General features: G+C 44.5%; 46 protein-coding genes and 2 tRNA genes. 38 read left to right on the top strand and 10 right to left on the bottom strand.

Features of this window, described 5'->3' with window-relative positions; genetic code table 11:
• The first annotated feature begins 127 nt into the window (after positions 1–127).
• The 3 genes from AB4405_RS16665 (at position 128) to AB4405_RS16655 (ending at position 965) form a co-directional block, all read left to right on the top strand.
• Positions 128–204, top strand: a tRNA-Asp gene (locus AB4405_RS16665).
• Positions 205–240: 36 nt separating this feature from the next.
• A tRNA-Trp gene (locus tag AB4405_RS16660) sits at positions 241–317 on the top strand.
• 339 nt (positions 318–656) lie between these two features.
• Entirely contained in the window at positions 657–965 is a 309-nt protein-coding gene (locus tag AB4405_RS16655; RefSeq protein WP_102471074.1) for a hypothetical protein, read from the top strand.
• A gap of 37 nt (positions 966–1,002) precedes the next feature.
• Here AB4405_RS16655 and AB4405_RS16650 read toward each other — a convergent pair whose 3' ends face one another.
• From AB4405_RS16650 to rdgC, 3 genes are all read right to left on the bottom strand, one after another.
• On the bottom strand, positions 1,003–1,257 hold the full coding sequence (locus tag AB4405_RS16650) for a YfhL family 4Fe-4S dicluster ferredoxin (RefSeq protein WP_102471073.1): 255 nt from the start codon (positions 1,255–1,257) through the stop codon (positions 1,003–1,005).
• A gap of 1 nt (position 1,258) precedes the next feature.
• Complete coding sequence (gene yegQ / locus AB4405_RS16645; RefSeq protein WP_372061896.1) at positions 1,259–2,644, bottom strand: tRNA 5-hydroxyuridine modification protein YegQ; 1,386 nt, start codon at positions 2,642–2,644, stop codon at positions 1,259–1,261.
• 137 nt (positions 2,645–2,781) lie between these two features.
• Positions 2,782–3,690 (bottom strand): recombination-associated protein RdgC, encoded by a 909-nt coding sequence (rdgC, locus tag AB4405_RS16640; RefSeq protein ID WP_372061895.1) that lies wholly within the window; start codon positions 3,688–3,690, stop codon positions 2,782–2,784.
• Positions 3,691–3,884: 194 nt separating this feature from the next.
• On the opposite strand from rdgC, the gene phoB reads away from it, so the two are divergent.
• Genes phoB through AB4405_RS16625 form a run of 3 tightly spaced genes read left to right on the top strand, consistent with a single transcriptional unit; the run spans position 3,885 to position 6,857 of the window.
• On the top strand, positions 3,885–4,574 hold the full coding sequence (gene phoB, locus AB4405_RS16635) for a phosphate regulon transcriptional regulator PhoB (RefSeq protein ID WP_042500693.1): 690 nt from the start codon (positions 3,885–3,887) through the stop codon (positions 4,572–4,574).
• Between the two features lie 19 nt (positions 4,575–4,593).
• Positions 4,594–5,892, top strand: a complete 1,299-nt coding sequence (gene phoR, locus AB4405_RS16630) for a phosphate regulon sensor histidine kinase PhoR (protein ID WP_102471070.1) — start codon at positions 4,594–4,596, stop codon at positions 5,890–5,892.
• A complete protein-coding gene (locus AB4405_RS16625) occupies positions 5,892–6,857 on the top strand; it encodes a PstS family phosphate ABC transporter substrate-binding protein (protein WP_372061894.1) in 966 nt (321 codons plus the stop codon). Before phoR ends, AB4405_RS16625 begins: the two co-directional genes overlap by 1 nt.
• Positions 6,858–6,921: 64 nt before the next feature.
• Here AB4405_RS16625 and ppx read toward each other — a convergent pair whose 3' ends face one another.
• Together ppx and ppk1 are read right to left on the bottom strand one after the other, a co-directional pair.
• A complete protein-coding gene (gene ppx, locus AB4405_RS16620) occupies positions 6,922–8,430 on the bottom strand; it encodes an exopolyphosphatase (RefSeq protein ID WP_372061893.1) in 1,509 nt (502 codons plus the stop codon).
• A complete protein-coding gene (ppk1, locus tag AB4405_RS16615; protein WP_372061892.1) occupies positions 8,402–10,516 on the bottom strand; it encodes a polyphosphate kinase 1 in 2,115 nt (704 codons plus the stop codon). Before ppk1 ends, ppx begins: the two co-directional genes overlap by 29 nt.
• Positions 10,517–10,791: 275 nt before the next feature.
• On the opposite strand from ppk1, the gene AB4405_RS16610 reads away from it, so the two are divergent.
• Genes AB4405_RS16610 through phoU form a run of 4 tightly spaced genes read left to right on the top strand, consistent with a single transcriptional unit; the run spans position 10,792 to position 16,264 of the window.
• Positions 10,792–13,065: an ABC transporter permease subunit gene (locus AB4405_RS16610; protein ID WP_372061891.1), complete on the top strand. Its 2,274-nt coding sequence runs from the start codon at positions 10,792–10,794 to the stop codon at positions 13,063–13,065.
• Between the two features lie 20 nt (positions 13,066–13,085).
• Complete coding sequence (gene pstA, locus AB4405_RS16605) at positions 13,086–14,732, top strand: phosphate ABC transporter permease PstA (protein WP_372061890.1); 1,647 nt, start codon at positions 13,086–13,088, stop codon at positions 14,730–14,732.
• Between the two features lie 2 nt (positions 14,733–14,734).
• Positions 14,735–15,553, top strand: a complete 819-nt coding sequence (pstB, locus tag AB4405_RS16600; protein WP_102471065.1) for a phosphate ABC transporter ATP-binding protein PstB — start codon at positions 14,735–14,737, stop codon at positions 15,551–15,553.
• Positions 15,554–15,568: 15 nt separating this feature from the next.
• Positions 15,569–16,264 (top strand): phosphate signaling complex protein PhoU, encoded by a 696-nt coding sequence (gene phoU / locus AB4405_RS16595; protein WP_102471064.1) that lies wholly within the window; start codon positions 15,569–15,571, stop codon positions 16,262–16,264.
• An 86-nt stretch (positions 16,265–16,350) separates the two neighbouring features.
• On the opposite strand, the gene AB4405_RS16590 is transcribed toward phoU, so the two are convergent.
• Together AB4405_RS16590 and AB4405_RS16585 are read right to left on the bottom strand one after the other, a co-directional pair.
• A complete protein-coding gene (locus tag AB4405_RS16590) occupies positions 16,351–17,100 on the bottom strand; it encodes a copper homeostasis protein CutC (protein WP_372061889.1) in 750 nt (249 codons plus the stop codon).
• A gap of 214 nt (positions 17,101–17,314) precedes the next feature.
• On the bottom strand, positions 17,315–17,923 hold the full coding sequence (locus AB4405_RS16585) for a peroxiredoxin C (protein ID WP_102471062.1): 609 nt from the start codon (positions 17,921–17,923) through the stop codon (positions 17,315–17,317).
• Positions 17,924–18,109: 186 nt separating this feature from the next.
• Here AB4405_RS16585 and AB4405_RS16580 point away from each other — a divergent pair, with 186 nt between their 5' ends.
• Positions 18,110–19,015, top strand: coding sequence for a hydrogen peroxide-inducible genes activator (locus tag AB4405_RS16580; RefSeq protein WP_102471061.1), 906 nt, complete (start codon positions 18,110–18,112; stop codon positions 19,013–19,015).
• A 106-nt stretch (positions 19,016–19,121) separates the two neighbouring features.
• On the opposite strand, the gene AB4405_RS16575 is transcribed toward AB4405_RS16580, so the two are convergent.
• Positions 19,122–19,595, bottom strand: coding sequence for a CBS domain-containing protein (locus AB4405_RS16575; RefSeq protein WP_372061888.1), 474 nt, complete (start codon positions 19,593–19,595; stop codon positions 19,122–19,124).
• Positions 19,596–19,853: 258 nt separating this feature from the next.
• Between AB4405_RS16575 and queA the strand changes: the two genes are divergently transcribed.
• The 5 genes from queA to secF all read left to right on the top strand — a co-directional run bounded on the left by queA (position 19,854) and on the right by secF (position 25,544).
• The gene (gene queA, locus AB4405_RS16570; protein WP_372061887.1) at positions 19,854–20,906 is read left to right on the top strand and encodes a tRNA preQ1(34) S-adenosylmethionine ribosyltransferase-isomerase QueA; all 1,053 of its coding nucleotides are present in this window, start codon (positions 19,854–19,856) and stop codon (positions 20,904–20,906) included.
• A 168-nt stretch (positions 20,907–21,074) separates the two neighbouring features.
• Positions 21,075–22,208 (top strand): tRNA guanosine(34) transglycosylase Tgt, encoded by a 1,134-nt coding sequence (tgt, locus tag AB4405_RS16565; protein WP_372061885.1) that lies wholly within the window; start codon positions 21,075–21,077, stop codon positions 22,206–22,208.
• Between the two features lie 170 nt (positions 22,209–22,378).
• Entirely contained in the window at positions 22,379–22,708 is a 330-nt protein-coding gene (gene yajC / locus AB4405_RS16560; protein ID WP_102471057.1) for a preprotein translocase subunit YajC, read from the top strand.
• Positions 22,709–22,730: 22 nt separating this feature from the next.
• Positions 22,731–24,587, top strand: coding sequence for a protein translocase subunit SecD (secD, locus tag AB4405_RS16555; protein WP_372061884.1), 1,857 nt, complete (start codon positions 22,731–22,733; stop codon positions 24,585–24,587).
• Between the two features lie 9 nt (positions 24,588–24,596).
• Positions 24,597–25,544: a protein translocase subunit SecF gene (gene secF, locus AB4405_RS16550; RefSeq protein ID WP_372061883.1), complete on the top strand. Its 948-nt coding sequence runs from the start codon at positions 24,597–24,599 to the stop codon at positions 25,542–25,544.
• A gap of 171 nt (positions 25,545–25,715) precedes the next feature.
• On the opposite strand, the gene suhB is transcribed toward secF, so the two are convergent.
• On the bottom strand, positions 25,716–26,519 hold the full coding sequence (gene suhB / locus AB4405_RS16545; RefSeq protein ID WP_372061882.1) for an inositol-1-monophosphatase: 804 nt from the start codon (positions 26,517–26,519) through the stop codon (positions 25,716–25,718).
• A gap of 177 nt (positions 26,520–26,696) precedes the next feature.
• Here suhB and trmJ point away from each other — a divergent pair, with 177 nt between their 5' ends.
• The 20 genes from trmJ (at position 26,697) to AB4405_RS16445 (ending at position 45,204) form a co-directional block, all read left to right on the top strand.
• Positions 26,697–27,428, top strand: a complete 732-nt coding sequence (gene trmJ, locus AB4405_RS16540; protein WP_372061880.1) for a tRNA (cytosine(32)/uridine(32)-2'-O)-methyltransferase TrmJ — start codon at positions 26,697–26,699, stop codon at positions 27,426–27,428.
• Positions 27,429–27,540: 112 nt separating this feature from the next.
• Positions 27,541–28,047 (top strand): Fe-S cluster assembly transcriptional regulator IscR, encoded by a 507-nt coding sequence (iscR, locus tag AB4405_RS16535; protein ID WP_102471052.1) that lies wholly within the window; start codon positions 27,541–27,543, stop codon positions 28,045–28,047.
• Between the two features lie 29 nt (positions 28,048–28,076).
• A complete protein-coding gene (locus AB4405_RS16530; protein ID WP_102471051.1) occupies positions 28,077–29,291 on the top strand; it encodes an IscS subfamily cysteine desulfurase in 1,215 nt (404 codons plus the stop codon).
• Positions 29,292–29,324: 33 nt separating this feature from the next.
• Positions 29,325–29,705, top strand: a complete 381-nt coding sequence (gene iscU / locus AB4405_RS16525) for a Fe-S cluster assembly scaffold IscU (protein ID WP_102471050.1) — start codon at positions 29,325–29,327, stop codon at positions 29,703–29,705.
• Positions 29,706–29,761: 56 nt separating this feature from the next.
• Positions 29,762–30,085, top strand: coding sequence for an iron-sulfur cluster assembly protein IscA (gene iscA, locus AB4405_RS16520; protein ID WP_102471049.1), 324 nt, complete (start codon positions 29,762–29,764; stop codon positions 30,083–30,085).
• A 49-nt stretch (positions 30,086–30,134) separates the two neighbouring features.
• Positions 30,135–30,650, top strand: coding sequence for a co-chaperone HscB (hscB, locus tag AB4405_RS16515; protein ID WP_372061878.1), 516 nt, complete (start codon positions 30,135–30,137; stop codon positions 30,648–30,650).
• Between the two features lie 23 nt (positions 30,651–30,673).
• Positions 30,674–32,524, top strand: coding sequence for a Fe-S protein assembly chaperone HscA (hscA, locus tag AB4405_RS16510; protein ID WP_372061877.1), 1,851 nt, complete (start codon positions 30,674–30,676; stop codon positions 32,522–32,524).
• A 19-nt stretch (positions 32,525–32,543) separates the two neighbouring features.
• Positions 32,544–32,882 carry an ISC system 2Fe-2S type ferredoxin gene (gene fdx, locus AB4405_RS16505; protein WP_102471046.1) on the top strand — a complete coding sequence of 113 codons (339 nt, stop codon included), beginning with the start codon at positions 32,544–32,546 and terminating at the stop codon, positions 32,880–32,882.
• A gap of 27 nt (positions 32,883–32,909) precedes the next feature.
• Complete coding sequence (iscX, locus tag AB4405_RS16500; RefSeq protein ID WP_102471076.1) at positions 32,910–33,104, top strand: Fe-S cluster assembly protein IscX; 195 nt, start codon at positions 32,910–32,912, stop codon at positions 33,102–33,104.
• Positions 33,105–33,280: 176 nt separating this feature from the next.
• Positions 33,281–34,576 (top strand): aminopeptidase PepB, encoded by a 1,296-nt coding sequence (gene pepB / locus AB4405_RS16495; RefSeq protein ID WP_102471045.1) that lies wholly within the window; start codon positions 33,281–33,283, stop codon positions 34,574–34,576.
• A 34-nt stretch (positions 34,577–34,610) separates the two neighbouring features.
• Positions 34,611–35,036 carry a nucleoside-diphosphate kinase gene (ndk, locus tag AB4405_RS16490; protein ID WP_102471044.1) on the top strand — a complete coding sequence of 142 codons (426 nt, stop codon included), beginning with the start codon at positions 34,611–34,613 and terminating at the stop codon, positions 35,034–35,036.
• A 186-nt stretch (positions 35,037–35,222) separates the two neighbouring features.
• A complete protein-coding gene (locus tag AB4405_RS16485; protein WP_102471043.1) occupies positions 35,223–36,347 on the top strand; it encodes a bifunctional tRNA (adenosine(37)-C2)-methyltransferase TrmG/ribosomal RNA large subunit methyltransferase RlmN in 1,125 nt (374 codons plus the stop codon).
• 513 nt (positions 36,348–36,860) lie between these two features.
• Positions 36,861–37,787, top strand: coding sequence for a cytoskeleton protein RodZ (gene rodZ, locus AB4405_RS16480; RefSeq protein WP_372061898.1), 927 nt, complete (start codon positions 36,861–36,863; stop codon positions 37,785–37,787).
• Between the two features lie 9 nt (positions 37,788–37,796).
• Positions 37,797–38,918 carry a flavodoxin-dependent (E)-4-hydroxy-3-methylbut-2-enyl-diphosphate synthase gene (ispG, locus tag AB4405_RS16475; RefSeq protein ID WP_372061876.1) on the top strand — a complete coding sequence of 374 codons (1,122 nt, stop codon included), beginning with the start codon at positions 37,797–37,799 and terminating at the stop codon, positions 38,916–38,918.
• 24 nt (positions 38,919–38,942) lie between these two features.
• Positions 38,943–40,211 (top strand): histidine--tRNA ligase, encoded by a 1,269-nt coding sequence (gene hisS / locus AB4405_RS16470; protein ID WP_102471041.1) that lies wholly within the window; start codon positions 38,943–38,945, stop codon positions 40,209–40,211.
• A gap of 84 nt (positions 40,212–40,295) precedes the next feature.
• A complete protein-coding gene (locus tag AB4405_RS16465) occupies positions 40,296–40,910 on the top strand; it encodes a tetratricopeptide repeat protein (RefSeq protein ID WP_102471040.1) in 615 nt (204 codons plus the stop codon).
• Positions 40,911–40,921: 11 nt separating this feature from the next.
• On the top strand, positions 40,922–42,079 hold the full coding sequence (bamB, locus tag AB4405_RS16460) for an outer membrane protein assembly factor BamB (RefSeq protein WP_372061875.1): 1,158 nt from the start codon (positions 40,922–40,924) through the stop codon (positions 42,077–42,079).
• A gap of 170 nt (positions 42,080–42,249) precedes the next feature.
• On the top strand, positions 42,250–43,737 hold the full coding sequence (gene der, locus AB4405_RS16455) for a ribosome biogenesis GTPase Der (RefSeq protein WP_372061874.1): 1,488 nt from the start codon (positions 42,250–42,252) through the stop codon (positions 43,735–43,737).
• Positions 43,738–43,803: 66 nt separating this feature from the next.
• On the top strand, positions 43,804–44,667 hold the full coding sequence (locus AB4405_RS16450) for an alanyl-tRNA editing protein (RefSeq protein ID WP_372061873.1): 864 nt from the start codon (positions 43,804–43,806) through the stop codon (positions 44,665–44,667).
• A gap of 297 nt (positions 44,668–44,964) precedes the next feature.
• Positions 44,965–45,204, top strand: coding sequence for a zinc ribbon domain-containing protein (locus tag AB4405_RS16445; protein WP_372061897.1), 240 nt, complete (start codon positions 44,965–44,967; stop codon positions 45,202–45,204).
• A gap of 89 nt (positions 45,205–45,293) precedes the next feature.
• Here the strand turns inward: AB4405_RS16445 and xseA are convergent, their stop codons facing one another.
• The gene (xseA, locus tag AB4405_RS16440; RefSeq protein WP_102471035.1) at positions 45,294–46,631 is read right to left on the bottom strand and encodes an exodeoxyribonuclease VII large subunit; all 1,338 of its coding nucleotides are present in this window, start codon (positions 46,629–46,631) and stop codon (positions 45,294–45,296) included.
• A 243-nt stretch (positions 46,632–46,874) separates the two neighbouring features.
• Between xseA and guaB the strand changes: the two genes are divergently transcribed.
• The gene (guaB, locus tag AB4405_RS16435; RefSeq protein WP_102471034.1) at positions 46,875–48,338 is read left to right on the top strand and encodes an IMP dehydrogenase; all 1,464 of its coding nucleotides are present in this window, start codon (positions 46,875–46,877) and stop codon (positions 48,336–48,338) included.
• 116 nt (positions 48,339–48,454) lie between these two features.
• Complete coding sequence (guaA, locus tag AB4405_RS16430; RefSeq protein WP_372061870.1) at positions 48,455–50,008, top strand: glutamine-hydrolyzing GMP synthase; 1,554 nt, start codon at positions 48,455–48,457, stop codon at positions 50,006–50,008.
• The last annotated feature ends 65 nt before the right edge of the window (positions 50,009–50,073 follow it).

Genomic DNA, 50,073 nt, shown 5'->3' with positions numbered 1-50,073 from the left:
CAGTAGCGCCGATGGTAGTGTGGGGCTTCCCCATGTGAGAGTAGGACATCGCCAGGCTCTAATTTCGTTGTTATCTTTTTAATGAAAGATGAGAACAAGAAATAGCATTATGCTGAATAGACACTGCGGAGTGGTAGTTCAGTTGGTTAGAATACCGGCCTGTCACGCCGGGGGTCGCGGGTTCGAGTCCCGTCCACTCCGCCATTTATTTAGACAAAGTTAAGTCTTTAAAACAACTACAGGGGTGTAGCTCCAATTGGCAGAGCAGCGGATTCCAAATCCGCGTGTTGGGAGTTCGAATCTCTCCACCCCTGCCATATTCAAGGCTCTGACTTAGGTCAGGGCCTTTTTTACATCATATGAAAACCTATCCCTTATAAGACTTATTCTACTTTCCACACCTTTATAGGTAAGCTGAATCAAATCATATTTGACCCTTGAAGCTTACTTCCTAATCTATCTCTACAGATACATGTCCATCTTTATATGAATCAAGCTTCTCTCATATTTGCGACTGGAGAAGTGGCGGTTAGTTGGCTATCTTTATCTGTAATTCAGTGGATTAGTTGTTTTGTCGGTGCTCTTATCTTAGTGGGAACTACTCTACTGCTTTTCTTTGGCGCAAGCCCTTAAAGTTTTAGGTAAGGAATACCGTTATGACAATGATATCAGCACGGCAGTTTTCGAGGTGGTTGAGAGAAAGGTTTGCTTCTGAGAAATCGGGGGTAATTTTAACTCGAGAAGATATTAATCAGCTTTCTGGTCGACAAAGTTTTACGCTAGGGTTTATCAATGATATTCATTTTGAATTGATGCAGCATGGTATTGCGTTTGTAACCGATACCAGCAGAGAGAAATTTTATTTAATCCCAATAAATTCAGCTGAAAACTGGCGCAAAAAGCTAGAAATACAATATGAGAAAGAGCTGTATTGTAATGTCTTTCCAATAGAAAAATCAGGTTAAAAAAAAGCCTTCGTCTGACGAAGGCTTTTTTACTTGTCTAGGCCATGCCTTGAATGACAACAAATTTTTCTAACAATTCATCTTCCGTTTCTATGTGCTGTGGATCGGTGATGATGCAGTTACTTATAGGACAGACTGATTGACATGTCGGTTTATCATAGTGTCCTTTGCATTCCGTACATAGAATAGGATCGATTTCATAGATCTCAGCACCCATAGCAATAGCATCATTCGGGCATTCTGGGTCACACATATCACAGTTAATGCATTTATCTGTAATTAACAGTGCCATATTATTTGCCTGTTGGGTTGCGGGTATCCTGACCATTATTTAGATTACGCATCAACAACGCATAATCAAGCTCCATGTCCGCTGGAACTGGTATAAATACGAAGTGGCCATTGCCTTTCGCATCATCGATGGCTTCTGATTTACGGTTTTCCATTGTTTCTAGCGTAAACACAACGTTGCCGTTAGGTGTCATTAGTTCAAGGCTATCGCCAACAAGGAATTTGTTTTTCACGTCTACTTCTGCAAGATCACCACGGCGCTTGCCGGTGAATTCACCAACAAATTGCTGAGCATCAGAAACAGAATATCCATAGTCATAGTTTTGGTAAGCATCGTGGGTATGACGGCGCAAGAAGCCTTCTGTATAACCACGGTGTGCCAAACTCTCGAGGGTGCTCATCAGAGTTTCATCAAATGGCTTTCCTGCTACTGCGTCATCTATTGCTTGGCGATATAGTTGGGCGGTACGAGCACAATAATAGAAGGATTTAGTTCGACCTTCGATTTTAAGCGAATGAACGCCCATTTTTGTCAATCTTTCGACATGTTGAATAGCACGAAGATCTTTTGAGTTCATGATGTAAGTGCCATGCTCATCTTCAAACGCTGCCATTTTTTCATCAGGACGGTGGCTTTCCGAAAGAAGAACAACCTCATCCGTTGGTTTACCAAGTCCGAGGGTGTTATCAGGACGCTCGTCTTGAACTTCGATTGGGTTAGCCGTTTTAGGATCGAACTCTTCTACGATCTGTCCAGCATCGTTTTCTTTACCCTTTTCAACATTATATTCCCAACGACAAGCATTAGTGCATGTACCTTGGTTTGGGTCTCTTTTGTTGATGTAACCGGAGAGCAAACAACGACCAGAATACGCCATACAAAGTGCACCATGGACAAACACCTCTAACTCAGTCTCAGGACAATGCTCTCGAATCTCTTCAATCTCTTCAAGCGATAGTTCACGAGAAACGATGACACGTTCAACGCCGTTTGCCGCCCAAAATTTTACGGTTGCCCAGTTGACGGCATTTGCTTGAACCGATAGGTGGATGGCCATATCAGGAAATGCTTCGCGGACCATCATAATGAGACCAGGATCAGACATGATTAGCGCATCAGGGCCCATCTCAACAACAGGTTTGAGATCGCGAATAAAGGTTTTTAGCTTTGAGTTATGAGGCTGAATATTGCAGACCACATAAAATTGCTTACCGAGTTCGTGGGCTTCGTTAATGCCAATCTGAAGGTTCTCATGATTAAATTCATTATTACGTACACGAAGACTGTAGCGTGGTTGCCCTGCATAAACGGCATCAGCACCATAAGCGAATGCGTAACGCATGTTTTTAAGGCTGCCAGCTGGAGACAAGAGTTCAGGAGTAAACATTGCTTAATTCTCTATTCTGATTATAAGTCAGGGAAGTACCACCTCATGGTACTAAGGGGCGCAAATTTTACGCTAAAATTGTGGGTATTCCAAGCGCAGAAATATGCCCGGAAGAGCCGGGCATTGATTAGAAAGGATTATTGCTGTGGTAAACCGCCAAATGCGTTATACAGACTTGGTAAAAATGCGCTCAGCTCTCCACATAGCAAAGAGAAGTCAGCGTCAATTCGTGCTGCGGCATCTTCTCTTGGGATATCTTCGTTTTGGTCTTTTAGCTCGTCACTAAATTTCAGGCGTTTGATGCTGCCATCGTCAGCAAAGATAAATTCAATACGCTCCTGCCAGTTAAGGGCAAGCTTGGTCACAAATTTATTCGCCTCAATATGACCAAGGATTTCATCACTAGATAGCTCTTGTTTTTTACAGCGAATGATACCGCCGTCTTCAAGTACCGATTTGAGTTCAGCCTCGTCTAGCATATTGAAGCCTGCTGGTGTCGTGCCAGTCTTTACCCATTCAGTCAGCGTGTTTTCAATTGGCTGCTCTGGAAATGCAGGTATGACCGGTAAGCTGCCCATGGTTTTACGTAGCAGTGCGATCACGTCTTCTGCTTTTTTAAAGCTGCTTGAGTCAACGATAATAAAGCCATCTTTTGGCATTATTACCATGTAGGTTAGGTTACTTCGACTAAATGCACGTGGCAGTAAATCAATGATAATGTCTTCTTTAAGATCGTCTTTTTCTTTTTTCTTAAGGGGACGACCTTCCTGCGTTTCTAATAAATCTACCTTGTTGCTCAATGACTCTTTGATCACTGATGCCGGCAGCATTTTTTCTTCTTTCTTAGCGCAAAGCAAAATACGGTCTTCAGATACATGAGTCATCATGTCGCCATGTTTACCCAATGCAGTAACCCAGCCAAATTTTTGCTTATCTTGGCTACCACATGGTGTGAAACGAAACTCTTCAAGCTGCTGTTCTAGCTTATCAGCGTTAAACTCAAGTTCCTTATTGAAACGATAGACCAAACAGTTTTTAAACCACATATTACTCTCACATTAATAATTGAACGCTGCACATCATAGGCAATTTTTATGGAAATGTCTTAGCCTAAATATTGATTCTGACAATGGGATTTGTGCGAAACTTATATTAAAAATTGTTTTCAATGGTCACAAAAGTGTCATAATAATTACTGATAATGCATGCAGTTGATTAGATTCCATAAGGTTATTCCATTATGTCTAGAAGAATCCTGGTTGTTGAGGATGAAGCGCCAATTCGCGAAATGTTGTGCTTTGTATTAGAGCAGAAAGGCTACCAAGCCGTAGAAGCTGAAGATTACGACACGGCAGTAAATAAATTGGCTGAACCGTTCCCCGATCTTGTCCTTTTGGATTGGATGCTGCCTGGTGGCTCCGGCATTAACTTTATCAAACATATGAAGCGTGAAGAGTTAACGCGTAATATCCCGGTAGTCATGCTGACAGCTCGAGGTGAAGAAGAAGATAAGGTACGTGGCCTTGAAGTTGGGGCTGATGACTATATTACAAAGCCATTCTCACCGAAAGAGTTGGTGGCTCGATTGAAAGCCGTCATTCGCCGAGTCACACCAACGGCGCTAGAAGATGTTATTGATGTACAAGGTTTAAAATTGGATCCTGTTTCGCACCGCGTAACCGCTAATGATCAACCATTAGATATGGGGCCAACCGAGTTTAAAATGTTGCACTTCTTTATGACCCATCAAGAACGAGTGTATAGCCGAGAGCAGTTATTGAATAACGTTTGGGGTACGAATGTGTACGTAGAAGATCGCACGGTTGATGTTCATATTCGTCGTTTGCGAAAGGCATTAGAATCAGCTGGACATGATAAGTTGATTCAAACTGTTCGAGGTGCTGGTTATCGTTTTTCAACCAAAGGCTAGCACTGAACTGGAGAAATAAATGGTTGAACGATTAACATGGAAAAAGCTAGCCTGGGAGCTGGCTTTTTTTTACACCCCTTGGATTATTGTCGGGTGGATGTTTGGCTACATGCCATGGTTACTGCTTGCTGCAACGGTGATGCAGCTTGTATGGCATCTACACAACCAAATGCGCCTGTCAGCATGGCTTTGGGACGAGAAGCGCCTGACGCCGCCGTCTGGTACTGGTAATTGGGAACTATTATTTAATGGCATTTACCGATTACAGCAACGCCAAAGACGTAAGCGTAAAGAGCTAACGAATCTTATTCGACGTTTTAAAAATGGTGCCGAGTCACTGCCCGATGCTGTCGTTGTATTTCGCAGTGAAGGTAATATTGTGTGGTGTAACAAACTTGCTCAGCACTTACTCGGCTTTCGTTGGCCAGGTGACTCTGGTCAGCCAATTTCGAATTTAATCCGAACGCCAGATTTCATAAAATACCTCAATAAAAATGATTTCTCTGAGCCGTTAGAAATGCCTTCACCCTTGAACGTAGAAAGAATGATTGAATTGCGTATCGTGCCTTACACGGAAGGTGAGCACTTGATGGTGGTACGTGACGTAAGTCAGTTGAAGCAACTGGAAGGTATGCGTCGTAACTTCTTTGCCAACGTTTCACATGAACTACGTACACCAATGACCGTACTTCAGGGTTATCTGGAAATGACAGAAGACCCTGACATGGTGGTTGGACCTATGTGGACTAAGGCTCATGGGGTCATGACCGAGCAGCTCAATAGGATGAACAGTTTGGTGAATCAGCTGCTCACACTTTCTAAAATTGAGGCGGCACCAATGCATGAGCTTGATGAGGTTGTTAATGTACCCGCCATGCTTGAAATTTTGGAAAAAGAAGCGGTCAGCTTGAGTGGCGATGATCAACATAAGATAGAATTCGATATCGATAACCGTCTGCGAGTGTTTGGTGATGAAGACCAGCTGCGTAGTGCTATTTCTAACCTAGTCTACAATGCCGTGAAGTACACACCACCAGGGGCTGGAGTCAAGGTCCGCTGGTACCAATCCTCTCAAGGGGCATGCTTGGATGTAGAAGACACAGGTGATGGTATTGAAGCCCAACATTTACATCGTTTAACCGAGCGTTTTTATCGAGTGGACAAGGCTCGGTCGAGAGACACTGGAGGCAGTGGCTTAGGGTTAGCGATTGTAAAACATGCCTTGTCTCACCATGACTCTCATTTGGAGATTCATTCAGAGGTTGATGTTGGGAGTAAGTTTTCCTTTATTCTTCCAGAAAGACTGGTTGTTGAGTAATGACTCATCGCTTTTACGCCATTTTAGCATCATGGACGTTGTTAGTTTCACTGGGAGTGGGGGCAACAGATCTTCCTCGTTATCAGAAGATACCAGGTGTATCGGGTAACCTCTCATCAGTGGGATCTGATACGCTCTCAGGAATGACAACATTGTGGTTAGAAGAGTTTAAGACTATCTATCCAAATGTGAATGCACAAATACAAGCATCCGGCTCTTCAACTGCTCCGCCGGCGCTCGCTGAGGGAACGGCACAGTTTGGGCCGATGAGTCGAGCTATGCGACTTCAAGAAGTGACGGCATTCGAGCGTGAGTATGGCTATAAACCCACAGCACTTAGTGTTGCGATCGATGCAATAGGTATCTTCGTTCACAAGGATAATCCGATCAAAGGGCTTAATTTTGAAGAGCTTGATAGTATCTTTTCTGCGACCTTGCGTTGTGGTGCGTTAGAAAGTGTTCAAACTTGGTCAGATTTGGGTGTTGAGAGTAGTTGGAGTCAACGGCCTATACAAATGTTTGGACGTAATTCAGTATCAGGTACTTACGGATTTTTTAAAAAAAATGCTCTGTGCGGAGGTGACTTTAAGCGAAATGTAAATGAGCAACCCGGCTCTGCTTCGGCTGTTCAATCTGTCGCATCCTCAGTGAATACGATTGGTTATTCAGGTATTGGTTACAAGGTGTCTGATGCACGGCTGCTACCGATTGCCAAGTATGGTAAGCAGTATGTCTATCCGCACCGAGAGAACGTTTTATCTGGTGATTACCCATTGTCACGCTATCTTTATATCTACGTTAATAAAAACCCTAATAAACCGCTAGAGCCCATAGAAGAAGCCTATATCCGTTATATCTATTCTCAAGAGGGGCAACAAATTGTCGAGCAAGATGGCTATGTGCCATTAACCCGATCTTTTGTTGAACATGAGCTATCTAAGGTTGGTCTCTCTCTGTCGCAGTAAGCTTCGTTTCAGTTTCGGTGGTGCAAGTCTGGTGATGTCAGTGATGAGTTATTGAAATATAACATCATGAAAACTCTAATACCCAACCGGCACCTTGCCAGTAGCGCTGTTCGGTTTGTAAATCCGCATCAAGTAACTTGTTATGGAGAAGCCAATCTTTCTGAGTACTTGAGAGTATCCAAGCGCCTTTATTGATGACAATTTGCATGGGAGGCTTAGGCTCTTCATTGCGTTGACCATTTAAAATTATGGCTAACCTTAGTACCCGAATTAACCCTTCAATATGCTTCTTTTTATATAAAGAAAACTCAGGGAGCTCTTGTAACTTAAGTTGCTTTCTTTGAAAGCGAGCGAGTGTTGCGAGCACAAGTTGCTCTTCACTGTTGAACCCAGGCATAGTGGTATGTTGAAGAATATAGCTTGAATGCTTATGAAAGGCTTGGTAGTTGATACTCAGCCCTACCTCGTGAAGTAGCGCGCTCCATTCGATTAGGCTATAGAGCTTACTTTTCTTTTTTAGTTCCAGAGAATCGTGTAATTGGTAGAGAAAGTCACGAGCTTGAACTCGAACATTGTCTGCATGATTGATGTCGACAGAGTGTTTTTGAGCCAGATTTTCGGCGGTTCTCATTCTAATGTCTGAACGCTGAAACTGATCTTCCATCTCATACAACAACCCTTCACGGAGTGCACCCGTTGAGCAATGCATTTCATCTAAAGATAGGCTATCAAAAATGGCGGCTAAGATCGCGACACCAGCAGCAAAAACAGGCTGTCGTTCAACCGTCAAGCCGGGGAAGGTAATGTTGTCGATATGGTTAAACTCACAAAGCTTATCAATGAGTTTGTGTAAACGTTTAAGGGTGATGACGCCATCATCATAACCCAGCCCCACAAGTACTTCTTTAATTGCTTTTATCGTACCTGATGAACCTAATGCGATCTCCCACCCTGACTTTCTGTAGCGAGGGCTCAACGCTTCCAGCCGCTGCTGAGCGGACAGGATAGCCTTGGAAAAGTTCTTAGTGGATAGCTTACCATTCGCGAAGTATTTTTTTGTATAACTGACACACCCCATTTGGGTACTATTGAGTAATTTAGGTGTGAACGCTTCGCCTATAATGAGTTCTGTGCTGCCACCACCGATATCTACCACAAGCTTGGAACTTGATTCTGTTTGCGTATGAGCAACGCCAGAATAAATGAGCCTTGCTTCTTCTTCGCCTGGAATGATCTCGATAGGAAACGGCAGGATCGCTTTAGCGCGTTGCAAAAATATGTGGGCATTATTGGCGATACGTAATGTATGTGTCGCTGCAATCCGGACGTGGCCGACCTCAAAACCCTGCAATCTTTCTGCGAACATGGCGAGGCACTCAAGGCCCCGTTCAATCGACGCGTTATCCAAATTATTTTGCGCGTCTAGCCCGAGCGCTAAACGCACCCTTTGCTTATGTCGACTAACGATTTGCAGGTCTTGATTGATGACTTTAGCGACGACCATATGAAAGCTATTGGAGCCTAAATCAATGGCCGCGACCTGTTTACTGATTTCCGTTATGTTCTGACTCATTCTCTAATCGCTGCTTATTGTTCTTTTTAGTTTGCTTCTCTACGTGTTTAAGATAGTCGTAAATAGCAACTTGTGAACGCACTTTTTTCTTATTGCCCCGTGAAACGTAAGCGTTACTCATTTCTTTATCGATGTGGCGTGCTTTCATTGTGTCTGTGAAATGGATATTGATAATATCAATGATTCGCTGCTTTAAACGTGTGTCGTAAATCGGTGTGGCAACCTCAATTCGATGGTCAATATTTCGAGTCATCCAGTCGGCAGAGGATATATAGACCTTAGGATCGCCATTGTTGTGGGTAATGATAACTCTTGGATGTTCCAAAAAACGATCGACAATACTAATTATAGTGATGTTATCGCTGATCCCTTCTAGTCCTGGTACTAACGCACACATGCCACGAACAATCATATTGATTTTCACCCCCGCCTGGCTTGCGGTATAAAGCCTATTGACCAGCCCTTTATCAGCAAGGTTATTCACTTTCAAGGTGAGCTTGGCTTTATTTCCCGCATGAGCGTGACTGATTTCTTCATCGATGAGTTGATAAAGTTGTTTACGAGAATTGCGAGGAGAGACAATTAAATGGTCAAATTTTACGGGTCTATACGGGTTTTCTATGTAACCAAAGACATTACGGACTTCATTGGTAATGGCATGATCGGCAGTAAGTAACGAGAAGTCAGTGTAGAAACGAGCATTTTTCTCGTGAAAATTGCCTGTACCAACATGGGCGTAGCGGACGATCTCCCCGTGTTCGAGTCGGCTAATAAGCAATAGTTTCGAGTGGATTTTGAGGCCTGGAGCGCCAAAAATCACCTGGACGCCATTGTCAGTGAGTACTTTCGACCATTCAATATTGGCTTCTTCATCAAAGCGTGCTTGCAGTTCAACCACGACGGTCACAGCCTTACCATTGTGTCGTGCATCGATGAGAGAGTTCATTAATCTAGAATCTTTTGCGACTCGATAGATATTAATCTTAATGCCACGGACTTTAGGGTCGTAAGAGGCTTGGCGAACGAGCTCGGTAACGTGTTCAAATGAATGATATGGGAAATTTAATAGAATATCTTGTGCACGTATAGCATCAAACTGATTGGCGTAGCCATCAAAATCGGCGCAACGCATTGGAGGTAATGGTTTGTTTTCTAAGTAATCGCGGCCTACGTTTGGAAAATTGATGAAATCTTTAAAGTTATGGTAACGCCCACCCCGAATCAAACTGTCATAGTTTGAAATGCCGAGCTTGTTACACAATAACGTGAGCATGCTTTCGGGCATACCATCTTCATATACAAATCGAACGGGCATTGCGCTTAGGCGTTGGTTGACCCCTTCCGACATTTGTTCGAGCAAACTATGTTCAACCTCATGACTCAGGTCGTATTCCGCGTCACGTGTCATTTTGATTGAATAGCCATTGAGTGAATCGTAATCAAAAAAGCCGCGAAAGACGTCGTCTAAGCAATATCGAATGATGTTATCGAGTAAAATAATGGTCTTGCGTCGCTCTCCCTTTTGTTCCGGTACCATAACAAAACGGGGGAGGTGGTCCGTTGGAATCTCGAGTAATGCGTATTGAGACGTCTCTTCTTTTTTTATATCTACACCGATATAGGCGTATTCATCTTTTAAAAATTGCAGAACGTCGATATCATCTTTGAGAAGCAATGGCGTTAAATGAGGGAGTACTTTCTTCTGGAAGTACTTCTGAATCCATTTTTTCTGGGTGTCGGTGAGTTGCGTTTCATTGACCAAAAAAATGCGTCGGCGCGCCATCTCCAAAATGAGTTCATTGTAGAGCTCATCAAATCTAAGGTTTAGCTTGAGAACCTTGCTCTGCATTTTAGAAAGCAGCCGCTTGGATTTATCACCATTACCACTTTCTTGGTTTATTAAAATTCGACGTTTAACGTCTGAAAATCGAACCTTGTAGAATTCATCTAGGTTGTTAGAGAAGATCCCGAGAAATCGGATCCTTTCGATCAGAGGAACGGTTTTATCCGCAGCTTCCTGAAGTACCCGCTCATTGAAAGACAACCAGCTAAGTTCTTTTTCTACATAGAATTTTTCTGCGCTCATATAATCAACCATTCTTAATACCCTATTGATGAACAGGGGGGATAACGAAATCTAGCCGTGAACCATAGTGGTCTTACATGACACTTTTATTTAATTTCTAATACAGCGTACTACATTTTATGATTTTCAGTACGTTAGAGGCTGTGTAATATAATTGTCACCTAAACGACATATTATGTTGAGGCATTTCGTGCAAGCTTGTATTTTATCCCATAATCTAAGTGGGACAGCTCCCCTTACAACCTCAAACATCATCAAGAGATAGAATGTAAATTATGGCAAACGCCAGCTTTTCATTGCACACTAAAGATCGTAAACGTCAGATTCAGGATCGGCTCGTTCGTTGGATCGTCTCATTCGGTGGCCTCAGTGTGCTTGCTGGATTGATCTTTATTTTTGTCTACCTTGCCTTTGTTACCTTCCCCATTTTTTCTGATGCTAAGATCACTTGGTTAAAGGCTGAGCCGATTGAACTTACCGCCCCTATTATAACAACCGTTGTTGATGATAATGCGACTAAAGCTCGGTTTTATACGTCTGACGGAATTGTCACAGAGAAATCGTTAGTATCAGGACAAGTGACGCAATCGCAGTACCTCCAAGATGGAGCGGAATTATTAAGCTCGTCATCCAAATCGTTAATACTGCTTCGTAATGGCAATCAATTGGCCGCTGTAACGCCGAGCTTTGACACTGAAATCGCAAGCAATCAGGTTGTAGTGTCAGACAACAACAGATTGAATTGGATTGTCGCGTCGACTGATGGGCAGCCCGTCGTGATTGCTGCAGCGGCGAAGAATCAAAAGACGATGTCCTTTGCGACGATAGATGCACTGGGTCATGTGCATCTAATCCAAGAAACAGAGAGCCCGAATGATGACTTGATGAGCCGATTGTCCGATCACGTTGAGAAAGACCATATTAAAACGTTAAGTGCTCAACGTACGACAAGTATTTCGGATGATAATACGCCAATAGCAGGGGCTAACATCACGACGTCAAATTTCACTATAAACGATGCCGATCAATTGTTGCTGACCCCCAATGGCAACACGATATACGTCCGCGTTAAAGATGAATTGTATGTCATTGTTCATCAATCAAATCAACTGACCGTCAGAGAAGTGATTAACCTAAGAAGTGCTAACGAAGCTGCAGTAACGGACATATCGTTGCTAGCTGGGGCCTATTCATTGCTTGTTCAATACGATAATCACATGGTTTGGCAGTGGTTTGATGTATTAACGAATAAAACAAGGGTATTGACGCCGATTCGTTCGTTTGAATTTGATGCTTCGGTTGAACAAATTATACCCGAGAACCTTAGTAAAGGCTTTTTAGCTCGCTTGGATACTGGTGAGATCCAAGGGCGTTATACCACCAGTGAAAAAGCGGTCTCTGATCTTAGACTACCCGATGGCACATTACAAAGCATCGGCTTATCGAATAATAATCGCTATGCCGCGTTGGTCATCGATAATGTCCTTCATATCGCTAAAATAGATAATGAACATCCGGAGATATCCTGGAGTGCGCTGTGGGGCAAGGTTTGGTATGAAAGCTACCCAGAACCTGAGTTTGTTTGGCAGACAACGGCAGCAAATGATGATTTTGAGCCTAAATTCAGCTTAGTTCCTATTGCGTTTGGCACGATAAAAGCCGCGGCGTTTGCTATGTTGTTTGCTGCACCTATTGCCGTATTTGGTGCTATTTATACTGCTTACTTTATGTCTTCGGGAATGCGTAAAGTCGTCAAACCGACCATTGAATTGATGGAAGCTTTACCTACGGTGATTATTGGCTTTTTGGCCGGGATGTGGTTTGCTCCTATCGTCGAAAGTCATTTACCTGCAGTGATGATGTTGCTTATCACGCTACCGCTCTTATCGTTAGCTTCTGGAATCGTCTGGTACCTTATTCCCAAGCGTTTTACCGGGAAGCTACCCAGTGGATTGCACCCGTTTACGCTGATCCCTGTGATTATCATTGCCATGTACTTAATGATGACGTACTCCTACGATATGGAGGTATGGATGTTTGGTGGTGATGTTAGGGTGTATCTGGCGCAACACGGCATTGATTTTGACCAACGCAATGCGCTGGTGGTTGGCTTTGCAATGGGCTTTGCTGTGATACCAACAATCTTCACTATTGCAGAGGACGCTATTTTCTCAGTGCCTAAGCACTTGTGCGATGGTTCATTGGCATTAGGGGCAACACAATGGCAAACCCTATTATATGTGGTTTTGCTGACAGCAAGTCCAGGGATTTTCTCCGCGGTAATGATGGGGTTAGGTCGAGCTGTGGGGGAAACGATGATTGTGCTTATGGCAACAGGTAATACCCCGATACTTGATTGGAATATTTTTGAAGGCATGAGAACCCTCTCTGCCACAATGGCGGTGGAGTTACCCGAATCAGAAGTGAACAGTACTCATTATCGCTTATTGTTCTTGATTGCTTTGATTTTGTTTAGTTTTACTTTTGTTGTTAATTCATTAGCTGAGTGGGTACGACAAAGGTTAAGAGAGAAATACAGTGCACTTTGACGTTGTTAAGGAAGCTCACCATGTTTAAATGGTTTAAGTCTGGAGCGCCTTGGGTTTGGTTGACCGGTGGTGCGGTCAGTATTAGCTTGATTTCTGTCTTAGGCTTGTTGCTTCTGATTGGTTGGAAAGGGTTAGCTTATTTTTGGCCTGCTCCTTTGTACCAGTGGCAAGATGCCGACGGTAAATATCTTATTGGGCAAGTGTATTCCAGAACCTGGATGTCGACTCATACTATTCCCAATGCTTCATCGGTATTACCTGAGTCGGTTATCGCATCAGGTAAGGTTGAGCGGTTGAGTATTAAAACCGCCAATCGTGATTTGTATGGGATGGACTTTGTCTCGGTTTTAGAGCCAGAGCTTTATAACCAAACCACCCCAGCAGGGCTTGTTGTTATCGAACGGACGAGAGGTGGAGACTTCTTTGGTGATATTCTCGCGCTCAATACGCCTGACGGTGCGTTTGTTAAGGATATTCATCTGCGATTGGATGAGGCCTTAGCGCTGACGCAGCAAACACAGCAAGCGATTGATGATATTGTGGATCGAAAAATACGCGGTCTGGGCTATCAACTTGAAGTGATGAGGTTAAAGCATCGCAAGGAACAGCTGAACGGCACATTAACTGCAGCATTATCGGAAAAGTATCGACAACAAAAGCGTATTATTCAGCAGCAACTGGCAATCAATGAACTTGAGCTAGATGAGCTAAGAAACACCCTCAATAGCAAGACACTTATCGTCGCGGACATGAAGGGCGATCGAGTAGAGGTTCCCCTCAGCCGTATTGTGGATTTTTGGTTCCCTAATGATATGACGCTTGCGGAAAAACTCACACATTGGAGTGGTCAAGTTTGGAAGTTTTTGTCAGACGACCCGCGTGAATCTAACTCTGAAGGTGGTGTTTTTCCCGCTATCTTCGGTACGGTATTGTTGGTATTGATTATGTCGGTGATGGTGATGCCGCTAGGGGTGCTCGTTGCGCTGTATTTGCACGAATATGCTGAAAATAATTGGCTAACCCGTATGATACGTGTTGGCGTTATTAACCTTGCTGGCGTCCCTTCCATTGTGTATGGCGTATTTGGACTTGGCTTCTTTGTGTACACTATAGGTGGCTCGATAGATTCATTGTTTTATGCTGAGCGACTACCGGCTCCTACCTTCGGAACTCCAGGTTTACTTTGGTCAGCATTAACATTAGCTATTTTGACGTTACCTGTAGTGATCGTGACGACAGAAGAAGGCTTGAATAGAATTCCTACTTCCGCAAGACATGGTTCTTTGGCACTGGGTGCTACGCAATTCGAAACCATATGGCGGATAGTCTTACCAATGGCGAGCCCTGCTATTATCACCGGGCTCATCTTGGCGGTAGCGAGGGCGGCGGGTGAAGTGGCGCCTTTGATGCTTGTTGGCGTGGTGAAATTTGCCTCTAGCCTGCCTGTTGATGCCCAATTTCCTTTTTTACATCTAGAGCGAAAGTTCATGCATCTAGGTTTTCATATATACGATGTTGGTTTCCAAACCTCTAATATAGAGGCCGCTCGTCCATTGGTTTATGCGACGTCATTTTTGTTGGTGACAGTGGTGGTCGGTTTGAACTTAACCGCGATTGCTATTCGCAATAATCTAAGAGAAAAATATCGAACATTGGGACAAGACTAACTATGTTTTCTATCAATCAAACCCTAGGTTACCCCACACCACTTGATGTTAATGACTTAAATGATGATCAGACCGCCATTGAAATAGAAAAATTAAATTTGTTCTATCGCGGTTCGCAAGCTCTGGATAATGTTTCAATGCGCATTCCAAAAGGGCAAGTTACCGCGTTCATTGGGCCTTCTGGTTGTGGCAAGTCAACCTTGTTGCGATGTATCAATCGTATGAATGACCTCGTTGAAGGATGCAAGGTCGAGGGGGATGTTAGACTGCACGGGAAAAATATTTATCACCCTAAAGTGGATGTGGCAACATTGCGCCGTCGAGTCGGTATGGTATTTCAAAGACCCAATCCGTTCCCCAAATCTATTTATGAAAATGTGGTGTATGGATTACGCTTACAAGGGATACGCAATAGTCGTAATCTCGATGATGCGGTCGAGCGCTCACTGCGCGCTGCTGCTTTATGGGACGAGGTTAAAGACCGACTCCATGATAATGCGTTTGGATTATCGGGTGGTCAGCAGCAGCGTTTAGTGATTGCTCGTGCGATTGCTATTGAGCCAGAGGTTCTGCTTCTGGATGAACCAACCTCAGCGCTTGACCCTATCTCGACACTGACTATCGAAGAGTTGATTAACGATTTAAAGAGAAAGTACACCGTGGTGATGGTGACGCATAACATGCAACAAGCAGCGCGAGTAAGTGATCACACTGCGTTTATTCATCTGGGAAAACTGGTAGAGTACTCAGATACCGATGCAATCTTTACATCACCGCTGCAAAAGCAAACGGAAGACTATATTACTGGTCGATACGGATAGAGGAATAGCTAACACATGCACTTTGGTCGTCATATTTCTGGTCAATTCAATGCGGAATTGGAATCCATTCGTACTCACGTCCTTACGATGGGAGGGCTGGTGGAGCAACAGCTTTCATTTTCAATGCAGGCGCTACACAGTGACGATATTGATTTAGCGAGAAAGGTGGTACGTGATGATCATAAGGTGAATGCGATGGAGGTCTCTATCGATGAGGCTTGCACCCGAATTATTGCAAAGCGGCAGCCAACCGCCAAAGACTTACGTCTGGTGATGGCCATTATTAAAACCATTACAGATTTAGAGCGTATAGGCGATGTGGCTACGAGAATCGCAAGAGTAGCCATCGAGACGCCATCAACCAAAGAACAAAATTATCATGTGTCGCTAGAGCCGTTATGCCGCCAAGCTATTGGTATGCTTCATCAGGTGTTAGATGCCTTTGCGCGAATGGATGTCGATGCCGCCGCCGAGGTCTATAAACAAGATGACAAACTTGACGCTGAGTATGAAGCAGTGATTCGCCAACTGACGGCGTACATGATGGAAAACCCAAAAAACATCCCTAACATATTACAGGTTATGTGGTCTGCTCGTGCCATTGAGCGGGTAGGTGATCGCTGCCAGAATATTTGTGAATACATTATTTATTTTGTGAAGGGCAAGGATGTTCGCCACCTTGATGAGAAAGAGATCGATAACTTTTTATAGCTTGAGACCGTCGCTCTACTGCGGGTTAGCGAGTGACTAACCCAGTAATTTTGGTTGGTTTATAAGCGTACGGGCCTCCAGCCTCTTTACACGTTGGGCAGTCGTTTTATGACAGCTCTTATTTTATCAGGGTCGGTAACGGGAATCGCAAAGTCATCCACATCGTCTTGTCCCATCTTAGCTGTCGAAGCGACAAATAACATCTGACTTGGGCGAGTGGATTTCCCTGAAAGGTGGACCTCAGTCACCTGAGTTGTCGCAATCACATCCGCAACATTTTTCTCATTCAGCCCAGCGCCCGCCATAATAGCAACTCGCCCATTCGCCTTCTCGTTGAGCTGTTTCAGCATCGCCATACCCTCACAAACATTTTTCCCCAGACCAGAAGTGAGTATGCGCTCACACCCCAGTTCAATAACATGTTCTAAGGCTTGGAAAGGATTGCTGCATTGGTCAAAAGCACGGTGAAAGGTTACGCCTAGCCCTAGTTTATGTGCGAGGGCAATAAGACGAGTAGCCAGTGGTTTATCGATGTTCCCTTCTTTGTCTAGCATACCTAATACGATACCTTGAGCACCATATTGAGCGCTGATTCGAATATCTTCTGCCATGACCTCGGCATCACTGTGATCATAGAGAAAATCACCTTGCCTAGGGCGAATCATGACATAAATAGGAATTGACGATGCTTGTACCGCTTGTTTTATCAAGCCTGCATTAGGAGTAAGCCCGCCAAGAGCTAATGAAGCGCACAGTTCTATTCGAGTTGCACCACCCTGAATAGCCAATGGGAGAGATTCAATATTGTCGATGCACACTTCGATTTGGTAGGTCATTGAGTTATCCGACAGAAAGGAGGGGGGCAACAATATAACCCTCAGAGGCTGGATATACTAGCGATGAAAAGTGTATTGAGGGGAAATAAAAAAAGCCCGAGTAAAAACTCGGGCTTGGATTCGGCTAACTGAAAATCTCTTCAATGATTGGCTGCGGTGTCCGCTTTATTATTTCCAACCATCAACCCCGTGAGCATGGGGCGGAAGGTTTCAATTATTTAGATAGGTCGTCTGCGTGCTCAGATAGGAACGCTGCAACGCCTGTTGGAGATGCGTCCATACCAGCTTTGCCTTCTTCCCATTGTGCAGGACAAACTTCACCATTCTTCTCGTGGAAGTTTAGTGCGTCTACCATGCGAAGCATTTCATCGATATTACGACCAAGTGGAAGATCGTTCACTACTTGGTGACGAACAAGGCCGTCAGCATCAATTAGGAAAGAACCACGGAACGCAACGCCAGCTTCTGGGTGCTCTACGTCGTATGCTTTGCAGATTTCGTGCTTAACATCAGCAACTAGAGGGTATTTAACTTGACCGATACCGCCATCTTCGATAGCAGTGTTACGCCATGCGTTGTGAGAGAATTGAGAATCGATAGAAATACCGATAACTTCTGCGCCTTTAGCTTGGAAGTCAGCTAGACGGTTATCAAATGCGATAAGCTCAGATGGGCAAACGAACGTGAAATCTAGTGGGTAGAAGAAAACAACTGCTTTTTTACCTTTAGTGAATTCAGCGAAGTTGAAGTTATCAACGATTTCGCCGTTACCAAGAACAGCTGCTGCAGTAAAATCTGGGGCTTGACGACCAACTAGTACCATTTTTTTGCTCCTAAAATAGGTTAATTCAAACCGTCTTCGGTTTGGTCCGTGTTTGTACGAGACAAACTATAGTACACATTGTAGTATTGAAAAAAGCGAAATTAATAGATTGATTTAATCGAAAAAAGCGATGAGTGAAACTGACTCATTCCTTTTTTGATAGTGTGTTAAAAGCAGGCAATAATTATGAACAAATGGCCCAGTTTAAAACAAATTCACTACCTCGTAACGCTGAATGAAACTCGACATTTTAGTGAAGCCGCAGAGCGTTGTTTTGTTAGTCAATCGACCTTGAGCAAAGGTATCCAAAACCTTGAAGAGCTCATTGGTTGCCCGCTTTATGAGAAAAAAGATAAGAAAAGCCCATTAGTATTCACCCAGGCGGGTGAAATGGTGGTAAAGCAAGGTAGGGAGCTGCTTGCGAAAGGGCAAGACCTAATGGAATTAGGTAATTATTGCCAAGGTGACGCGATGCAAGGGCAGATTAAGCTTGGTTGCATTCCAACGATTGCGCCGTTTCTATTGTGTGATTTAGTGCAAGAAGTTAACGCTCGCTACCCGCAGCTAAACCTACTACTAAGGGAAGATACGACCTCCAATTTATTAGCCGCCTTGAAACACGGTGAGTTAGATGTGCTTATTCTCGCTTTGCCAATGGAAATTGGCAATATGGAGAGCTGTATTGTTGGGCAAGATCCGTTCAAAATGGTGATAAGCCGAACTCAAGCCGATCGTATCCGAGTACCAATTAAGTATGATGATCTACCGGATGAATCAGTATTCTTACTAGAAAATGAACACTGTTTAACCGAGCATGCAGTGTCTGCTTGTAAGTTGACCAAAAAAGAAAAAATCAATCCATTTAGTGCAACGAGTTTGCACACGCTTGTGCAGATGGTGGCAAACGGTTTGGGTACCACATTTATCCCACAAATGGCGATTGAGCACGGGTTATTAGACAATCAGAATCTGATTGTTATTGAGCCGCCAGGTCAGCAAGCACACAGAGAAATTGGTTTAGTTTGGAGGCCTAGTTCGTCAAGGCGAGAATCTTTTATGCACTTAGCGGATGTCGTTTCGGGGTTGCTGTAATACTAGTGAGTCTCTGCTGCAGAATAAAGTATGCGTTGCTATTTGGGGTTGGTATATAAGGCACATACACCAACCATCTTGTTGTGTTTTAGATGACGTTGTTAAACTATGAAGGCTCGGTGGTTTGCTGAACCACTTCAACTTCCGACTCTTCTGGTTCTACTTCCTCTTGTAATTCGAGCAAATTAATCGCGATAGCAACAAAATCACTGTCAGTAATGATGCCCACTAATTCTCCTTTTTTGACCACTGGCAAACAGCCTACTTTGTGTTTTTGCATATACACGGCACTTTCACGAAGCCCTGCTCTGGGTTCAATTGTCATGATATTGACATGCATAAAATCGCTAATAGGTGTTGATAATGTGTAAGATTGGTCGCTTGGAACACGTTGTAAGATGGATTCTTGTACGGCGAACAAGTCGCGTTGGGAAATAATGCCTAACAGTTGTTTGTGGGCATCAACGATAGGGATATGCCTGATATCAAGCGCTTCCATCATGTGCTTAGCATCGGCGAGAGAGTGAGACCGCAATAGGGTGTGAGGGTTGCGGGTCATCATTTCTTCGACCTTAATCATATAGGGCCTCCAACTCAGTGTGAATGTCTACTTTAACTATAGAATTTTCGACGCATTAAAGTTGAGAACTCGGTCGTTATTTGATGCGAATCATTAAAATTAGATAGCAAAAATGGAGTGACCGTCACGCACTAACATTTTGCTCGAAAAACCAGCATGATTACCCTTGTTCAACTTGCTATTCCATGCCGTAAGCCTATACTTAGCCGCTGCGAAATTTTTCGCCCTTCATGTCATAGATTAAGAAAGATTGGTGTTATGCAAGTTTCAGATTTTCACTTCGACCTACCTGACGAACTCATCGCCCGCTACCCTAAAGCAGAGCGCAGCGCTAGCCGGTTATTGCAGCTCACTGGCAATACAGGCGAAGTGGCAGATAAAACTTTTACCGACATTGCCAGTTTGGTTCAACCCGGCGATCTATTGGTGTTCAATAATACGCGCGTCATTCCTGCCAGAATGTTTGGACGTAAAGCATCGGGTGGCAAGTTAGAGGTGTTAGTTGAGCGCATGCTCGATGATAAACGTGTATTAGCTCATGTTCGTTGTTCTAAATCGCCAAAGGTGGGAACTGAACTATTTCTTGGTGAAAACGATGATTATCAAGCGATCATGGTTGCAAGACACGATGCATTGTTTGAGATTGAAGTACAATCTGACAAAACGGTACTAGAGGTGTTAAATAACATCGGTCATATGCCGCTGCCACCGTATATTGATAGACCTGATGAAGACACCGATAAAGAACGCTATCAAACGGTTTACAATGAAAAACCCGGAGCCGTTGCTGCCCCTACTGCTGGTTTGCATTTTGATGACAAAGTGTTAGCAGAAATAAAAGCAAAGGGTGTGAATTTTGCCTACGTGACACTACACGTTGGTGCTGGCACTTTTCAGCCTGTCCGAGTCGACAATATCGACGACCACCATATGCACTCTGAATACGTTGAAGTATCTGAAGAAGTGGTGAAAGCCGTTGCTGAAACTAAAGCACGTGGTGGGCGAGTCATTGCTGTCGGGACAACGTCTGTACGCTCTCTAGAAAGCGCAGCTCAAGACGCGAAAGCAAAAGGAACGGAATTAGCGCCGTTTTTCGGGGATACAGAAATCTTTATTTTCCCTGGTTATGAGTACCAAGTCGTCGATTGTTTAGTGACGAACTTCCATCTACCAGAATCGACGCTTATTATGTTAGTGAGTGCATTTGCTGGCTACGATAACGTCATGGCCGCGTATCAGCATGCGGTCGATAGTGAATACCGTTTCTTTAGCTATGGTGATGCAATGTTCATCACTAAAAAAGCCGATTAGCGTTCGGTATTAGTTTTTTCGTTTCACTCAAGGAATCAGTGAGAGTTTTGGTAAGGATGACCATCAAGCATTGGACAGAAATGTCAGTGCAATCGAGTGCGACAAGCTACGCTTGTTAGTGCGTTTTGACATTGAGTCAGACTGTGTCTCTGGCGAATAGGAGCCTTCGTGAAATTACAATACGAACTTAAGAAAAAAAATGGTCATGCCCGCCGTGGTCAATTGACGTTTGAACGCGGTACCGTGCAGACCCCAGCATTTATGCCAGTTGGTACCTACGGTACCGTGAAAGGTATGACACCTGAAGAAGTGAAAGACACCGGAGCGGAGATCTTGCTTGGTAATACTTTCCACCTTTGGTTACGCCCTGGTCAAGAGATCATGAAGCTACACGGTGATTTACATGATTTCATGAACTGGAAAGGGCCTATCTTGACCGATTCAGGCGGTTTTCAGGTATTCAGTCTAGGTGCGACACGTAAAATCACTGAAGAAGGTGTGCATTTCCGTAGCCCAGTCAATGGCGACAAAGTATTCATGGATGCTGAGAAATCCATGGAGATTCAAAAAGATCTTGGCTCAGATGTCGTCATGATTTTTGATGAGTGTACGCCTTACCCTGCGACTCACGACGAAGCAAAGAAATCGATGGAGATGTCTCTGCGTTGGGCTCAACGTTCTCGTGATCATTTTGATAAGCTAGATAACACGAACTCTCTATTTGGTATTGTTCAGGGCGGCGTCTATGAAGACCTGCGTGATGTCTCCGTTGACGGTTTAACCAATATCGGCTTTGACGGTTATGCCGTTGGTGGTCTAGCAGTAGGTGAACCAAAAGAAGATATGCACCGTGTTCTTGAACATACCACACCAAGACTTCCGGAAGATAAACCTCGCTACCTCATGGGTGTGGGTAAACCAGAAGATTTGGTTGAAGGTGTTCGCCGTGGCATCGATATGTTCGATTGTGTTATGCCAACACGTAATGCTCGTAATGGTCACTTGTTTGTGACAGGCGGCGTGATTAAGATCCGTAACGCCAAACATAAAACAGATGTGAGCCCTCTTGATCCAGAATGTGACTGCTACACGTGTAAGAATTACTCGAAAGCGTACTTGCATCACCTTGATCGTTGTAACGAAATTTTGGGCGCACGTCTGAACACGATTCACAACCTTCGCTACTATCAACGCCTGATGGAAAGCATTCGTAAATCCATTGACGAAGACCGTTTTGAAGAATTTGTGCAAGAGTTTTACGCACGTCGCGATCGCGAAGTGCCGCCAATTGATATGAAATAATTGGTTAAATTTACGGCTATCCTGACAGTAGCTAACAATTTCTAGCTCTACGTCACATTTTTTGTGCACTTAAAGGGTGAAGAAACATTGAGTTACTGTTTGCTTCTTGAAAAGATAGGGGGATAGCCCAATTTTGAATATGTATTTACATTTAACGAGGATGTTTTCCAATGAGTTTGATTAGTTCAGCTTACGCTGCTGAAGCCGCTCCACAAGGCGGTGGTTTTGAAATGTTGATTATGCTAGGCATGTTTGCAGTGATCTTTTACTTCATGATCTACCGCCCACAAGCAAAGCGTACTAAAGAGCACAAGAACCTAATGTCATCTATGGGCAAAGGCGATGAAGTGCTAACAAACGGTGGTCTAATTGGTAAAATTACTAAGATCGCTGAAGACAATGACTACATTGCTATCGCGCTAAACGATAACAACGAAGTTGTTATCAAGAAAGATTTCATCACTGCAGTGCTACCAAAAGGTACGCTGAAGTCTCTATAAAAACAGCTAAAGGATCCTCGCTGTGCTAAACCGTTATCCTCTGTGGAAGTACTTAATGGTGATTTTTACCATTGCTATCGCAGCATTATATGCGCTTCCCAACTTATACGGTGAAGATCCGGCTATTCAAATTACAGGGGCGCGTGGCGCCTCTGTTGATATGTCGACGCTGGATACTGTCACTCAAGCTCTAGATAAAGAGCAACTCTCTTATAAATCCATTGCCTTAGAAAATGGTTCAATCTTGGTTCGTTTCAACAATACTGATGTTCAAATCGGTGCGCGGGACGTAATCAGTGAAACCTTAGGTCAAGATTCTATAGTTGCCCTTAACCTTGCAGCCGCAACGCCTCATTGGCTTGAAGCGATTGGTGCTGCACCAATGAAACTAGGTCTCGATCTGCGTGGTGGTGTCCACTTCTTGATGGAAGTCGACATGGATGCAGCAATGGAAAAGCTGGTTGGTCAACAAGAAGAAGCCTTTCGAAGTGAGTTGCGTGAAGATCGTATTCGCTACCGCTCGATTCGCCCTTCTGGAAAGGATGCAGTCGAGGTTTTACTTCGAGATGAAGCGCAGCTTGCGCAAGCATTAGCATCGTTAGAGTCAAAGCATCCTGACATGGATTTTTTTGATTCCAATACTAATGGCCGCTTTGCTATTGTTGCTCGTTTTAAAGAAACCCGCCTACAAGAAATCCGTAATTATGCTGTCGAGCAGAACATTACCATTCTACGTAACCGTGTGAATGAGCTTGGTGTTGCTGAACCATTAGTGCAGCGTCAAGGCGCGAGTCGTATTGTAGTTGAGCTCCCTGGTGTTCAAGATACGGCAAGAGCGAAAGAGATTCTTGGTGCAACGGCAACCCTTGAGTTCCGAGAAGTCGATAGCAGCGCTGATCTAGCGGCTGCGGCTAGTGGCCGTGCGCCTGCAGGCAGTGAGATTAAGTTTGATCGTGATGGTCGTCCTGCTGTACTGAAGAAGCGTATCATCCTTGGCGGAGCAAGCATTACCGATGCGAGCTCAAGTGCTGATGAGTACGGTCGTCCACAAGTTAACATCTCGCTAGATAGCGAAGGTGGTAATAAAATGGCGGCGTTCTCTCGTCAAAATATCGGCAAACTGATGGCAACAGTGTTTGCGGAATATAAAGACAGTGGTAAGCGCACCCCTGAAGGCAAAGTCATTCTTGATAAGCACGAAGAGGTGATCAACCAAGCAACGATTCAATCGGCGCTGGGGCGTAACTTCCGAATTACGGGTATCGATTCTGCGGCTGAAGCCCATAACCTTGCGTTGTTGCTTCGTGCTGGTGCCTTGATTGCACCTATCTCTATTGTTGAAGAAAGAACCATTGGTCCATCAATGGGACAGCAGAATATTGATATGGGTATCATGGCGTGTATTACCGGTATGATTGCTGTGATGCTGTTTACGCTTATCTACTACCGTGGTTTTGGTCTTTTTGCTAACTGTGCCTTGATGGCAAACATCGTTTTAATTATCGGTGTGATGTCGATGATTCCTGGCGCAACAATGACGCTCCCTGGTATCGCCGGTATTGTACTGACGGTCGGTATGGCAGTTGATGCCAACGTACTGATTTTTGAGCGAATACGGGAAGAGTTAAGAGACGGACGCAATCCTCAACAAGCGATCCAACAAGGCTACGCAAACGCATTTAGTACGATTGCCGATGCCAACATTACGACGCTAATTACTGCCATTATTTTGTTTGCTGTCGGTACGGGGGCTATCAAAGGCTTCGCTGTGACACTTTCAATCGGTATTATTACCTCTATGTTTACCGCAATCATTGGTACTCGCTGTTTAGTGAACCTGGTTTATGGCGGCAAGCGCGTTAAAAAATTGTCGATCTAGGAATTAGTTATGTTTCAGATAATGAAATTGGACAAAACGATCGACTTTATGCGTTGGTCAAAAGTAGCATTTGCGTTCTCACTCGTAATGATTGCTGCAGCATTATTTACTCTGTCTACGAAGTGGTTAAATTGGGGCCTAGATTTCACCGGCGGTACGCTGATTGAAGTTGGTTTTGAGCAACCTGCAAACCTTGAAGATGTGCGTAGCGCATTGGATGCCGAAGGCTTTGGCGATGCTACCGTGCAGAACTTTGGTTCTTCTCGTGATGTCATGGTGCGTTTACGCCCGCGTGATGGTGTTCAAGCCGAAGCGCTAGGTAATCAAATCCTGAGTGCAATCAAAGAAGGTACGGGCGAAAGTGTTGAAATGCGCCGTATTGAATTCGTCGGCCCGAATGTGGGAGATGAGCTAACGGAAGCGGGTGGTCTGGCCATCTTAGTCTCACTGATCTGTATCTTGATTTATGTCTCGATACGTTTTGAGTGGCGCTTAGCAGCGGGTGCTGTTATGGCGCTGGCGCACGATGTTATTATTACCTTAGGTATCTTCTCTCTATTACAGATAGAGGTTGATTTGACCATTGTGGCAGCATTGCTCACCGTGGTTGGTTACTCACTCAACGATACCATCGTAGTTTTTGACCGAATTCGTGAGAATTTCCGTAAAATGCGGAAAGGTGAATCGCCAGAAATCATGAATAGCTCGATTACACAAACGTTAAGCCGTACGTTAATTACGTCTGGCACGACATTGTTTGTGGTCATTGCGTTGTTTACGCAAGGCGGAGCGATGATCCATGGCTTTGCATTAGCACTATTGCTTGGTATTACTGTTGGTACTTATTCTTCAATCTATGTGGCTTCAGCCCTTGCTCTGAAACTTGGTATTCAGCGTGAGCACTTGATGCCAACACCGATAGAAAAAGAAGGCGAAGAGTTCGACGAAATGCCGTAGTTCTTTGATGTTGAATGAAAAGGGTCGCTCATAGAGCGGCCTTTTTTTTGAGGGTAGGTTTCTGCTATTCATTGATTAATAAAAACTAGCAGGAAGAAAAGCAACAGGTAAAAAAAATCCCAGCCGATGGCCGGGATTACAATTCAATACTTAGCGCTTAGTCATTATGACTTACTTAAGCATACCTTCGTTTGAATTTTCACGAATGTGTTTAAGCATTGATTTCACGCCACGAGCACTTGAAGCAACGATGTTGCCTGATTTCATGTGGTCTGTTCCGCCAGCAAAATCAGTAACAATAGCGCCTGCTTCACGAGCAATAAGATCGCCAGCTGCCATGTTCCAAGGCTTTAGTCCAAGCTCGAAGTAACCATCTACGCGACCTGCTGCTAAGTAGCAAAGGTCAAGTGCTGGAGAGCCAGTATGACGGAAGTCAGAACACTCAACAAACATTGAAGACATGATTTTGAAAAAGCTTTCAGAATGCTGCTTTTGCTTGTATGGGAAGCCAGTACCGATAATGGTACCTTTGATATCTTTTAAAGGAGTAACGCGAATACGAGCGTTATTGAGTTGAGCGCCAGAACCACGTTGTGCGGTAAATAGCTCATTGCGCATTGGGTCGTAAACACACGCTACTTCTGTTCTGCCTTTAATGCGAACAGCAATAGAAACACAAAAGTGTGGGAAACCATTGATAAGGTTAGTGGTGCCATCCAGTGGGTCGATGATCCATTGAACATCACTATCTTTACCTTCAATCATACCGCTTTCTTCAGCAACAATGCTGTGCTCAGGGTAAGAGGTTTGAATGGTATGGATAATGAGTGCTTCAGCTTCGTTGTCTACGTTAGTGACAAACTCCTGAGTACCTTTCTGTACTGATTCAATCTTATCAGTGTTTTCAAGTGATTTAGCAATATGGTTGCCAGCTTTACGCGCTGCGCGTATAGCGATATTTAGCATTGGATGCATACGAATTTTCCCAACGGATGTTAAAGAACAAAAAGCGGCGGCGAGTATACCAAAGATTGGAGAAAAAGGAAGTGGTTATTTTTTGTCCTGTCATCGGCGTGAATAAAAAGACCCTGACTATTTTAGTCGGGTTTATGTTATTATTCGTCGATTTTGTAATCTTGGTGCTATTTGACAATGCTAAACAACGTTAAGATCATTCTTGTTGGGACGTCCCACTCGGGGAATATTGGTTCGGCAGCCCGTGCGATGAAAGTAATGGGAATGAGCCAGATGGTATTGGTTGATCCCCAATGTGAAGTAGACGCACAAGCCGTTGCTTTAGCTGCGGGTGCAAGTGATATCGCGTTAGGTGCCACTATTGTCTCGACTTTAGAAGAAGCCATAGAAGATTGTGGCCTAGTTGTTGGCTCAAGTGCGCGCTCTCGTACATTAGATTGGCCTATGATAGAGCCTCGTGAATGTGGTCAGCGTTTTGCTGTGGAAAGCGAAAAACATCCTGTAGCGTTAGTGTTTGGTAGAGAGCGTACCGGTCTGACTAATGATGAATTACAGTTGTGTCATTATCATACCTGCATCCCAGCTAACCCAGAATACAGTTCGTTAAATTTGGCCATGGCCGTTCAAACGTTGAGTTATGAAGTTCGGGTTGCTCATCTCGATAGAGTAAGCCAACAATTTCCAGCTCAAGATGAGCCTGATTATCCTCGTCATAAAGAGTTGGAATTATTCTATCAACACCTTGAAAAAGTGATCACGGATACCCAATTTATCTCTAAAGATAAGCCGAACTTAGTGATGAATAAGTTACGCAGACTATTCAGCAGAGCTCGCCCTGAGTCTCAAGAAATCAATACCTTGCGAGGCATTTTGACCTCTATCGAGAAAACGAATTCCAAAGACATTTAACCGTATCAACTGTGTGGATGAATGCCTGACTGTTTTGGTTAAATGAATACTTGACTAAAATAGTCAGGTATGAAAAAATTGTTCCCACAAAGACAATGTGGAAACGTGTGATATGAGATTAACATCAAAAGGAAGATACGCAGTAACGGCGATGCTCGATGTCGCTCTGCATTCGCAGCAAAGTCCAGTCCCACTGGCCGATATTTCTGAGCGTCAAGGGATTTCCCTTTCTTACTTAGAGCAGCTGTTTTCAAAACTGCGTAAAGCTGGATTAGTCTCAAGTGTGCGCGGTCCTGGTGGTGGTTATCGCTTAGGGTCGGACGCCACTGATATTTCTATCGGTACCGTTATTGCTGCCGTCGATGAATCAGTCGACGCAACAAAATGCGCTGGCAAAGGTGATTGTCAGGGCGGTACACGTTGTTTAACTCACACATTGTGGCGAGATTTGAGTTCTCGCATTAGCGACTTTTTAAACAACATCACTCTCGGTGAGTTGATGGTGGATAATGAAGTCCTACAAATTTCTGACCGTCAGGACATTGACCTTACGGTAAATAATGGGTTTTCAAGAAAGAATAATAACGCCGCGCCCATCGGTATCAATGTTCGCTCGTAAGTAGTGTTGCTTTTACATTGGAGTAAAGAATGAAACTGCCGATATATTTAGATTATTCTGCCACTTGTCCAGTTGACCCACGCGTCGCTGAAAAAATGGTTAAATGCATGACAATGGACGGAACGTTTGGTAATCCAGCATCACGTTCACACCGTTATGGATGGCAGGCAGAAGAAGCAGTCGATAATGCACGTGAGCAAGTCGCAGATTTGCTCAACGCTGACCCTCGTGAAATTGTCTTCACATCGGGCGCAACAGAATCAGATAACCTTGCGATAAAAGGTGCTGCGCACTTTTATGGTAAGAAAGGCAAGCACATAATTACGTGCAAAACCGAACATAAAGCGGTATTAGATCCATGCCGTCAACTCGAGCGTGAAGGGTTTGAAGTGACTTATCTTCAACCTGAAAGCAACGGGATTATTGATCTCAGCAAGCTTGAAGCAGCAATGCGTGAAGACACTGTGTTAGTCTCTATCATGCACGTGAACAACGAAATTGGTGTCGTTCAAGACATTACGGCAATCGGTGAGTTATGCCGTAGCAGAAAGATCATCTTCCATGTCGATGCGGCTCAATCTGCGGGTAAAATCCCAATTGATGTACAAGAGATGAAAGTTGATTTGATCTCATTATCTGCTCATAAAGCGTATGGCCCTAAAGGTATTGGTGCACTTTACGTGAGTCGTAAACCACGTGTTCGCCTCGAGGCGCAAATGCATGGTGGCGGTCATGAGCGTGGTTTCCGCTCGGGCACACTTGCTACTCATCAGATTGTTGGTATGGGTGAAGCGTTTGCTATCGCTAAACAAGATATGCAGAAAGACTATGAACACGCGAAAGCATTAAGCGAACGTCTTTACGCAGGTGTTAAAGATCTTGAAGCGGTCACTGTGAATGGCGACCTTGAGATGCGAGTACCGCATAACCTGAACATTAGCTTTGCTTTTGTCGAAGGTGAATCATTATTAATGTCGTTGAAAGACCTAGCCGTATCTTCGGGTTCGGCGTGTACTTCAGCGAGTTTAGAGCCGTCTTATGTACTGCGTGCACTGGGTCTCAACGATGAGCTTGCACACAGCTCTGTTCGTTTCTCTTTTGGTCGTTTTACGACAGAAGAAGAAGTAGATTATGCGATTGAGCAGCTTAAGACAGCGGTGAATAAATTACGCGACATGTCTCCTCTATGGGATATGTATAACGAAGGGATTGACCTTGATACGGTCGAGTGGGCACACCACTAATCTCAAGGAAATAGAGGATTCGAGGAATAAATTATGGCGTACAGTGAAAAAGTAATTGACCACTATGAGAACCCACGTAATGTTGGTTCATTTGATAAAAATGACCCAAGCGTAGGTAGTGGTATGGTAGGCGCACCAGCATGTGGTGACGTGATGAAACTGCAAATCAAGGTAACACCAGAAGGTATTATCGAAGATGCGAAGTTTAAAACCTACGGTTGTGGCTCTGCGATTGCATCAAGCTCACTGGTAACAGAATGGGTTAAAGGCAAGTCAGTAGACGAAGCCGCTGCAATCAAAAACTCAGAAATTGCTGATGAGTTGGAATTGCCACCAGTAAAAGTGCACTGTTCTATTCTTGCAGAAGACGCGATTAAAGCCGCGGTTGCTGATTACAAGAAAAAGCGCGACTAAAGACCGGGTTGATACCCACAGAATTGATTCAATAGATAAACAGATAAGGTTGTAGTATGGCCATCTCCATGACAGACGCAGCAGCGAGTCGAGTAAAAGCATTTCTAGATAATCGAGGCAAAGGCCTTGGTTTGCGCCTAGGTGTCAAAACAACTGGGTGTTCAGGAATGGCTTACGTGCTTGAATTCGTTGATGACCTTGACGATGGTGATGAAGTCTTTGAGCACGCTGGTGTAAAGGTGATCATCGATGCTAAGAGCCTTGTCTATTTAGATGGAACAGAACTGGATTACGTAAAAGAAGGTTTGAACGAAGGCTTTGAATTCAATAACCCGAACGCGAAAGGCGAATGTGGTTGTGGTGAAAGCTTTAATGTTTAACCGATAAGGAGCTCAGTTTACTGAGCTCCATTACTACGAGTCATACGATATGAACCATTTTGAACTATTTGGGCTACCTGTTCAGTTTCCGCTGGACGGTAGCCTTCTTTCTTCTCAGTTCCTTGAGCTTCAAAAGCGCTTTCACCCTGATAACTTTTCGACAGCTTCAGAGCGAGATCGTTTGCTGGCGGTACAAAAAGCCGCACAGATCAATGATGCGTATGAAGTATTACGACGGCCGATATCTCGAGCGGAATATTTACTTGCTGAAAACGGCATTGATATTCGGGGAGAGCACAGGACATTGCAGGATCCTATGTTTCTTATGGAACAAATGGAGCTGCGTGAAACCCTCGAAGACGTCGCGAATTCACCTGATGCAGAAGAAGAACTTTTTGACTTTGAACGTCAGGTAAGCAAAATGTTTAACGAACACCTATCAAGTCTGACGAATGAGCTGGTCAACGGCCATTGGGATAGCGCTGCAGATAGTATTCGGAAACTCAAATTTATCGCCAAGCTGAAAAGCGAAATAGAACAATTAGAAGAAAAACTGCTTGGCTAATCACAGCCTCCAAGGATATTTGAATGGCATTACTTCAAATCGCAGAGCCGGGACAAAGTTCTGCACCACACGAACACAAACTGGCTGCAGGTATTGATTTAGGCACCACTAATTCATTGGTCGCAAGTGTAAAAAGTGGTGAGACCTCAACACTTTCTGATTCACAAGGTCGAACAATCCTCCCCTCTGCTGTGCATTACTCACCAGAGCAAGTCACGGTTGGCTACGATGCTAGAAATAACGCATCGAAAGACCCAGAGAATACGATTGTCTCTGTAAAGCGCCTATTAGGTCGCTCATTAACAGACGTGAAATCACGCTACCCATCATTGCCTTACCATCTAGTCGAAAGCGACAACGGCTTACCGATATTGCAAACGATGAATGGCGATAAAAACCCTATTCAAGTCTCCGCGGATATCCTTAAGGCATTGGCGGCTCGCGCAGAAGCGTCATTGGGTGGCGATCTTGCGGGTGTTGTCATTACCGTACCCGCGTATTTCGACGACGCGCAGCGTGTCGGAACCAAAGATGCGGCAAACTTAGCAGGGTTACATGTGCTTCGTCTGCTTAACGAACCGACGGCTGCCGCTATTGCTTATGGACTGGATAGTGGCCAAGAAGGTGTCATTGCCGTTTATGATCTCGGTGGCGGCACGTTTGATGTCTCCATATTGCGCTTATCAAAAGGCATTTTTGAGGTACTGGCAACCGGCGGTGACTCGGCGCTGGGTGGCGATGATTTTGATCATCTTATCGCTGATCACATCCAATCTTTAATCGGAATGTCAGCGCTATCTTCGGCTCAACAGCGCGAACTGCTTGATGCGGCTACTCAGGCTAAAATCGATCTAAGTGAGGCAGAGCGTGCCACGATCTCTGTGCTGGATTGGCAAGGAGAACTGACGCGCGACACATTTAATGATCTTGTTCGACCTTTATTGAAGAAAACGTTGATGTCATGCCGTCGTGCTTTGCGCGATGCAGAAGTTGAGGCCGATGAGGTCTTAGAAGTCGTGATGGTCGGCGGCTCGACTCGTACCCCTCTAGTTCGCGATATGGTTGGAGAGTTCTTCGGTAAAACACCACTTACGAGCATTAACCCTGATGAAGTGGTCGCGTTAGGCGCGGCTATTCAAGCGGATATCTTGGTGGGGAATAAACCCGACTCTGAGATGCTACTTTTAGACGTGATTCCATTGTCGCTCGGTATTGAAACGATGGGCGGCTTGGTTGAAAAAATTGTGCCTCGTAATACAACAATTCCAGTTGCCAAGGCGCAAGAGTTTACGACGTTCAAAGATGGTCAAACAGCGATGTCTGTGCATATTGTTCAAGGTGAAAGGGAGCTGATTGATGACTGTCGTTCATTAGCGCGCTTTTCTTTGAAAGGGATCCCACCGATGACGGCGGGGGCTGCGCACATTCGAGTCACCTATCAAGTTGATGCAGACGGTTTGCTCTCTGTGACCGCAATGGAAAAAAGCACCGGTGTTCAATCAGAAATCCAAGTGAAACCGTCTTATGGGCTGAGTGATGAAGAAGTCACCAATATGCTCAAAGACTCAATGACGTTCGCTAAAGAAGATATGCTCGCACGAGCATTAGCGGAGCAGCGCGTTGAAGCGGACCGAGTGATTGAAGGACTGGTCGCTGCAATGCAGGCAGATGGCGATGAGTTGTTAGATGAAGCCGGTAAGCAAGCGTTGATGAATGCGATAGAATCATTGATCCAATTGCGCAATGGCGACAGTGCCGATGCAATTGAACAAGGTATTAAAGACACTGATAAAGCCAGCCAAGATTTTGCCTCTCGTCGAATGGATAAATCTATCCGAGAAGCTTTAGCTGGTCAGTCAGTCGACAATATTTAAAAGTAAGGACCAAGTAGTCATGCCAAAAATTGTTGTATTACCTCACGAGGACCTTTGTCCTGAAGGTGCGGTTTTAGAAGCGAAACCGGGTGAAACGGTATTAGATGTTGCTTTAAAGAATGGTATCGGAATTGAGCACGCATGTGAGAAGTCATGTGCCTGCACCACATGTCACATTATCGTGCGTGAGGGCTTTGATTCTCTTGATGAAAGTGAAGAGTTAGAAGATGACATGCTCGATAAAGCGTGGGGACTTGAACCAGAGTCTCGTCTTGGGTGCCAAGCAAAAGTGATGGATGAAGACCTGGTTGTTGAAATCCCTAAATATACACTTAACCACGCGTCAGAAGACCACTAATCGGTCTGCTAAGGAGAGCTTATGAGTATTACATGGACGGATTCGCGCGATATCGCTATTGAGTTGTGTGACAAATTCCCAGAGACGGACCCTAAAACGGTACGTTTTACGGACTTACATCAATGGATCATCGAGTTGGATGAATTTGACGATGAGCCAAATCGTTCCAATGAAAAGATCTTGGAAGCCGTCATATTATGCTGGATGGATGAGTTTGAGTAAGCAAATTCGCTGACTTAATATAAAAAAAACGGGCCTTTGGCCCGTTTTTTTGTACCGACTTGTTACATTGTTATTAAATCGGATGGGCCTGTCATTGGTATTGACTCTACATAATGCTAACATCTTGGAATTACAGGTACGATGAAACATAAAAATGGACAAGACAAGGAGAAACCATGTCTAACACACTGTCAGTATTTCTTAGCCAAGAAGTGGCTCCTTCTCAATGGGGCGAAAACGCGACTCTTTCCTATCTAGAGTCAGGCGTTACCATTCATATCAGCGATAACCTAGAGCTAGATGTTATTCAAAAAGCGGCTCGTAAATTGGATGCTCAAGGTATTACGAGTGTTGTTTTACAAGGGGGTGAGTGGGATTTGGAAGCGTCTTGGGCTTTTTACCAAGGGTATCGTAATCCGAAGAAAACCACGACAGTTGAACTGCCGACGCTATCTGAAGCGGATAACAATGAGTTGAATGCACGCATCAAAGCGTCTAATTGGACTCGTGACATCATCAATAAAAGTGCAGAAGAAGTCGCACCTCGCCAATTAGCGACGATGGCTGCCGAGTTTATTAAATCGACCGCACCAGAACATGTGACTTATCGTATCGTTAAAGACAAAGACCTGTTAACTGAAGGGTGGACGGGTATTTTTGCGGTAGGTCGCGGCTCTGAGCGCACATCAGCTATGCTCCAACTCGATTATAATCCAACAGGCGACCCTGAAGCGCCAGTATTTGCTTGTCTTGTCGGCAAAGGAATTACGTTTGATTCTGGTGGCTATAGCTTGAAACCTTCAAATTTCATGACGGCGATGAAAGCTGACATGGGCGGCGCAGCCACGATTACAGGCGGCCTAGGTCTTGCTATTCTTCGTGGATTGAACAAGCGAGTGAAGCTTATTCTTTGCTGCGCAGAAAACATGGTTTCAGGACGAGCGTTAAAGCTTGGTGACGTTATTACCTACAAAAATGGTAAAACGGTTGAGATCATGAATACTGATGCGGAAGGACGCTTGGTATTGGCGGATGGTCTAATTTTTGCGAGTGAACAGAACCCAGAAATGATCATCGATTGCGCCACATTAACCGGTGCGGCTAAGAATGCATTGGGGAATGATTACCACGCTGTTTTATCGTTTGATGACGAGCTCACTCATCAAGCTCTAACGCATGCCAATCAAGAAAAAGAAGGGCTCTGGCCACTTCCTGTTGCTGACTTCCACCGTAGCATGTTGCCATCAAACTTTGCGGACTTATCCAACATCAGTAGTGGCGATTACTCACCAGGTGCCAGCACCGCTGCTGCGTTCTTATCGTATTTTGTTGAAGATTATAAGAAAGGTTGGCTGCACTTTGACTGTGCCGGTACATATCGCAAGTCTGGCTCTGATAAATGGGCCGCTGGCGCAACGGGTATGGGGACACGCACTCTTGCTCGATTACTCGTAGAACAATCTAAAAAATAGAAAACAACTGATAATAAAAAAGAAAGGAAAAACGATGACCCTAGAAAGAACATTTTCAATCGTTAAACCCGATGCAGTAGAGCGTAATCTTATTGGCGAAATCTATCACAGAATAGAAAAAGCTGGATTAAGTATCGTTGCTGCTAAAATGGTTCGCCTAACGGATGACCAAGCGAAAGGCTTCTATGCGGAGCACGAAGGCAAACCTTTTTTTGGCGCATTACGTGAGTTCATGACATCGGGACCTATTATGGTTCAGGTCTTAGAAGGGGAGAATGCGATCTCTCGTTACCGTGAGCTTATGGGGAAAACAAACCCAGAAGAAGCCGCGTGCGGCACCATTCGTTCTGATTATGCGTTGAGTATGCGTTATAACTCCGTGCATGGCTCTGACAGCCCTGAATCAGCGGCGCGAGAAATTGAATTTTTCTTTCCAGAATCTGAAATCTGCCCTCGTTAATTGAGTGCTGAAGATTAAAAGGAGGCTGAGGCCTCCTTTTTTATTGCCACTCTTCTTTACTGTATGAAAAATGTTCACTTATAAATGAAAGCCTTATTATTTTAAGGTTTTGTTGCGCTTGTTGCAGGAGGCTAAAGGCTGTACAATTCGCGCCCTTAACAGAATCTTCGTCATTTAAGAGGCAACATGACCGTACAAAAAGTCAATCTACTCGATTTTGATCGCAAGGGCTTGCGCAAGTTTTTCCAAGAAGAGCTAGGCGAGAAAGCCTTTCGTGCTGATCAGGTAATGAAGTGGATCTACCATTTCGGTTGTGATGACTTTGAGAAAATGAACAACATCAACAAGAAACTTCGTGAGAAGCTGTTGAGAGTTGCCGAAATAAAGGCTCCGACTGTTTCAGAAGCTCAGCATTCATCGGATGGCACCATTAAATGGGCGATGCGAGTAGGGGATCAAGATGTTGAAACCGTTTATATTCCTGATGATGATCGGGCCACTTTGTGTGTGTCATCTCAAGTGGGTTGTGCGTTAGCGTGTACATTTTGCTCTACGGCTCAGCAAGGCTTTAACCGTAACCTAAAAGTATCAGAAATTATTGGTCAGGTTTGGCGCGCTGCGCGTGAGATTGGTCTGCAAAAAGAGACTGGCCGCCGCCCGATCACGAATGTCGTGATGATGGGGATGGGCGAGCCTCTACTAAATATGAAAAACTTGATACCAGCGCTAGAGTTGATGCTTGATGATTATGGCTTTGGTTTGTCAAAACGCCGTATCACTGTCTCAACCTCAGGTGTTGTGTCGGGTCTTGACCAAATGACCGGCAATATCGATGTAGCGCTTGCCATCTCTTTGCACGCACCTAATGATAAGCTTCGTAGTGAAATCATGCCGATCAATGATCGTTGGGATATCCAAGACTTTTTGGCGTCAGTTCAGCGTTATATTGCCTCATCAAATGCCAACCGTGGCAGAGTAACGGTTGAATATGTTCTCCTCGATCATGTCAATGATGATATGGACCATGCTCGAGAGCTCGCTGAGTTGCTTAAAGATACGCCTGCGAAGATTAACTTAATTCCATTTAACCCTTATCCGGGCTCACCGTATAAAAAGCCAAGTAATTCTCGTATTGATCGCTTTATGAAAACGTTGATGCAATACGATTATACCGTCACGGTGCGAAAAACACGTGGTGATGACATCGATGCAGCGTGTGGCCAATTGGTTGGCGACGTGATCGACAGAACGAAACGAACGAAGCAACCAGCGTTACAAGGTGCGGAAGAGATTCCAGTCAAGACACTGTAATAATTTGCGTGATTTAAAAGCCAAGTTTCGACTTGGCTTTTTTGTACCAATACATAAAGTGTAAATACACGGTATTTATCCGATCGCAGCCACAAACTGATACAATTATTTTTTCCATTAGGGAACAAATATTGTTTTTATTAATCAAATAGTTCAAACCGTCGCCTGATTGACGTAAGTTTTGTTATTTTTTAATCAAAATAGCGTGTATTCGTAATGATTTACGATTGGTTATTTTAACTCACGATCATAATCGACTATCATGGTACGCCGGAATTGATAATCTCAGGCTTTGGGCATTGATTCTTTCAGTGAGAACATATTATAGCGTCGGCAGTTCGGTAATGAATACCTCGTTGACGTTGGCCATTAGGGACTATGCTGTAAAAACAGGTAGTGCATTCGATTGACTATACTGAAGCTGGTAAGCACCAATAAATAAAATGAAATAAGTGTGCATCAACTACAGTACCAACTATAAGAAGTACCAAATTAATGAGCACAGAAACGAAGATGAATACCGACGACGTAGTAAAAGACAAAGACGTTGTTTTAGCCGGCACAATTTTAAAGCAAAAACGTGAGGCATTAGGGCTTACTCAAAAGCAAATTGCCGATAGGCTTCGCCTAAGAGTCGCTTTGATTCAAAAGATAGAAGCAAACGAGTTTGATGGTGAACTGGTCGCTACCTTTACGCGCGGTTATCTTCGTTCATATGCTAAAGCTGTTGGCGTTGACGAAAAAGAAGTGCTGGGCGCAATCGATCATCATGGAGAAGCTCAGCATAGCGAACAAGCAATGCAGAGCTTTTCTAAGAAAACGAATAAAGAAAAACATGATAGCCGAATCATGAAACTTACCTGGGGCATCTTTGCCGTTATTATCGGTATATCTTCGATTTGGTGGCTACAGAATCAACAAAAAGATACCTTGTCTGAAATTGCAGATACTAGTGAACCTAGTGCTGAGGTTGCTGAATCTGCGGTTATCGAAGACACTAATTTTGAAAGCGTTACTGATGCTGAAACTGCACCGGTTAAGACTCTTGATGTTTCTGCTGTGTTGGAATCATCAACGCCGGCTACTGAGCAAATTGTAACAGACACAATTGATGCTTCAGCCACGGAAGAGAACCTTTCAACGGCCTCTGAGGAAGTCGAGAGTGAAGTCGCTCCAGTGGAAAAAAAAACAGCTGAAATTGGGTTAACGAATCTTACAATGTCGTTTGAAGGTGATTGTTGGATCCAAGTAAAGGATGCCAACGGGAAAACCATTACGACAGGCATCAAGAAACCCGGAGAGCGAGTAGATGTGAACGGCACTGCGCCGTTTAAGATCATTTTAGGCGCGCCAGAAAAGGTTTCTATGACATTTGCGAGTGAACCTGTTGACCTTTCTGGGTATACTTCAGGCAAAGTAGCTCGATTCACCTTACCTTAGATATTTACTATGCATCACGAATCTCCAATTAAACGTCGCCCATCTACGCGTATTTATGTGGGTGATGTACCTATCGGTGACGGCGCTCCAATTGCCGTTCAATCCATGACAAACACGCGTACGACGGACGTGCAAGCGACCGTCGCCCAAATCCGTGCGTTGGAAAATGTAGGGGCGGATATTGTCCGTGTCTCAGTGCCAACAATGGATGCGGCAGAAGCATTTAGAGAAATAAAAAAACAAGTCTCGGTCCCCCTGGTTGCTGATATCCATTTCGATTACCGAATTGCATTGAAGGTTGCTGAATATGGGGTGGATTGCTTACGGATCAACCCTGGTAACATCGGTAATGAAGAGCGAATTCGTTCTGTTGTCGATTGTGCAAGAGATAAGAATATCCCTATCCGAATCGGCGTCAATGGTGGTTCGTTAGAGAAAGAAATCCAGATGAAATATGGCGAACCGACACCTGAGGCGTTGGTAGAGTCAGCAATGCGCCATGTGGATATTCTGGATCGCTTGAACTTTGATCAATTTAAGATCAGCGTGAAAGCCTCTGATGTATTTCTAGCGGTTGACTCCTATCGTTTGTTAGCAAAGAAAATTGATCAGCCCCTCCATCTCGGCATTACTGAAGCTGGTGGAGCAAGAGCTGGGGCCGTTAAATCCTCTGTGGGTTTAGGCATATTGCTTGCTGAAGGGATTGGCGACACACTGCGAATTTCTTTAGCCGCAGATCCGGTTGAAGAAATCAAAGTAGGTTTTGATATCTTAAAATCGCTGAGAATTCGCTCACGTGGTATCAATTTTATTGCTTGCCCAAGCTGTTCTCGCCAAGAATTTGATGTCATTAATACGGTCAATGCGCTTGAAGAACGTTTGGAAGATATCATTACTCCAATGGACGTATCAATTATAGGCTGTGTGGTGAATGGGCCAGGAGAGGCAGAAGTGTCTCACCTTGGGTTAGCTGGCAGCAATAAAAAAAGCGCTTTTTATGAGGACGGTAAACGTCAAAAAGAGCGCTTGGACAATGACGATCTAATCAGTAAGTTAGAAGCTAAAATTAGGGCTAAAGCCTCAATTTTAGATGAAAACAATCGAATCGACATTAATCAAATCGACAAATAATCTCAATGATAACGGTATGTAACTGTGGCTAAAACAATACAAGCAATTCGAGGCATGAATGATTGCCTTCCAACACAATCTCCACTGTGGCAAAAAGTAGAGAATACGGTTAAGCAGGTTGTCAGTGCATACGGCTACAATGAAGTCCGTATGCCAATTGTTGAGATGACAAACTTATTTCGCCGTGCGATCGGCGAGGTAACGGACGTGGTTGAAAAGGAGATGTATACCTTTGAAGACCGCAACGGCGACAGTCTAACGCTTCGTCCTGAAGGTACGGCTGGTTGCGTTCGTGCGGGAATCGAAAATGGTTTGCTCTATAACCAAGAACAACGTTTGTGGTACATGGGACCAATGTTCCGTCATGAACGCCCACAAAAAGGCCGCTACCGCCAATTCCATCAATGTGGTGTTGAAGTATTTGGTCTCAATGGCCCTGACGTGGATGCTGAACTGATCATGATGACCGCACGTTTATGGCGTGAATTGGGTATCAATGAACATGTCCGTCTTGAATTGAACTCAATTGGCTCACTGGAAGCTCGAGCGAATTATCGCACGGCATTGATTGCTCACTTAGAGCAGCATATTGATGTGTTGGATGAAGACAGCAAGCGCCGTATGCACACCAACCCGTTACGTGTTCTTGACAGTAAGAATAAAGATGTTCAAGCCATTCTCGTTGATGCTCCTGAGCTGTCTGACTATTTGGACGAAGAATCAAAAGCCCATTTTGCTGGCTTGTGTGCATTATTAGACGCAGCAGGCATCGCTTATACGGTTAATCAACGTCTTGTTCGTGGTTTAGATTATTATAACCGCACGGTATTTGAGTGGATTACTGAAAGTCTAGGTGCACAAGGTACGGTTTGTGGTGGCGGTCGTTATGATGGTCTCGTCGAGCAATTGGGTGGCAAAGCAATGCCAGCGGTTGGCTTCGCAATGGGATTGGAGCGCCTTGTTCTAATGATGGAAACGTTAGAGCTGACCGAAGTACGTCGTAGTGTTGATGCTTATGTCGTTACCTCTGGTGATAGCACGATGACGGCAGGCGTTAAACTCGCTGAGCACCTTCGTGAATCTATCCCTGGTATCCGTGTCATGAACCACTTTGGTGGGGGCAACTTTAAGAAGCAGTTTAAGAGAGCTGATAAAGTAGGCGCGGTGTACGCATTGGTTCTAGGTGACACTGAAGTCGCTGAGAACACGGTTGTGGTCAAAGATTTACAAGGTGGCTCACAAGAAACAGTTGCGCTTAATGAGTTAGTCGCTAAATTAGCAGATATTATTTAAATCCTGTCTTATGAATAAATAAGAGGCGTTTATAGCACGACCTCTTATTTGGACAGCGATGGCATTATTTTAAGAGGACAGGAAGTGGAACTCTACGATTCTGAAGAACAACAAGTAGAAGCGATCAAAGATTGGTGGCAAGAGAACGGCAAAGCGGTTGTATTAGGCGTTGTTGTTGGCTTAGGTGGCTTATTCGGCTGGCGTTATTATCAAGACTCAGCGGTTGAAGCTCAAGAAGCGGCTTCTGAGCAGTACACGAAAGTAATACAAGCTCTCGCAGCGCAAGGCGTGGATGCAAGTGACGACGTCCAAAGCTTTATCGATAGCAGTAAAACAACGGAATATTCAATTTTGGCTGCGTTGCAACTAGCAAAAGCTCAGGTTGAAGCCGGCAATCTTGATCAAGCCTTAGAGCAGTTACAGTGGGCTCAAAGTAATACGAAGGATGAGGCGGTTTCTCCGTTGGTCACGTACCGTATTGCGAGAATAATGGCGGAACAAGACAACGTTGATGGTGCAAGAGCTGAGTTGGATAAAGTCTCTGATGAAGCTTGGGCTGGTCGTGTCGCTGAGCTCCGTGGTGATATTGCTATTAAAGCCGGTGACCGTGACGCAGCTTATTCAGCGTATACAGAAGCACAACAAGCACAAGATGCAAGTCAAGGGCTACAAATTAAACTGGACGATCTTGCTAAGTAAGGGCTTAACCGATGAATAGATTCGTTAAGAAAGTCCTACTTTCTATTTCGGTATTGGGTGTGTTGGTGGGGTGTTCTAGTGAAGAAGACACCATCATAATGGCACCATTACCGGTCGTTCAAAGTGAGTTTTCACCAACAACCGAATGGTCATCAAGCATTGGTGACGGTATTGGGCAGTTTTTTTCAAAACTGTCACCTGCGTATTCGTATGACAAGTTATTTGTCGCAAGTAGAGATGGTGTTGTCAAAGCGTATGATCCTGAGAATGGCAATACGTTATGGCAAATAGATCTCGAAGAAGATGACACGGCTCGCTTGTCCGGGGGCATCGCCGCGGCCTATCAAAAGATTTATATTGGTAGTGAAAATGGCGAAGTGATTGCTCTTGATATAGAAACGGGTGAAGTCGCGTGGCGTGCAAAGGTTAATGGTGAGGTGCTGGCTAAGCCCGTCGCTGATTCTAACCTGATCATGGTACATACCAGCCAAGGCTTGTTAGTAGCGCTAGAACAAAGCACTGGAGAAGAACGTTGGGCTATCAGTACCGACGTTCCAAACCTAACACTGCGCGGAGATAGTTCACCCGCCACCGTCTCTGGTGGTGTATTTTGGGGAACGGCAAACGGGCGTCTAGCGGCAGCGATTATCGAGCGTGGCCAACTTATATGGCAACAGCCGGTAGGGACACCAAAAGGTGCAACTGAAATTGATCGCTTGGTCGATGTTGATGCATCACCGGTCATCCTAGGTGGTACCTTGTACACAATAGGGTTTAACGGACAGTTGATCTCTATTGATTTACGCTCAGGTAACCCAATTTGGAAGCGTAATTACTCTTCAGCTACGGACATGGCGACAGACAACCGTAACCTTTACTTAGTTACCGACAACGATCATGTTGTTGCTGTTGATGCACGAAGCGGTACCGAGTTATGGGAAAATGATCTGTTAGAAAATAGACAACTTACAGCGCCAGTGATTGTTGATGGTTTCATCGTCGTGGGCGACAGCCTAGGTTATCTGCACTGGTTAGATCGTGAGACAGGGTATTTTGTCTCTCAGCAAATGACGAACGATAGTGGCTTGTCTGTTGGACCAACGATGGTCCCTGGCGGTTACATCATCGTGAATCGTGATGGTGAAATAAAGAAACTGACGATCAACTAAAAAATCGTGATATAATTCACATAAGGCTCCTTGCTGATTTCAGTTAGGAGCCGTTTTATTGCTGCGAAGCAAAAGGATCTTTTCGTACTCGGATAGATGGATAATGATGTGGTTATAGGAAAGCAAGATTTTACCTATAACCACATAACAAGATAAGTATAGAGGTTATTATGGTACCTGTTGTTGCCCTAGTTGGACGTCCAAACGTAGGTAAGTCGACCCTGTTTAACAGGCTAACTCGCACTCGTGATGCGTTGGTTGCAGATTTTCCTGGACTAACTCGAGACCGTAAATATGGTCAGGCGAAGCTAGGTGAGCATGAATTCATTGTGATCGATACTGGTGGTATCGATGGCACTGAAGAAGGTGTTGAAACAAAAATGGCTGAACAGTCATTAGCGGCAATCGATGAAGCTGATGTTGTATTATTTATGGTTGATGGTCGTGCGGGTCTGACTGGATCAGATGAAGCTATCGCTCAGCATCTACGTAAAATTGATAAACCAGCCATTTTAGTTGTAAATAAAGTTGATGGTATAGACCCTGATACGGCCAGCGTAGAGTTTTGGAAGCTTGGTATGGAGTCTATGTACCAAATCGCAGCCGCTCATGGTCGTGGTGTCTCGGTGTTGATTGAGCTAGCATTGAATCCTTTTGCAGAAGCGCTTGAACAAGCCAATGGTGAACTTGAAGATCTTACTGAGTTTGAAGATTCAGAAGAAGAGAAACTTGATTACACCGAAGAAGAAGCAGAAGAGGAATTCAAACGCCTGCAAGATCAACCAATCAAATTGGCAATCATTGGTCGCCCTAATGTTGGTAAGTCAACCTTGACTAACCGTATCCTAGGGGAAGAACGCGTCGTCGTTTATGATATGCCTGGGACCACGCGTGACTCTATATACATCCCAATGCAGCGTGATGAGCGTGAATACGTACTAATTGATACCGCAGGTGTTCGTCGTCGTCGACGCATCAATGAAACCGTAGAGAAGTTTTCAGTGGTAAAAACCCTGAAAGCCATCGAAGATGCCAACGTGGTTTTACTCGTTATTGATGCCCGTGAGAATATCTCAGATCAAGACCTGAACTTACTCGGTTTTGCGCTAAACTCTGGTCGCTCTATTGTGATTGCAGTAAACAAATGGGATGGACTTGCAAATGACGTTAAGGATGAGGTTAAAAAGCAATTAGACCGTCGTCTTGGCTTCGTTGATTTTGCTAGAATCCACTTCATTTCGGCTTTGCATGGAACGGGTGTTGGCCACTTGTTTGAATCTGTGCAAGAAGCTTATAAATCAGCGACGACACGAGTGGGTACCTCAGTTCTTACTCGTATCATGAAAATGGCAACTGACGATCACCAACCGCCGATGGTACGTGGACGTCGTGTTAAGCTAAAATACGCGCACGCGGGTGGCTATAACCCACCAATCGTTGTTATTCATGGCAACCAAGTAAAAGAGCTGCCAGATTCGTACAAACGTTTCTTAATGAATTACTATCGTCGCGCATTAGAAATAATGGGCACGCCGATTCGAATTCAGTTCCAGAACAGCGAAAACCCGTTCGAAGGAAAAACGAATAAGATGACCCTTTCGCAAGAGCGTAAACATAAACGCTTGATGACGATGATGAAAGGTCGTACGAAGAAATAAACAATAGCAATAATAGAAACGCCCGCTGATTATCAGTGGGCTTTTTTTTGGTTTGAAGGAATGAAAATGATCACAGCGACAAAAACCTATTTTTGCCATGAACTCGATTCAATGGAAACCTTTGTACAACTCAGCGTTAATCATTCAACACATACCGACATTGTGGTTGAAAATACGCCTTTCCATCCCGTCAGCCATATTTGGCCCGATCACCCAGCTGATATAGGGTGGGTAACCATTAAAGGAGAGTGCTACCAGGTCTTTGATTGCCTGGTTGGCGCGGTAGAGCTGGCGACGACTACCCTTTATGTAGGAAAAGAAATCCCAGTGAAGAGAGATACAGAGGGTTGGCTGTTCGTTGTTGTACACCGTGTAAAAGAAAAGCTTGAGCTGCTCTCAGACCAAGCGATTAGTCTTAAAGTGGACCGTGACTATCAATTAAGCTTAAGCCGTGGTCACAGCGCTGGGCACATCGCATCATTGGCACTCAATAAAGTCTTAGCGAATCAATATTGGCGTAAAGTTGCTGACCGCACGGATGGATTGGGTCATTACGATTTTAACAGCTACGCACAAGAAAAAAGCGAGGTGTTTCCTGAGCGCTGTGTCGACCTGTATCGCCTTGGTAAGACCTTAAAGAAACGCGGTCTTAATACCGCTGATGTGTTGGCGGACTTAGTTCAGATTGAATCTGAGGTCAATGCCGTGTTACAGCATTGGCTTGCCAAACCGACATCAATTCGAATGAGATTAGAGGGCCCCTATTTGACCAGCTCACGCTACTGGGAATGGGAAATGAGTGATGCGGTGGTTGTTATGCCTTGCGGGGGGACACATGTTTCATCTACCGCAGAGTTATCCCAAGTCAGTATTGAGCTCCAAATGATAGAATCTACGTATATACAGATGCATACCTATGTAAATCGATAATAGCCAAGATGATCTTTTTATTAAATTCTTAAATGCTGTGTCTTTCAATTCTTTGGTGGAGTTTTATATTGCGCAAAGTCCAAATGCAGGATATGTAACTTATGCTTTCGGTGTGTGGTTATATAAATGTTCTTTTAGGAGCAGATCGCTGATCAAGATAGCTTTTGCATAGGATCGCGATAAGATCATCAAAACCAGAAGTAAGCTCAACACGTCGATACTGCTGCTTTCTGTTTCTATTATGTGGCTGATACGAGATAATGCAACGAAGAAATTGGTATTAGGGGATCCATCGTGATACAGCAAAATAACCACTGTCCCAAGTGTGAATCTGAATTGGGGTGGGATGGACAATATTATTGCTCATCGTGCAATGAGCATTTTAGTAAGGTAGGTTTTTGTCCTGATTGCGAAGAGGTGCTAGAAAAGCTGCAGGCTTGTGGGTCTGCGAGTTATTTTTGCCCGACGTGTAATGAACTGAAATCTAAGTCCAGAGTCGTCGTTGAATTCCAACCTATTCCAGTGAACCCAAAATAAGCAGTGAGCTCAAAATAAGCGGTGGACCTAGAATATATTGGAAGTGCAATCAATAGTTATCACGCTCTTGATTGCACGAATGAACCAAATCAAACCGGTCGAATTTTTGTCACGGTTGCTTCGATGACACCTTTTTCTACTTGGGTTGTCATCGAGTCACCCACTTCTATTTGGTTTACCGCAGTAATGACTCGGCCTTTACCATCTTGGGTAATGGAATAGCCACGCTTTAGAGTGGCAAGTGGACTAACAGTATCGAGTTTTTCCACAGCAACCGTAAATTGATGGCGTAGCTGCGTTAGTTGGCGATCCATAGCCTGCTTTAAGCGCTGCTCAGATTGCTGCATTTGAAACTGTTGTTGCTGCAGTTTTTTTACCGGCGAGCATAGCGTCAGGCGATGTTCTTTTGCTTTCATCCGCATGGTTTCTTGCGATAGACGCTGACGCATTGCTGCACTTAATCGGTACTCCGCCTCGTCAAGCAATTGATTTTGGCGTTGGAGTTGGTGCTTTGGATGATGAGTATTTAGGGCTTGGATCTTTATCTGCAAGTGCTGTTTTTTCTCAGCGAGGTAGACCCTTAATAAGTGGTGTAGCTGTTGTTGCTTAGTGAGCAAGGATTCTCTTTTATGAGAGGTGTCATTACTGACGAGCTCCGCTGCGGCACTTGGAGTGGGTGCGCGTACATCGGCTACATAGTCAGCGATAGTGACATCAACTTCGTGTCCTACTGCGCTAATAATTGGAATTTGGCTGGCTGCCATCGTACGAGCGACGATCTCATGATTGAAGCTCCATAGATCCTCAAGAGAACCACCACCACGACCCACGATGAGAACATCACACTCATTGCGAGTATTCGCTCGTCCTATTGCCTGAGCAATGTCTATCGCCGCGTTATCACCCTGTACCATGGTTGGATAAACGATGACAGGTAAGCTTGGATCTCGACGTTTCAAAACATCTAAAATGTCATAGAGGGCGGCGCCCGTTTTTGACGTGATAACACCTACACATTTAGGGTGTGCTGGTAATGTTTTTTTCAACGACTGTGCGAATAAACCTTCTGCTGCGAGCGACATCTTGAGCTTTTCAAACTCTTGTTGAAGTCGACCATCCCCTTCAGGCTGCATAGATTCGATGATCAGCTGATAATCGCCACGAGGTTCATACAATGATAGCCGAGCTTTAACTAGTACCTGGTTGCCATTCATAGGTTTGAATGCCACGTGTCGGTTATTGCCTTTGAACATGGCACATTTCACTTGAGCGCGAGCGTCTTTTAAAGTGAGATACCAGTGGCCAGAAACCGGCGCAGAAAAGTTGGAAATTTCGCCAATCAACCAGACTATTCCCATTTCGTTTTCAAGCAGTAAGCGGACTTCTGCATTGAGGCGAGAAACGGTAAAAATGTTCTGGTTTTGCACAGAGGAATTCGATACGGAACGTGGAGAAAGGGACACAGCTAATCTCTAAGACGTGAGTATGGAAATTAGCGACAACATAATACATATCAAGCCTTAAAATGCAAATAAAAAGTATAAAAATGAGTAGCCAACCGATTACGTGCAGCGTATAATCCCACCGCAATATCTAGCCCAAACCCCTTATTATGCGAAACGATAAGGGTGGGTTAATTCCTTAAACTCCTCTGTTGTGAGATATTGCAAATGCTAAGAATTGCCAAAGAAGCGCTGACGTTCGATGACGTATTACTCGTACCAGCACACTCCACCGTTCTCCCGAATACCGCCGATCTTCGCACTCGGTTGACCAAGAATATCGATCTAAATATTCCGATGATTTCAGCGTCTATGGACACTGTAACTGAAGCTCGCCTAGCGATTGCGCTAGCGCAAGAAGGTGGCATTGGCTTTATTCATAAAAACATGTCTATCGAACAACAAGCTGAGCAAGTTCGCCTTGTTAAAATCTTCGAAGCAGGCGTGGTCACTAATCCTGTTACGGTTCGCCCTGATGAGACAATTGCTGACGTTAAAGCACTGACTGAAAAACATGGTTTTGCAGGCTTCCCTGTTGTCACTGAAACGAACGAACTCGTGGGTATTATCACGGGTCGTGATGTTCGTTTTGTTACTGACCTCAACAAGAAAGTTGAATTGGTTATGACACCGAAGTCGCGTCTTGCTTCAATTAAAGAAGGGGCGTCACGTGAATCTGTTCAAGAAGAGATGCATAGAGCGCGTGTAGAAAAAGTATTGGTCGTCAATGATGATTTTCAATTGACCGGTATGATCACAGCAAAAGATTTCCATAAAGCAGAGCGTAAGCCTAATGCATGTAAAGATGCACAAGGCCGTTTGCGTGTTGGTGCAGCAGTAGGTGCGGGTGCTGGCAATGAAGAGCGCGTCAAAGCGTTGGTTGAGGCGGGCGTTGACGTACTGCTTATCGATTCCTCTCACGGTCACTCTGAAGGTGTGTTACAGCGCATACGTGATACACGTGCATTGTATCCAAATCTAGAAATAATTGGCGGCAACGTTGCAACAGCAGCGGGCGCTCAGGCATTGATTGATGCTGGTGTTAGTGCTGTTAAAGTGGGTATCGGCCCTGGCTCTATCTGTACGACTCGTATCGTAACGGGCGTTGGTGTTCCACAAGTGACCGCTATTGCTGACGCGGCTTCTGTTGCCAATGAGCACGATATCCCAGTGATTGCTGATGGCGGCATTCGCTTCTCTGGCGATATCTGTAAAGCTATCGTTGCTGGCGCATCTTGTGTCATGGTGGGCTCTATGTTCGCAGGAACAGAAGAAGCGCCGGGTGAAGTCATTCTTTACCAAGGTCGCTCATACAAATCTTACCGTGGTATGGGATCGTTGGGCGCCATGTCTCAAGGCTCATCGGATCGTTATTTCCAAACAGATAATGCGGCCGATAAGCTCGTACCTGAGGGTATTGAAGGTCGTATCGCTTATAAAGGTCGTCTTAAAGAGATCGTTCACCAGCAGATGGGCGGTCTACGCTCAAGCATGGGCTTAACAGGTTCTGCCACAATTGAAGATATGCGTACGAAAGCAGAGTTTGTCCGTATCTCTGGTGCTGGCCTGAACGAATCACACGTACACGATGTTCAGATTACAAAAGAAGCTCCGAATTACCGCTTAGGTTAATTCGACGTTGGTAAGAATCATTCTTACGTAAACGTTTGCTTTTTTCCTTGAAGCATTGATGTGAGGCGAGTAAACTCGCCTCCGTTCTCAACACTTAGCTTATAAGATTGCCCAAAATGACGAAAAATATTCATGACCAACGAATTCTTATCCTAGATTTCGGTTCTCAATATACTCAACTGGTCGCTCGCCGTATTCGTGAAATCGGTGTGTACTGTGAGCTTTGGAGCTGGGATGTAGAAGAAGCGGATATCCGCGAATTTAACCCAGACGGGATCATTCTTTCTGGTGGCCCTGAAAGCGTTACAGAAGCAAACTCGCCACGTGCACCACAATACGTGTTTGATTCAGGTGTGCCTGTTTTTGGTATCTGCTACGGAATGCAGACCATGGCTGAGCAATTAGGCGGTAAAGTTGCAGGCTCTGATGAGCGTGAGTTTGGTTACGCTGCGGTTCAAGTCACCGGTGAATCTGCGCTGTTCAAAGACCTTGAGGCAACTCAAGATGTTTGGATGAGCCACGGTGATAAAGTGGTCGAGATTCCTGCTGATTTCGTTAAAGTCGCTCAAACGGATACTTGCCCTTATGCGGCAATGGCCAATGAAGATAAAAAATACTACGGTGTTCAGTTTCACCCAGAAGTAACACACACGAAAAATGGCATGCAAATGCTAGAGAACTTTGTGCTTGGAGCTTGTGGTTGTGAGCGCCTATGGACATCTGAATCTATTATTGAAGATGCTGTCGCGCGTATTAAAGAACAAGTCGGCGATGATGAGGTCATTCTTGGCCTGTCGGGTGGTGTTGATTCATCAGTTGTAGCAATGCTTGCTCACCGCGCCATTGGCGATAAATTGACGTGTGTGTTTGTTGATAACGGCTTACTTCGATTAAACGAAGGCGAGCAAGTTATGGATATGTTTGGTGACAAATTTGGCCTAAACATTATCCATGTTAAAGCGGAAGACCGCTTCTTGGCTGCACTGGAAGGCGAAAGCGATCCAGAAGCTAAGCGTAAGATCATTGGCCACGTATTTGTTGATATCTTTGATGAAGAATCAAAGAAACTCTCTAATGCAAAATGGTTAGCTCAAGGAACTATCTACCCAGATGTGATTGAATCAGCAGCCTCTAAAACAGGTAAAGCGCATGTGATTAAATCGCACCATAACGTAGGTGGTCTCCCTGACGATATGGAAATGGGTCTTGTAGAGCCATTACGTGAACTGTTTAAAGATGAAGTGCGTAAAATCGGTCTAGAGCTTGGTCTGCCTTACAACATGCTTTATCGTCACCCGTTCCCAGGTCCAGGCCTTGGTGTACGTGTTCTTGGTGAGATCAAGAAAGAGTACTGTGACTTGCTACGTCGTGCGGATGCGATCTTCATTGAAGAATTACACGCAGCAGACTTATATAACAAAGTTTCTCAAGCATTTACGGTTTTCTTACCAGTACGCTCTGTGGGTGTCATGGGTGACGGCCGTAAATATGACTGGGTTGTTTCGTTACGTGCGGTTGAAACCATTGATTTTATGACGGCGCATTGGGCTCACTTACCATATGATTTCTTAGGTAAGGTATCCAATCGAATCATTAACGAAGTGGGTGGCATCTCTCGCGTGGTTTATGATATTTCAGGTAAACCACCTGCAACGATTGAATGGGAATAACCATTTAGCTGTTGACGCTTTAAAATAAAAAAACCGACCTAGAGTCTAATGCCGTTCACTTAAGA

Origin of the sequence: Vibrio sp. 10N.261.51.F12, assembly GCF_041471725.1 — a bacterium.
Taxonomy (GTDB): domain Bacteria; phylum Pseudomonadota; class Gammaproteobacteria; order Enterobacterales; family Vibrionaceae; genus Vibrio.
The sequence above is the reverse complement of the archived record's forward strand: the minus strand, read 5'-3'. Positions and strand labels throughout refer to the sequence as shown.

Excerpts from the sequence above, each read along its gene's own strand:
- AB4405_RS16655 (WP_102471074.1), top strand. The coding sequence starts at position 657 with ATGACAATGATATCAGCACGGCAGTTTTCGAGGTGGTTGAGAGAAAGG.
- AB4405_RS16650 (WP_102471073.1), bottom strand. The coding sequence starts at position 1,257 with ATGGCACTGTTAATTACAGATAAATGCATTAACTGTGATATGTGTGAC.
- yegQ (WP_372061896.1), bottom strand. The coding sequence starts at position 2,644 with ATGTTTACTCCTGAACTCTTGTCTCCAGCTGGCAGCCTTAAAAACATG.
- rdgC (WP_372061895.1), bottom strand. The coding sequence starts at position 3,690 with ATGTGGTTTAAAAACTGTTTGGTCTATCGTTTCAATAAGGAACTTGAG.
- phoB (WP_042500693.1), top strand. The coding sequence starts at position 3,885 with ATGTCTAGAAGAATCCTGGTTGTTGAGGATGAAGCGCCAATTCGCGAA.
- phoR (WP_102471070.1), top strand. The coding sequence starts at position 4,594 with ATGGTTGAACGATTAACATGGAAAAAGCTAGCCTGGGAGCTGGCTTTT.
- AB4405_RS16625 (WP_372061894.1), top strand. The coding sequence starts at position 5,892 with ATGACTCATCGCTTTTACGCCATTTTAGCATCATGGACGTTGTTAGTT.
- ppx (WP_372061893.1), bottom strand. The coding sequence starts at position 8,430 with ATGAGTCAGAACATAACGGAAATCAGTAAACAGGTCGCGGCCATTGAT.
- ppk1 (WP_372061892.1), bottom strand. The coding sequence starts at position 10,516 with ATGAGCGCAGAAAAATTCTATGTAGAAAAAGAACTTAGCTGGTTGTCT.
- AB4405_RS16610 (WP_372061891.1), top strand. The coding sequence starts at position 10,792 with ATGGCAAACGCCAGCTTTTCATTGCACACTAAAGATCGTAAACGTCAG.
- pstA (WP_372061890.1), top strand. The coding sequence starts at position 13,086 with ATGTTTAAATGGTTTAAGTCTGGAGCGCCTTGGGTTTGGTTGACCGGT.
- pstB (WP_102471065.1), top strand. The coding sequence starts at position 14,735 with ATGTTTTCTATCAATCAAACCCTAGGTTACCCCACACCACTTGATGTT.
- phoU (WP_102471064.1), top strand. The coding sequence starts at position 15,569 with ATGCACTTTGGTCGTCATATTTCTGGTCAATTCAATGCGGAATTGGAA.
- AB4405_RS16590 (WP_372061889.1), bottom strand. The coding sequence starts at position 17,100 with ATGACCTACCAAATCGAAGTGTGCATCGACAATATTGAATCTCTCCCA.
- AB4405_RS16585 (WP_102471062.1), bottom strand. The coding sequence starts at position 17,923 with ATGGTACTAGTTGGTCGTCAAGCCCCAGATTTTACTGCAGCAGCTGTT.
- AB4405_RS16580 (WP_102471061.1), top strand. The coding sequence starts at position 18,110 with ATGAACAAATGGCCCAGTTTAAAACAAATTCACTACCTCGTAACGCTG.
- AB4405_RS16575 (WP_372061888.1), bottom strand. The coding sequence starts at position 19,595 with ATGATTAAGGTCGAAGAAATGATGACCCGCAACCCTCACACCCTATTG.
- queA (WP_372061887.1), top strand. The coding sequence starts at position 19,854 with ATGCAAGTTTCAGATTTTCACTTCGACCTACCTGACGAACTCATCGCC.
- yajC (WP_102471057.1), top strand. The coding sequence starts at position 22,379 with ATGAGTTTGATTAGTTCAGCTTACGCTGCTGAAGCCGCTCCACAAGGC.
- secF (WP_372061883.1), top strand. The coding sequence starts at position 24,597 with ATGTTTCAGATAATGAAATTGGACAAAACGATCGACTTTATGCGTTGG.
- suhB (WP_372061882.1), bottom strand. The coding sequence starts at position 26,519 with ATGCATCCAATGCTAAATATCGCTATACGCGCAGCGCGTAAAGCTGGC.
- trmJ (WP_372061880.1), top strand. The coding sequence starts at position 26,697 with ATGCTAAACAACGTTAAGATCATTCTTGTTGGGACGTCCCACTCGGGG.
- iscR (WP_102471052.1), top strand. The coding sequence starts at position 27,541 with ATGAGATTAACATCAAAAGGAAGATACGCAGTAACGGCGATGCTCGAT.
- AB4405_RS16530 (WP_102471051.1), top strand. The coding sequence starts at position 28,077 with ATGAAACTGCCGATATATTTAGATTATTCTGCCACTTGTCCAGTTGAC.
- iscU (WP_102471050.1), top strand. The coding sequence starts at position 29,325 with ATGGCGTACAGTGAAAAAGTAATTGACCACTATGAGAACCCACGTAAT.
- iscA (WP_102471049.1), top strand. The coding sequence starts at position 29,762 with ATGGCCATCTCCATGACAGACGCAGCAGCGAGTCGAGTAAAAGCATTT.
- hscB (WP_372061878.1), top strand. The coding sequence starts at position 30,135 with ATGAACCATTTTGAACTATTTGGGCTACCTGTTCAGTTTCCGCTGGAC.
- hscA (WP_372061877.1), top strand. The coding sequence starts at position 30,674 with ATGGCATTACTTCAAATCGCAGAGCCGGGACAAAGTTCTGCACCACAC.
- fdx (WP_102471046.1), top strand. The coding sequence starts at position 32,544 with ATGCCAAAAATTGTTGTATTACCTCACGAGGACCTTTGTCCTGAAGGT.
- pepB (WP_102471045.1), top strand. The coding sequence starts at position 33,281 with ATGTCTAACACACTGTCAGTATTTCTTAGCCAAGAAGTGGCTCCTTCT.
- ndk (WP_102471044.1), top strand. The coding sequence starts at position 34,611 with ATGACCCTAGAAAGAACATTTTCAATCGTTAAACCCGATGCAGTAGAG.
- AB4405_RS16485 (WP_102471043.1), top strand. The coding sequence starts at position 35,223 with ATGACCGTACAAAAAGTCAATCTACTCGATTTTGATCGCAAGGGCTTG.
- rodZ (WP_372061898.1), top strand. The coding sequence starts at position 36,861 with ATGAATACCGACGACGTAGTAAAAGACAAAGACGTTGTTTTAGCCGGC.
- ispG (WP_372061876.1), top strand. The coding sequence starts at position 37,797 with ATGCATCACGAATCTCCAATTAAACGTCGCCCATCTACGCGTATTTAT.
- bamB (WP_372061875.1), top strand. The coding sequence starts at position 40,922 with ATGAATAGATTCGTTAAGAAAGTCCTACTTTCTATTTCGGTATTGGGT.
- der (WP_372061874.1), top strand. The coding sequence starts at position 42,250 with ATGGTACCTGTTGTTGCCCTAGTTGGACGTCCAAACGTAGGTAAGTCG.
- AB4405_RS16450 (WP_372061873.1), top strand. The coding sequence starts at position 43,804 with ATGATCACAGCGACAAAAACCTATTTTTGCCATGAACTCGATTCAATG.
- guaB (WP_102471034.1), top strand. The coding sequence starts at position 46,875 with ATGCTAAGAATTGCCAAAGAAGCGCTGACGTTCGATGACGTATTACTC.
- guaA (WP_372061870.1), top strand. The coding sequence starts at position 48,455 with ATGACGAAAAATATTCATGACCAACGAATTCTTATCCTAGATTTCGGT.